Origin of the sequence: Bosea sp. 124 (assembly GCF_003046175.1) — a bacterium.
Taxonomy (GTDB): domain Bacteria; phylum Pseudomonadota; class Alphaproteobacteria; order Rhizobiales; family Beijerinckiaceae; genus Allobosea.
Window position 1 is genome coordinate 1,942,545 of the sequence record NZ_PZZM01000001.1, and the last position, 57,671, is coordinate 2,000,215.

Here is a 57,671-nt window from a genome sequence, read left to right on the forward strand (position 1 = left end):
GGGACGACCCGGATCTCGCGATCGCTTGGCCGGACGCCGACAAACGGATCATCTCCGAACGCGACCTGAGCCTGCCGTTCCTGGCGGCCCTCAAAACGGAATGGCGGATCGGAAAAGCCTGATGTCCATTTGGAATCCCGCCACGATTCTCAAGATCGACCGTGCCAACCGTCTGATCGGAAGGAACCCGAAGACGGTCGTGTTCGTGACGCCGCTGCTGCGCCCGCGCGAGATCAAGATGGCGTCGGCGCTGCGTAGCAACGGCTGGAAAATCGTGCTGCTCTACAAGCAGACGACGCCGTTCGATCCCTCGAATTTCTTCGATCTTGCGATCAAGCTGGCGGACGAGATCGCGATGCATCGCGTCGCCAAGATCCTGGAGCCGCGTCTGTGCCATGTATTCTCGGGAGCGGTGGACGAGGGCGTGCTGCGATTCTGCCGCGACAAACCCTCGCTCGTCATCGTCGATCTCAACGACATCTTCTGCCCGTCGCTGTTCAACTACCTGCATGAGCGCTTCGAACCGACGCGGGAATGTCTGGCGCTGGCCGACGGGCTGGTCTGTCGCGACCTCCAGCCGAAGATGGCCGAGCGGCTGGATCGATACGATCTGCCGCCTAAGATCCTGATGTTTCCCGAATATCCCTGGATCGACGGTCCGGCTGGGGCAGGCGCCAAGGCGAAAGGCGATCCCAATGAGGTGCGCATCGTCTCGGTCGGGACGTTCACGCTCGAAACGCAGGGCATGTTCGACAGCGCCTACCTGCAGATGGCGCGGATGCTGGCCGAACAGAAGATCCATTTCCATATCTATCCGCATTGGTTCTATCGTGACACACCCGGCTCGTCCTTCCGTTTCGACCAGAACAAGGACTTCGCCGATTTCGTCGCGCTCGAACAGGAGACGCCATACGTCCATCTCCATGACAGCCTTCCTGTCGAGGAACTAGCGCGCGAACTTCCGCAATATGACTTCGGCATCGTGGCGGGCGGAAGCGCTGCGCTGGGACAGAAGCTCGACTTTCTGACCCCGAATTACATGCAGGTCTGTTATTCAGGCCGGATCGCGGATTATCTCGACGCTCGCCTGCCGGTCATCATCAATCGCGAGGTAGGGTTCAACCACCGCATGCTGGCTCATTACGGAGTGGGCATCGATCTCGGCGGGATATTGCAGCCGGGCTTCCGCGATCGGCTTCTCGCCTTCAAGACCGATCCGGAACTCCGGCAGCGCGTCTCGTCGGCAGCCGAGCAACTTGACTTGGGCAATCAGAGCGCCCGCCTCAGCCACTTCTACGAGGAACTGCTGCTTGATCGCCCTGTCAGCGACATTCGCGTGCCCATCTGGATGCGCGCTTCCAAGCGGCTGCCCGTTTTTGGCCGGCGCATCGCAACCGTGATCGAGAAGGCCCAGGAGGCGAACCGCGGCGACTGGGTTGAAGCCAGGAATGCCCGGCTGCGCAACCAGCTCGATGCGGAAATGGGTGAGAAGAAGGCGATGACCGAGGCAGCGCAGCGGTTGCTCGCAGCGCTGGGTTTCGCCGATCAGCATGCCGCCGGACAGACGCGCATGCGGGATCACACGGCCGCTCGTTTGGATGACGCCGCAGAACAGGTTCGCAAGGGAGCGAGCGGCCGCTCGCCAGGGCGTGACGAGATGGTGGCCAAATACTACGCCGCACTCGAGGAAAACCACGCCTTGCAGGCACGCCTCGCCGATCTGCGCCAGGAGTTGCAACTCGGAGGCATGCAAGTCGACGAGATCGCCGGTCTGCTGAATTGGCCGGAAATCTCCAACGACAAGGAACGTTCGAGCAGTTTTACCGAGCTGCTCCGGATGACCCGCCTGTTCGTCGAGGAAGGACGTCGCGGCGTCGGCTCACCGGGAGGTACATCTTCGGCATGGAGCCTTCTGAACCGCAAGAACCTGGACCAGCTCCTGGCCGATGGCTATCGGCGGTTCAAGCGGACCATCGCTCTCAACTACTTCACCTTTGCCGTTCAGGCCGGCGATCCTCAGATCGCCACGCTCGAGACGCTGATCGGCGAGAAGCGCGCGCACGCGCTCTGGGCCCTGGCCGAGAAACTGCCGGACGATCCCGACTTCGAGATTCGGCCGCAGACGCATTTTCGCTACCTCATGCTCCTGCTCTGGGACCATGCGCTGTCGGTCGACGTGCTCGGCGTGCTCAACAAGATCGAAGAACCGCCGGAGGGCGCGCCGGTCTCACTCACGGTGGATGGCGCGCGCATCTCGCAGGATCTCGCCAACTCTGCCATCGAGATGTACTCGATAGCACAAGGCGTCGATTTCTCGGCCATCAAGCGCGTCGCCGAGATTGGGGGCGGCTATGGGCGCAACGCCTACATGCTCGCTCGCTCACACCCGCATCTCAAGATCGTCATGGTGGACATTCCACCGTCGCTCTATCTGTCCCAGCGCTATCTCTCCTCCGTGCTCCCGCAGCGTCAAGCGTTCCGCGTCCGCGACTTCGAGAGCTTCGACGAGGTGAGGCCCGAGATGGAGGCCGCGTCGCTGGTGTTCCTGCTACCGCATCAACTGGCCATGATTCCGGACGATTATCTCGATCTGACGATCAACATTTCCTCTTTCGGCGAGATGACAAGAGCTCAGATTGAGTACTACTTTAATCAGATCGACAGAACGACACGCGGAGCTTTTTTCAGCAAGCAATGGGTCGATTCGAAGAACCCCTTCGACAGCCTAGCCCTGACTGAAAACGACTACCCCGTGCGCTCCAGCTGGCGGAAGATTTTCTCGAACCCTTGCGCCACGAACGAAGCCTTCTTCGAGTCGCTTTACGAGACGAGAAGCCGCGATGGATAAGGCGATGCGATACTGCGGCATCTATGATTTCGAGCTTCTGCCCTATGCTCTTGGCGATGCGCTGACGTGGAATGTTCAGACGGCCCTGCGCTGCCTCGAGGCCGGGCGACGGGTCGTCGATGCCTATATCTGCATCGATCCGAACCATCCTTCGAGCATCTATCAGCGCGGGCTCGTCACATCCGAGAATTGTGCGCTGTTCTTCAACGAGCTCTTCGGCGCCTTCGGAACGCATCCTCTCCTCGGCAACATACATCTCTACGCATCGCGCGAGGAGATGCTCGTGCGGCTGCGTGAGGTCTCCAACGACGACCCCGTCAACACCGAGGTCTTGGAGGACTACGAGAGGGTGCTGGGCCAGCGCGACAATGCGGATGCGCTGAACAGCTACTTCATCAAATACATTTACTCCCATGCCCGCCTGAACCGCTACCATGACGAGCATGGCCGCATTCCGCTGCTGGTGGCGAGCCGCGGCTGCGGGCCGGATATCGACGGTCTCATGGCCGGCCCTTTCGCCGGCAAGCGAGTTGTCGTGATTCATCCCCGTCTGCGCAGGCTCGACAATGGTCTGGCGGGCGACCACACCTATTCGCGGGATTCTGATTTCCTAGAATGGTTCGAATTCGTCCGCCTTGCTGAGGCGAACCACCCCGAAGTCCAATTCGTTGTCATGGGGCGGCTTCAGGAGAAGCCCCTGGAGTTACTGCGCCGGCCCAACGTCACGAGCCTGCGCGCGCTGGGACTCGGTCTCGGGCATGAGCTGACGTTAATGCTGCGATCCGACCTCTTCATCGGCACGTCGAGCGGTTTCGCCGCGATGGCCAATTTTTGCGAGATTCCCTACTTCGTCACCCATATGAACCCGGAATCCTGTAACGCCTATGCTATTCCGAATGGCGCCGAACGCCTGCCCTTTGCGGCGCCTCATCAGTTTCTCGTCTATGAGCGCGAGAGCAGGGTGCTGCTCGAGACGCTGCTCGAGCGAGGGCTCGCGCTCCCCGCTCGCAACATCGCACCGGCCGTGCAACGCAAAGACGTCGTCGACGTCCGCTCCTTCGAGCGCGATCGTGCGGCCATGCTGGCGCCCCACGCGTCGACGAGCCGGTTCTTCATCGACGACACCTATGCCGATCAGGAGACCGCCTTCTTGCTCTGGCCGCGCGTCCAATCGGGCTTCGACGCGGCCGTCCAGGGTGATGAGGCGAATGCCCGGGCAGTCGCTCAGCGTGTCGCGCATAATTTTCCTCGCCTGCCCGAAAAATTCTCCGAACTAGCAGGACTGTCCGAAGGCATCGTGCCGCCGCCCCGGCAGCTCGCCAAGGATCGACTTAAGCGGCGTCTCGTCCACCTGATGGACGGAAACATTCTGCCTCATTCGCTGCGCGGCACGGCAATCCATGCTATCGGTCGGCGCTTGAAGGATGCTGTTCTGGGATACAGGCGCAGATGACGCGTTTCGTCTACACGCCGGATTCCCGGCCAGTCTATGCAAACCTGCTCTCGCCGGTGCGCGTCATGCGCGACCTATGGCGGTACCGGGAACTGACCTGGACCCTCGCCCAGCGCGATTTTACGGCGACCTATCGCAGCACCTTCCTCGGCGCTGCGTGGACAATCCTGAGCCCGCTCATCCTGCTGGCACTCTTCACCTTCGTCTTCGGCTACATCTTCAACGGGCGCTTCACCGGAAAGGCTGACGAAACCCCGGCCGAATTCGCGCTCGCGCTCTTCGTCGGTCTCAGCTTCTATCAATGTATCGCGGCCGCGCTGACCCAGTCGCCTAATCTGCTGATGGCCAACGCCAGCTATGTGAAGACAATCGCTTTTCCCGTGGAAACGCTCGCGGTCGGCAGCGTCATCATCATGATGATGAACCTGCTGATCGGGCTCGCGCTCTGCCAGGTGGGCTTCCTGGTGCTGCACGGCTTCGCCTACTGGACCTCCGTCTTCCTGATCGTCCACATCATCTGCATCGGGCTGATCGCGCTGGGCATCTCCTGGTTTCTGTCCGCGCTCTCCGTCTTCATCCGCGATGTCCCCTCCGTCACATCGCCGCTCAGCATGGTGCTGATGTTCCTGAGCGGCGTGTTCTTCCCGATCGAATCCCTGCCGCCGCGGCTTCAGCTCGTCTTTCGGATGAACCCGCTGGCGCTCATCATCGATCAGGCTCGCGGGGCCATGTTGTTCGGAAAGGTTCCGTCTTTCACCGTCCTGGCTCTCGCCCTGGCGATCAGCCTTTTGGTGGCCATTGCAGGCTATGCTTTCTTCATGCGAAGCAAGCCGGCCTTTTCCGATGTGATGTAGGGGTTGAAGCAAGGCGTGCCGGAAACCACCCAAAACGGGGACGATGAGTTCGCGATTCGGATCGAAGGTGTCTCGAAGGTCTATGGCCTTTGGTCCTCGCCCGGCGCGCGCCTCAACCATGTGATGCTGGAGATGGCCAAGAGCGTCGTTCCGGCCGGATCGGGCCTTGAGCGCCGCATCGATCGCAAGGTTGCCTCGATCTATCGCGAGTTCCCGGCGCTGCGCCCGATGTCCCTGGAAATCCGCAAGGGCGAGAGTTGGGGCTTTATCGGCGTCAACGGCAGCGGCAAATCGACCCTGCTTAAGATGATCTCGGGCAATCTGCGCCCGTCGAGCGGGCGCATCGAGGTCAATGGGCGCGTGGCCATCCTCGACTATTCCTCCGGTCTGCACGGCGATTTCACGGGTCGCGAGAACATTTTCCTGAAGGCGGCCGTGCTGGGGATGACCCGTCGCGACACCGAGGCGAAGCTGTCCTCGATCATCGATTTCGCCGATATCGGGGAGTTCATCGATCAGCCGGTCAAGACCTATTCGAGCGGCATGATGGCTCGACTGGGATTTGCCATCGTCGCCCATACCGAGGCCGACATCATCATTACCGACGAGGCGCTGGCCGTCGGCGACGCCTTCTTCGTCCAGAAATGCATGGACTTCATCCGCGGCTTCCTCAAGCGCGGCACCTTTCTGTTCGTGTCCCATTCCACGAACGACGTCATCTCGCTGTGCCAGAAGGCCGCCTGGCTGGACCATGGCCAGGTTCGCCGGATCGGGAGTGCCAGGGACGTTGCAGACGCGTACCTGAATAGCCATGCGCTGGATCATTCAGAACGCTATCTTAAGAGCCAACAGCAGAGCGAAGCGGCAGCCAACCAGCAGGAACCCTCCGATGTCGAGCAGCCCGTATCTCCGCTGCCAGCGCCGGTCGCCCCCCGAGCAAGAAAGCACGTCAAGCTGAACGCAAGGCAGATCGCCCAGCTTCAAGATTACGTTGCTCCTGCTCTGTCGAACCGGCACCCGCAGCATCAGGCCGTCATTGCGATGGATGTGACTGCGAAACTTTCGCCGGAAGACATCATGAACAAAGGCCACGGGACCGGCGGGGCGAAGATCGTTTTCGTAAAGCTGCTCGATAATGAAGGGCGCATCCTTCCGTTCGTAATCGGCGGTGAAGAAGTCGCCCTGAGGATCGAATGCATTGCTGAACGGAAAATCGCGCGTCCCATCCTCGGCTTTCAACTACGCAACAACTTGGGCTTGACGTTATTTGCCAATAACACCGCCTCGGTTATGACCGATCGGGACCTCAGTGTCGAAGCCGGGCAGATTATGACGGTCGATATCGTCTTTGCGATGCCTCTGCTGCAGGTGGGCGATTATGTCGTACGCGTGGGCCTCGCTGATGGCGAGGAAGCCTCCAACGCACTTCTCGACATGCAACAGGAGGCTCTCCTCATCCAGTGTCGGACATCGGGTAGTCGGCATGGGCTCGTCAACCAACCGCTCCTCAGTGTCGAATTTCGAGTCAGGGATGACGAAGGCGTAATCGCGATTCTAGAAGGAGATCCGACTTGACGGATTTCACAGAGGCAGCCAGGTCGCTGGACGGGTTGCTGTCGAGGGTTCTCCACTGCCCGATGGACACTGTTCCCAAGCTAGATGCGCGGCCGAAAATTCTGCTTGCCAGTGCTCCCAAGAGCGGATCAACCTGGCTCACTATGCTATTGTCTGAAAATTTCGAGCTCCCGGCGGTGCGCGGTTATCTAGAGGGCGGGCATAACGAGCAAGAGATCGATTTTATACAGTTTTCAAAGCAGATGGGAAATTCATGCCTTTTTGTACAACAGCATATCCGCGCGTCTGATCCAACGATCAGAATTTGCTTAGCCTTTAATACAAAAATCGTCGTTCAGACCCGAAATTTATGCGACACGCTTGTATCGTTTCACGATCATATTTTGAACGAATCCGACATCGCTTCGATGTTTTTTGTCAAGACTGAATGGTTTTCTGAATTTACACACGAAAAGAGATTCGATTTCCTGATTGAGCACTGCCTTCCTTGGTATATCAACTTTCTAACTGGATGGCTGTCTGCGAGAAACCGTTATCCCTGCGAGATTCTCTTCGTCCGATACGAAGATCTGATCAACGATGTCGGTGGCGTTATTAGTCGGATATCACGATTTTCGGGGCTCGGCCAAGGCGTCGATGCGACGAAATATCGGCAGGTCACAGGCAATCTTCGCCTTAATGAAGGCCGAAGCGGGCGTGGGTCCGAAATGCTGACCCCTAATCAGCTAACGCGCATCGAGCGACTATTGAGCTATTATCCCAACGATTTGGGGTATGCGGAATTCGCTTTCGCCCGGTGACAGAATAGTGCGGCGCGATCAAACGCACTGATTTTTGACGAGATAGTCGACTGCGGTGATCGCTAACTCCTCTGCGTGCGTTGTGTCCGTCTTGAACGTCAATTCGAGATTCTCAGGGGTTTCTTCGTCAACGACCGGTCGACCTATCGACTCTTTACCCAGACGAGACAGGGCGCGGGCCTCGATAGGGGCTGGCTTGTGGCGGCGCTGGCCGATGAACTGTCTGATCTGATCGAGGACCAGTTCATCCATCGCGAGAACCTGCTGGCGCTCTGCCTGACGCTGCTCCCAGGATAATGAACGTCGCGATCGCCGAATCGACAGGCCGATCAGGCGATGATGCCCTTCTGCTTCAGGTAGGCGATGATCTCTTCGACGGCCTCTTCAGGCGCCCGACCGACCGTCGTCACGCGGATCTCCGACTGTTCCGGCCGCTCATAGGGGCTATGAACGCCGGTGAAGTCTTCAATCTCGCCGGCGCGCGCCTTCCGGTAGAGACCCTTCGGGTCGCGCGCTTCCGCGACGTCGAGCGGTGTATCGACGAAGACTTCGATGAACTCGCCGGGCTCGAACAGGGACCGCGCGGCCTCGCGGTCGGCGCCATAAGGTGAGATCAGCGCCGTCAGGACGACGAGGCCGGCATCGACGAAAAGCCGTGCGACCTCGGCAACGCGCCGGATGTTCTCGACACGATCGGCTTCGCTGAAACCGAGGTCGCGGTTGAGACCGTGGCGGACATTGTCGCCGTCGATCAGATAGGTGTGGTGGCCGAGCGAGAAGAGTCGGCGCTCAAGCAGGTTCGCGATCGTCGATTTCCCGGAGCCCGACAGCCCGGTGAACCAGATCACGGCGGGAGGCTGGTTCAACGCATTGGCTCGCAATTCCTTCGTCAAGTCGACCGCCTGCCAGTGCACGTTGCGGCCCTGCGACAATGCGCCGTGGACCATGCCCGCGCCGACCGTCGCATTGCTCAGTCTGTCGATGACGATGAAGCTGCCCATCGCCGGGATGTCGGCATAGCGATCGAACACGATCGGCCGGCTGAAATGAAGATGGACGAAGCCGATATCGTTGTTGGAGAGTTCCTTGGCGGCGAGAGGCTGCCGCGTTTCGACGTCAACGAGATGGATGATCTCCGTGACCGAGCCCTCGAGCGTCTGGGTGCCGATCTTGAAGACGTAGGATCGTCCCGGGACAAGCTTGGACTCGTGCATCCAGATCAGATGCGCCGTGATCTGCTCCGAAACCTCCGGCACGGCGTGGACATGCGACAGAACGTCGCCGCGTGCGATATCGAGTTCGCGATCGAGCCTGACCGTCACAGCCTCGCCCGCCTCGGCACTGTCCTGCTCGCCGCCGAGGCCCAGGATCGCACTGACCGTTGCCGTCGTTCCAGAGGGGGCCACGGCGATCTGATCGCCGATCGTCAGCCTGCCACTGGCGAGCGTTCCAGCATAGCCGCGGAAGTCCGCATCGGGCCGAATGACGAGTTGGACCGGCAGGCGCAGGGGGGCCTGCGCGGTGGGGCCGCCAACATCGATCTCCTCGAGATGCTCGAGGAGCGTCGGGCCGCGGTACCAGCCGAGCCTCGCGCTGCGCTCCACGATGTTGTCGCCATGGCGCGCGCTGATCGGAATGGCCTGCACGGAGGAAAAGCCAAGCTTCGCCGAGAAGGCGGCGTATTCCGCCTCGATCCTATCGAACACCGACCGATCGAAATCGACGAGATCGATCTTGTTGACGGCCAGGACGACATGCCGGATGCCGAGCAGCGAAGCGATACAGGAGTGCCGGCAGGTCTGGGACAGAATGCCTTTGCGGGCATCGACGAGGATGACCGCGAGATCGGCCGTCGATGCTCCCGTCGCCATGTTGCGGGTATATTGCTCATGGCCTGGCGTGTCGGCGACGCGGAAACGGCGCCTGGACGTCGCGAAGGAGCGGTAGCACACGTCGATCGTGATGCCCTGCTCGCGCTCGGCCTCCAGCCCGTCGAGCAGCAGGGCGAAATCGAGCGTCGAACCCTCGCTGCCGTGCCGCAGCGAGTCGCGTTCGAGCGCGGCGAACTGATCGTCGAGCAGAAAGCCCGTGTCGAACAGCAGCCGGCCGATCAGCGTCGATTTCCCGTCATCGACGCTGCCGCAGGTCAGGAACCGCAGCAATGGCGCCTGTCTTTGCTGCGAACCGCCGGCATAGGTCGCGTCGGCGGGCGCATGGCCCATCCTCATCAAAAGTAACCTTCGCGTTTTTTTCGTTCCATCGAGCCGGACTGATCGTGATCGATGACCCTGCCGGCGCGCTCCGACTGGCGAAACCCGTTCAACTCCCTGACGATGGCGGCAGCACTAGTCGCCTTCGACGCAATCGCCGCTGTCAGGGGGTAGCAGCCAAGTGTGCGGAAGCGCACGCTCTCACGCCGGGACTGCTCTCCCGGAGCGAGAGGAAATCGATCGTCATCGACCATGATCAGGTGTCCGGCGCGCGTGACGACCGGCCGTTCGGCTGCGAAATAGAGCGGGACGATCCCGATCCGCTCGCGCTCGATATAGGCCCATACGTCCGCCTCGGTCCAATTGGCGATGGGAAACACCCTTACCGATTCGCCAGTCCGGATGCGGGTGTTGTACAGGTTCCACAGTTCCGGCCGCTGGTTGCGCGGATCCCATGCATGGCTCGCGCTGCGGACCGAGAAGATGCGCTCCTTGGCCCGGCTCTTCTCCTCGTCGCGCCGCGCACCGCCGAATGCGGCGTCGAAACCGTGCCGGTCAAGCGCCTGCTTCAGCGCCTCGGTCTTCATGACCCGGGTATAGGTCGATGCGTCGTGGCTGAAGGGCGTGATCCCGAGCGCAAGCCCTTCCTCATTCCTGTGGACAATGAGGTCCATTCCGGACTGCGCGGCCACCTCGTCCCGGAAACGGATCATCTCGCCGAACTTCCACGTCGTGTCGACATGGAGCAGCGGGAACGGCGGCGGAGCCGGGTAGAAGGCCTTGCGTGCCAGATGCAGCATGACCGACGAATCCTTGCCGATCGAATAGAGCATCACCGGTGCGCGGAATTCGGCCGCGACCTCCCGCATGATGTGGATCGCTTCCGCTTCGAGCACATCGAGATGGGTTCTTGTGTTGGATCCGGGGATCGTCATCGTCCTGCTGCAAGCGCATGGGCGCGGAGCACGGGGCGACTCACCCGCCGTCCACTACGCGCATTCACGGTAAGGCGCGCTTATAGGGTGGCCCCGCCTCTTGCAGAAGATGTAATTTTGCTCCGTCTGACCCGCGTGAAGAGCGGAGGAGGTCTGGTTCGGGCGTGATCGTCGACACAGAGTGAGAGCATGGCTTCAGCGAAAAGCTGGTTCCTCCATTTTCACGGAATGCCCTAGCGATAGGGAGCGAGCGCCGGGGGTTTGTGGTCCGCAACCAGCCCGCTGGTCGGGCCCGACCAGCCCGAGGCGAGCTGCGCGGCGGTGCCGTCAGCCATCAGCGCATAGAGCTTCAGGGGTTCACGCTGCTGCGTGACATCGACGGGTGCGATCAGCGTGAAGCTTGAGGGAAACGCACCGCTGGCGATGTTCTGCTCGATATCGACGCGCCGCCCAACCGGCTCGCTGCGCGCGACGATCCTGTTCCCGACCGTTGCGACGATCGCCTGCACGGGCTTGTTGGCGGCCTGGTCGGCGGCCCAGCCGGTCACCGTGATCCCAACCGGGCCAGGTGACGCCGATTCGATCGCCCCTGCGAAACGGGAGACGATGGGATGGTGGGTCGATTCGATCAGCAGCCCGTCGGCCTCGGCGGTTCCGATCTCGGCAATCGTGAAATAGGCCGCACGCAGCTCCGCGATGCGCGCGGCTCCTCCACCGGCGAGATCGCCGCGCGCGTTCTCGAACGTCAGTGCGAAGGGCAGATTGCGCTTGGTCCAGGCCCGGATGGCTTCGCGGCGCTGCGCGACATGTTCCTTCACATTGTCTGGGGTGAGCCGCACCATGAAGTTCGGCGGCGTGCCTGGCTCCGCGCGGCCCAGCAGCGCCAGTTGCATGGCTTTGCCGACCTCCAGCGAGAAATGGATCGGGTCGTTCCAGTAGGCCATCCGGCTGGCGGGCGGTTCCTTGCTCCAGGCGTTGGCTTGGGCGAAGCTGTAGACGTCCGCCTTCGCGGTCAGGCGCGTCAGCCATTCCTCGACCAGGCCCCAGGCATCGACGGTGTCGATGTAGTAGTCGAAATAGGCGTGGTTGGGTGTCGCGAGGAAGGTCAGCGCGATGTTGCGGCGTTTTGCGGTCTCGATAATCTGATCGACCGATGCGAATGCGGCATCGCTGAGAGTGAGCGTGCGGGTGCGACGGAAGATGTCCCACATCCCAGCGGGAAACGCGCTGAAGGTGCCGCTGGGATCATGTCCGGCGGGATAGAAGAAGTAGCCGCCGGGCCGAACCTCATAGACCGAGCGGCGATCGAAGCGGTTGTGTGCGACCGTTGCCAAGCTGTCAATTACGGCATTGCCGCTGAACGTCAGCGAGAAAACATCCCGCAGCAGATGCCATGCCGGCATTGGGTCCGCAGTCTGGCCCTGACCAAGAAAATTATAGAGATAGATTTCGACAAAGGCGTTCTCGATACTCGGTGCGATCCGGCCGTAGAGATCCAGATACGCGACGTTCATGCCGAGCGAGACGGCGGGCACCGAGGCATTGTAGGCGGGTGCAAATCGGCTGCCGTCGAGCACCGAGGGATCGATCGACTGATGGATGCGCGAGGTACCGAGGACGACCGTCTTCGGCTGCTTCTGCCAGACCTCGATCGGCTTGATCAGCCGGTCGATATCCTTGCGCTTCGGCTTGATCGCGTTGAATCCGGAAAGCGACACTCCCAGCGGGGAGATGCCGTAGGGGTCGACGACGGTGACGAGCCCGACGACGAGAGCCGCAGCGCCGACGCAGCCGCCAAGCAGCCAGCGCAGGAAACCGGGCGCGACCCCCTCAGAACTGGAAGTAGAGGAAGGGGCTGACACGGGCCAATCCGAGCACTGAAACGACGAACATGAAGCCGAGCAACACGGCCTGCGCCGGACCGAGCCGCGACAGGATACCGGTACCGCCCTGAAGCCGCTCGTCGATCCCGATCGCTGGCTCGAAGCGGCCGAGCAGGCGATAGGTGTTGGGCATGAGGAAGGTCAGCGCCGTGACGAGTGCCAGCAGCAGCCCCACCGGCTTCGCCATCGTCGCGAGATAGTTCGGCGGCAGGACTGGCGGCCAGAGTTCGCGCGGCGTGAACCAGGTATCGAAGGCGCCGAAAATTCCGACATACTGCGCTGTGACGAAGGCCTTGAAAGAAACCAGTGCTCCCGGGCCGGGCATGAGGAAACCCAGCATCGTCGTCGCCTGCGACAGACCCGGCGAGCGGAACGGCACCCAGGCCAGCGTCACCAGCAGGAAGGTCAGGAAAACGAAGAAAATTCGCGCCGGAGCGCCCCTGAGCCAGCGGGACTGCGAGAGCGGTATCGCGGCCCAGGCGTGGTTGATCGCGAGCATCAGGCCGTGCAGCACGCCCCAGACGGCGAAGGTCCAGTTGGCGCCGTGCCAGAGGCCACCGAGCAGCATGACCAGTCCCAGATGGAGATAGCGCCGCAGCGGGCCGTGCCGGTTCCCGCCGAGCGGGATGTAGAGATAGTCGCGCAGGAACCGCGACAGCGTGATGTGCCAGCGCCGCCAGAATTCCACGATGGACGCGGATTTGTAGGGCGAGAGGAAGTTGACCGGCAGCCTGATGCCGAACATCCGCCCCAGCCCGACAGCCATCTCGGAGTATCCCGAGAAATCGTAGTAGAGCTGGAAGGAATAGCTCAGCACGGCCACCCATGCCGAGGCGAAGTCGAGCGTCTGCCCCGCCGCGACCGCAGCATAGCCGGCGTCGGCGTAGACGGCGAGCGTGTCGGCGATCACCACCTTCTTGAACAGGCCGATGATGAAGATGCTGCAGCCGATGGCGAAGTCGCGGCTGAAGTCACGGCGCGGTGCCTCCTTGAGCTGGGGCATCACCTCGGCATGGTGGACGATCGGGCCCGCGATGAGCTGCGGAAAGAAGGTCACGAAGAAGCAGTAGTTCAGGACCGAGAAGTCCTTGACCTTGCCGCGATAGGCATCGACCAGGAAGGCGATCTTCTGGAAGGTGATGAAGGAGATACCGATCGGCAGCAGAATCTGCGGCAGCGTCCAGTTGGACCCGAAAGCCGTGTTCACGTTGCTGACGAAAAAGTTGGCATATTTGAAGTAGCCGAGCAGCGCCAGATTGAAGGCGAGGCCGGCGATCAGCACCAGGCGGGACTTCTTGCCTTCGCCCGGCATTGCCATCAGGATCTTGCCGAAGATCAGGTTGGCGATGATCGAGGTGAGGATCAGGAGCAGGAACTCCGCCTTCCACCATCCGTAAAAGAACAGCGACGCGGCCGTGAGCCAAACGATCGCCCAGTTCAGGTTCTCCAGCCGGCGCAACAGCGCAAAGCCCACCAGCACGACCGGCAGGAAGGCAAAGATAAAGACGTAGGAGTTGAACAGCATCGGATCGAAATCAGGCCGGAGGGAGTGAAGGGGGCCGATCGTGAGTGTCGGCCGGAGGCGCATGCTGCACCCCCAACCGTTCCATCACGCCGGACTGCTGTCGAGATAGAGGCAGAGCTGCTGGTAGGAGGCGTGGAAACCGCTGTTGCCGGCGAGCCATTTCAGCCCGACCGGCAGCTCGATCGTCCAAGCCGTCGCGCCCGAGGCGGCGATGGCCCGGTCGAGATCGGAGATCGCGATCTCATAGCCGCCGACGCTGCTCTGGCGTGGTCTCTGTATGCGTCGGAGCTTGCGCAGCACCTTTCGCATCAGGCGCTCGGCCCAGGCCAGGCGGCGCTCGCCGCCGAGCGGGCTGATCAGCCGGAAGAGATCGTCCTGCTGCTTGACGAACCCGTCGCCTGGCCAGAGCGGCTGCAGCACCGAATGGAAGTAGGCCGGCGGGCAGCCCTTCGAAAAATAGATCGCGTGGCAGATGTCCATGACCCGCGCGAACTCGGCCGGATCGAGGTTGGAGGCCTCGCCATGCTGTGAGGCGAAGCTCTGCAGCCTGCCGCGATAGTCGAGATAATGGGAGCTGATCTCGGAAGGGTTCTCGGCGAACCAGTAATAGGTCTGCCACTTGTCGCGGTCCGGCTCCGCCGCGGGCCCTGAGCGGCGGGCCGCATAAAAGCTCGGAAAACGCTTCACCTTGCCCTTCAGCAACGCGGCGCAGGACTGGAACAGCTCCTGGAAATGCAGGCTCGGAAGCTCGGCCGCCCCGACGAAAATGTCCTGCAGGTCCGGGGCGCGGAAGACCCCGTAGAACATCGATTCGTAGTTCTGGCAGAGCCGGAAGACGCGGGCTCCGGGATGGGCTGCCTCGTTGCTCGGCCCGGCATATTCGCGTGTGACCAGCAGCCGATGGCCGTGCTCGCCGAAATTGATGTAGAGCCCATGGGCGCAGACATAGCCCTCGTTTCGCTCGAGCGTGAGGATGGCTTCCTCCAGCCCGGCCGGAAAGACGAGGTCGTCGTCAGCGCAAAGCGAGACCGTCGGCGTTCGCACTTCCTTCAGCCCGTCCCGGATCTTGGCGACCATCGGGACGGTGTTCGGAAAGGCGATATGCCGGCCGGACGCCGCTACCTCCGCGACCATGCGGCTGTTGTCCTCGGCGATCTCCGGCCGGCTGGAATCAAGGACCAGCAAGTGCAGATCGGGCGCTTGGCGAGCGTAATAGCTCACCAGGCGCCGCAGCAGTTCCGGGCGGTTATAGGTCGGGATGACGAGCGTATGGTGGCCGAGTGGGCTGCGTCGTCCGACGATCGCATCTGTCATGGCAACGGGGCTCTTGGCAAAGGCGGGCGTCGAGGGCGGAGGAGCGGGCAGGCGGCCGGGCCCTCAGGCCGCGGCCGGCATCAGATAGGACACGCCGGGCCGCTGCAGCCGGCTTGCGACCGCCTTGGCCACCGGCGTGATCAGCGTCAAGTAGACGATGCTGCCGTCCGCGACCGCGTCGGGAGGCAGGATCGGCCGCCCCAGGAACTCGGCTCCGCTGCGGCTCGGATCCTCGTCCACGAAGAACGAGACGTCGTCCCCGACGACGCCGAAGAGCCACATCGCCGCGACCGAGCTGCCAAAGATGCCGAACTTGCCGCCGCCCGCGATGGCACGCCTGGCGCCCGCGACAACCGCATGCAGCCAGTCGAGCTGGCCCTGTACGCGCTCGATCGCTTCCCGCGCTGAGGGCATCGGCGGCAGCGTCGCGACCGGACCCGAGCGGGTCGCGATCATCGACAGCTCCTTGGTCACCCAATCGTCGGCGACGACCGGGACGCCGAGGCCCGCGCGCTTGGCCACCATCGCCAGATGATGCCGGGTGAAATGCGAGACGTGGTCGGCGATCAGGAGATCGAACGGCGTCACAGCCGCGTTCGGAACTTCGACGAAGAGGCAACCCGTATCGCTGAGCTTGTCGCGCAGGGCCATGAGCCCCTCGCGCGGATCGACGAAATGCTCGAGCGCATGCATCATGGTGATGACGTCGAAGCCGCCCGGAAGCTCATTGAGCGAACCTGTATAGAAGCGGTCGAAGCCCGGAATCGCCTTGAGCTCCGCAAGATGCAGATCGCTCAGCTCGTGGCCGTTTAGGCGCCAGCCGGGGCGGGCCTGCGCGAAGGCCTTGAGCATGACACCGTTGCCACAGCCGACATCGATCAGCGCGCCCTCGTCGCCGAGGCCCCTGGCCGCAGCCAGCTTGTCGATGATAACGTTGCTGCGCAGGCGCGGCCGGCCGACCGCCGCGTCGAACACGGCCTGCTCGACGCCGCCGGACTGGAAATAGGGCTGATAGTTCTCATAGATGCCGTGGGCCTCCTTCTGCCAGGCGGCATCGGTCGGCTTCTGCACCGCGCCGCAGGAGAGACAGGCCATTAGCCGGCCCCCGGCCGGGAAAGCCTTGCAATCCGAGGTCACGCGCGAGAGGCTGGGATAGTCGCTGAACTCATGGAGTTCGAGCCCGCCGCAGATCCGGCAACTCTGCGCAATGTTTGTCATCGGTACCGATCTTCAGCTTGCTATCGGGAATGCCACGGTCGACAGGTCGGGGGGCCAATATCGCGGCTGTTCTATGGTAATCGTTTCGTCCCGGCAAGCACTGGCCGGACGCCTCAAGTTCCCCCACACCACCAGTTCTGCAAGGGGATGCGGAGGCGTGGACGCCGCAGCAGCGAAAGGGCCAGGAAGCGCGCCCGCGCGACGAAATCCCCGACATTGCCATAAGCCGCAGCGCGCTCGAGATCGAGATAAGCAAGCAGATCGCTGCGTTCGCGCTCCATGACCCCCGGCATCGCCGCCAGACCCTGCATGATGCGCTCAGCCGCCTCCTCGACGGCCGCCGGCCGCGCGTTGCCGCCCCGCGCGATGGAGGCGCCCATAACGTCGGCCACCAGAAGGCGCCCGCCGGCCAGCGCGAAGCGCAGGAACCATTCGAGATCCTCCAGGCGGCGGAGGCCTTCCGGCAGCGGGCCGCACAGTTCGAAGGCGCTTCGCCGCGTCAGCAGAGTCGTACCGGGGCAGAACCAGCAACCGGCGAAGAAGTCAGAGCGCGAGCGGGATGGGACGGGCAGCCGCCGGCGCACCACGCGCCCGGCTTCCGTCTCCTGCCAGCCGCAGGCCACCGCGACGAGCTCGCCCGGGTGTTCGGCGAGAAGCCTCCGCTGTGCCGTGAGCTTACCTTCCAACCAGACGTCGTCGGAATCGAGGAAGGCGACCAGCGGTTTTTGGGCGTGGGCGAGCCCCAGATTGCGCGCTCCGGCAGCACCGAGATTGATCTCGCTGCGCAGGAGCCTGACCGGCGCAGCGAAGGAACTCATGGCCGGGAGCGCGATCGGGGGCGACGAGCCGTCGTCAACAACGAGGATCTCGTCATCCGCGCAGAGCTGCGCCGCGGCAGAAAGGATCGCCAGGGAGAGCGAGGCCTGACGGCCGAAGACCGGAATGATAACGGATACGCCGTCTACGATATCGAGCGCCACTGCATCGGTTCCTGGGAGCGTTATCATAATCCAAGGGTCTATACGTCAGCACGTAAGGAGCCGTCCGACGAATGGGACGGGTTCTGCTTCATGCCGCTCGGCCGACAAGCGCCGGCCGTCACCTCATACTGCGTGATAGGTTTCAGCATGCACGATGCGTGCATCGACATAGTTGGTCACGCCATCGCCGATCGCCGATTCCCTGCGCCCAAACTTGATGCCGTCGCCGACAGGAACGACGACCGCCAGGTCGCCAGGCCGCCGCGGGCTCAGATAGCCGATGGCAACCCAATCGCCTGAGGCAAGCCGATCGATCAGGTATTTGTGCCCTGCGCCCTTGTCGATCTGATATTCAGCGATGCTTAAGATCCCCCACAGCAGCGGGTGCGGTCCGTCGATCGACGAGGTTGCTCTCGTTACGGGCGCCGAGCGCCCCCAGAGCTCTGAAATGGAGTAACCCCGCTCCCAGGATTCCATCGGGGCGGAGTGCTTGCGGTCGGACAAGAAGGGAACTCCTTTAGCTGCGTGATTCTACCCATCCTAGACCGATTTCCGATGCTTCTTCACCCGGCGCGGCATCACCTGGGGGCAGGCTGTCGCCGGGCTGTGCGCGGAGGCCGGAAGAGCGGCTGAGATTGAATGGGCCACCGGACCGAAAACAAGACCGCCCGCGCCGAAGCGAGAACGACCGACGCAGAACCCGACGCTGCCCTCAATATCCGAGGATGAAGCGACGGTGCCTGCCGCTACGGGAATTGACCCTCGTCAGGAGAGACACTATTCCCGTTCAGATGAAAGCGCTGTCGCAGCCACGTTTCGAGTGCCCGGCCTGCGGATCGCCGTCCGTCTTGCTCCCCAGGCCGCTATCCAACGATGCAATCGTCCGATGCCGCGAATGCGAGAAGGGCCTTGGAACATGGTTGAGCTTCCAGGAGCGCGTCGCGGCCACCTTGAAAGCCTCCGGCCAACCGGTATCCGCCGACCCTATCCTGCAGAATTGATGGCAACAGTCACGATCGGTTTCTCACAAATGGCACGCGTAGCGCGGCGCCAATAGGTCTTGCGCGCTGGAGCGGATGCCCCTCCGAAACTCCAGAATTGGCGCCGTCTTCCCGATCGACAACGATTGGTTTACCAGGAGCCTTGGCTACGGCTGACTCCCTCCAAGCATGAAAAAACCATCCGAGGGCGACGGTCGGGCCGGACCTGGCTTCGTTGCCAACGCTGTGGGCGCGGGATAGGTTGGCCAGCGTTTAAAATGAGGCTGGGTTGAATGTTCAATTTGTTGACGTGGGCGCGCGATCTTCTTGGTACGCGCGAATTATTGAACCAGCTCGAAGAACGAGACGCAAAGATCTCTGATCTCGAAAGTAAAATTTACGATCTTACAAGATATGGAAACCCTACATACGACGCCGATCATATGCGCTTATGGAATAAAAACGTCAGTTTCATGCGGGATCCTTTATTTAGAAAGGCGTATAATATTGGTATAAATTCGGATCATGGCCTAGGTATTCCCGGGGCAATAGATATCCATATTGAATATAGGATTGCCGTCTGCTGTTGGGCAGCTTGGCATTGTCGGCAGTTGGCTGGAGATTTTGTCGAATGCGGCACAAACACAGGGATAATGTCGTTGGCAATTTGCGATTATATTGATTTCAATGCAACTAAAAAGAACTTTTATCTATTTGACACTTATGAAGGCATCCCCCTTGAGCAAATTACCGAAGCAGAAAGCCATGCTCTCCAGCAGAACGCCGCCTACCGCGATTGCTTTGACATCGCTAAGAAGAATTTTTCCCCATACCCAAGGGCAAATCTTGTCAAGGGTAAGGTGCCAGACACGCTTTCGGTCCCGGATATCGATAAGGTCTGCTATCTTATGATAGACATGAACATCGCCGCCCCCGAGCGCGCAGCGCTGGAATTCTTTTGGGATAAGATCGTCCCCGGCGGCATCGTGCTTTTTGACGATTACGGTTGGGCCGGCTACGAAGCTCAAAAGGAGGCGCATGACAAGTTTGCGATGACAAAGGGTCTTCAGATATTCAATCTCCCAACCAGTCAGGGCATGCTTATCAAGCCTCCAAAATAGCCGACCGATCTGGTTCTAACGGGTTCGCTGGCACCAGCAAGGTAACCAACATCAAAACAACGTCGGAGTATATACCCCCTCAAGCCAGAACACGTCGATATTGTCGCCGTGGCGCGGGAAAATCTTCGGTGAGCAACCATCAAAGGGCAGGACATAGTCCTCCCCGACGCGGGCGGGCGTTGGGCCAACTGCTGCGATCAGACGCGCGCGATGATCGAACGCTTTTCAGATCTGGGTGCTGTCATCCACTATCTCCAATCGGCCAATACCGGCTTTGAAACGCGGCACATCAGGCAGGCGCTCGTGGAGTATGCAGCTTCGATGGGGGGCATGCTCGAGCGGATGTATCCTTATTTCGCCAAGCACATGGTCAGCTTCGAAGAAGCGCCCCTATCAACAGTCGAGGCGGTCACGACAACACGTGAGCGTTTAAGCAGTACACCTCTCCTTTATCACATGCGCATCATCATGCGGATGGCCCAATATTGTTGCCCTCAAACCATTGTGGAGATCGATGGCGCGTATGGCGCTCCTGGACGCGTCTGGATGACAAACGACCTGCACAAGCCGCCCCAGTATATCGACATCGATTTCGCGGAATCGCCCTTCTGCGCCGATGTCTATTTGTACGCTACAATGCCAGTTCTAAATATCTTCGATCTTTATCACGGAGAGAGTCTCCCGGCCTCTAACACCAGATGCGCGTGCAGCGGGGTCGATTTCGCGTTAATTCTTGATGAATATTTGGCAGCGCTGGTGCTCTGCAGTGAATTGGCCATCAAGTCGTGGATGAGTTTCAAGTTTCTTGAATCTTTGTCGTTGATGGAGCCCGCAAGGCTTGCTCAGTCGAACGGCCTCAGCCATGGCTCGATGAGGAGGATAGTAGCTTGGGGATTCTGAATCTAGCAGCAAACAGCTTGGCGCCGCAACGCGGCAGTATCTCGCAAAAATTTGTCCTGATGCTGTTCGTTTCCGTGGTCGCATTCACGGCCGTCATCGCGGGCTTCGTGGCCCTGGCGGATCCGTACGGAGTTTCTCCGATTAAGGTTGCCCGTTCAGGGCTGAACAGCACCAAGCTGAAGCGCCTCAACATCGACCGGCAGCTCAAGCCCTACGAGGTTTTGCGCTATCAGCCCGACACGGTCTTCATAGGGACATCACGGGTGAACCAGTCGCTCGACCCTGCCATCCTCGATGGAGCGCGCTTCGGGCTGTCTTATAATGCAGCGATCCCGGCGAGCACGCTCTCGGAAAACGAGGCGAGCCTGAGGCTTTTCTTCCGGCTGGCCCCTGGGATTAAGAATGTCCTGATGGAAGTTTTCTTTTACAATTTCACCCGTGACCAGTCTCCGACTCCTGAATTCGCGATCAGCCAAGTTGCCGCTGACGCTGTCGCCCTGCAATTCAGCTTTCAGGCGCTGAGGCAGGCGATCGAGACCGTGCAGTACAACCGCATCACCGATGCGATCCCCGCCCATATGGAGCCACGTGGATATTGGGTGCCGGATTCCTGGTCCAAGCCCGGCGAAATTTTCCAGCTGCAGCCGTTCGTCACCTCGATCATCGCCGCGGAAAGAAGCCATCCCCTGCAGGGTCTGAAGCAAAGTGCTGAGGTCAGGCTGGATCAAATCGTGGCCCTGGCGAAGGCTCACGATGTGAACCTGACATTGCTGGTGCTGCCATCGCATGCCTGGGATGACTACCGGCTCCTATCGCTCGGGCATTGGGGGAAGCTGGAAGATTATTATCGTCTTCTCGCCCGGTACCAGAACGTCGTCTCGTTCACCCAGCCCAACGAAGTGACGCAAGAGCCCGCGCGTATCGGCATGCGATGGTGGTACGATCCAGTCCACCCGAGTCTCGATATGGGACGGATGGCGCTGCGGGCCTTGAACGGGGATCTCTCCGGTGCACCCCGCAACTTCATGGCCAGGATCACGCCAGAGGCGGTCGACCAGCTTCTCGCCAAACGCAAGGCCGCCGCGAAGCAATGGGCCGTCGAAAATCCCGAATTCGTCGAGCAGTTCGAAGCTGAAAAGGCGCGAGTGCTGCATTAGCGGGTTCACTATGGCCGCTTGGAACTCACAAGGCACGTGAGAGTATCGGCTCTCGTCAGTGCGAGCGAATGGATGGCATCAAAAACGCTGTCCAGCCGAAGGCGCCTGCAAAGAGCTCGCCATCAGCGAGATTTTGGAGCGGGCGATCGGGATCGAACCGACGACATTCAGCTTGGGAAGCTGACGTTCTACCACTGAACTACGCCCGCATGCGTCCGGCGCGGGCTCTCGCCGCGAGCCGGAGCAGGGCGTTCATAGCGGGTCGTGCGGCAGGTGTCATCCCGGAATCACGCGACACGCACGAGGCCGCTGCGGCGCCATGAGCCGGCGCCTCTCGCTCAGCTGTGAAAATGCTTGGAGAGCTTGAGGGCCTGGCCCTGATAGTTCGACTTCAGCCCGGCGCCATAGAGCGCCGCGGGGCGGCTGGCCATCGCCTCATAGACCAGCCGGCCGACGATCTGGCCGTCCTCGATGATGAAGGGCACGTCGCGCGAGCGCACCTCCAGCACGGCGCGGGCGCCCTGGCCACCAGCCGCGCTGTGGCCGAAGCCAGGATCGAAGAAGCCGGCGTAATGGACGCGAAACTCGCCGACCAGCGCATCGAAGGGGGTCATCTCGGCGGCGAAATCCGGCGGGACATGGACCGCCTCCTTCGAGGCCAGGATGTAGAACTGGCCGGGATCGAGGATCATCGCGCGCGAACCATCCGACGGAATCGGCTCCCAGAACTCGGAGGCGCGGTAAGCGCCGACCCGGTCGACATCGATCAGCGCGGTGTGGTGCTTGCCGCGATAGCCGATCAGCCCGTCGAAGCCCGCGAGATCGACGCTGACGGCGACGCCGCCCTGGAAGGATGGCTCGGCGGCGCTGACCAGCGTCTCGCGCTGGTGCAGTTCTTCGAGCGCGCGATCGTCGAGCTTCGTCTCGCCGGCTCGGAAGCGGATCTGCGAGAGCCGGGAGCCGGAGCGCACCAGAACCGGGAAGGTGCGCGGCGAGATCTCGATGAAAAGAGGCCCCTCATAGCCGTCCTCGACGAGATCGAACTCGCGGGCGCGATCGGTGATGACGCGGGTGAAGACGTCGAGCCGCCCGGTCGAGCTCTTCGGATTGGCGGCGGCGCGCAGGCCCGGCGGAAGGCGCAAGCCCTCCATCAACTCGGCGATGTAGACGCAGCCGGTCTCAAGCACCGCGCCACGCGTCAGGTCGATCTCGTGCAGCGCGAGCTGGTCGAGCCGGCTCGCAACCGTCCGCTCCGGGCCGGGCAGAAAGCTGGCGCGGACGCGATAGGCCCGCTCGCCCAGGCGCAGATCGAGGCTCGCCGGCTGGATCTGGCCGTCGGCCGGAGGCCGGGCGAGCCTGATCGCGCCGCCTTCGACGAAGGCGCGGATGCAATGGTCTGGCTGGATGCCGGGCTTGAAGGGCAGCATGCGATGTCCGCAAAAAGCAATCGGCTACAGCTAGCGAAGGCCGCGGCAAAGGCCAAGTATCGGGCTCTCCGGCGGCGAACGCCGCGTGGGGTTGTCCACGCGAGAATCGCGAATTGCGGCAGGCCACTCGACCCGGCGCGCATGATCGCGCCCCGGCCCTGCTCGAAAACCGCATTCCCCTTTTCGGGCTGAGGCTCTAACAAGACAGCATGCTAGCCGGGCCGGCGCATCAGGAATGGGGCCGTCACGATGTATCAAGCGGAGACGCATGGCGTGCGCGTGACCGCCGTGCCGAGCTTCATGGAGGCTGAGTCCTCGCATGCGCAGGGCCGCTATTTCTGGGCCTACACCATCGAGATCCTCAATCTCTCGGCCCAGACCGTGCAGCTCATGAGCCGCCACTGGGTCATCACCGACGGGCGCGGCGAGGTCCATCAGGTGCGCGGCGACGGCGTCGTCGGCCAGCAGCCGGTGCTGCGCCCCGGCGAAAGCTACAGCTACACCTCGGGCTGCCCGCTGATGACGCCCGACGGCTCGATGGGCGGCTTCTACGCCATGCTCGGCGAGGACGGCGCGATCTTCGATGTCGAGGTGCCGCTCTTCCCCCTCGATTCCCCTTATGTGAAGAAGGTCCTGCATTGACTGCCACCTCGCCAACAGGGCAGCGCTACGCGCCGCTCGACATGCTCGCCAAGCTCGTCGCCTTCGACACGGTGAGCCATAAATCCAACCTACCGCTGATCGCCTTCGTGGAGGCGTATCTCGCGGACTGGGGCGTCGCCTCCATCCGCATCCCCAACGCCGCCGGCGACAAGGCCGCGCTGTTTGCGACGATCGGCCCGCAGGACCAGGGCGGCGTGCTGCTGTCTGGCCATACCGACGTCGTCCCGGTCGAGGGACAGGCCTGGAGCCGTGACCCGTTCACGCTGCATGTCGCGGACGGGAAGGCCTATGGCCGCGGCGCGGTCGACATGAAGGGTTTCATCGCGCTGGCGCTTGCGCTGGTGCCGGATTTCCTGGCGGCCGGACTCAAAACGCCGATCCACCTGTTCTTCTCCTATGACGAGGAGGTCACCTGCCTTGGCGTCGTCGACGGCATCGCGCGGATGGGCAAGGATCTGCCGAAGCCCCGCGCCGTCATCGTCGGCGAGCCGACCTCGCTCGAACTGGCTGACGCCCACAAGGGCATCCGGACCTTCTTTACGGCGATCACCGGCGTGCCGGCGCATTCCTCAAAGCCGCATCTCGGCGCCAGCGCCGTGCATGGCGGCATCCGGCTCGCGGCCGGGCTGGTCGGTTTCGCCGACGAGCGCGAGGCGAGCCCCGACGACAGCGGCCGCTTCGACCCGCCCTACGACACCGTGCATGTCGGCAAGTTCCATGGCGGCATCGCCCGCAACATCCTGGCCGATCGCTGCGATCTCTCCTGGGAGGTCCGCATCTTGCCGGGCTCCGACCCCGAGGACGTTCCGGCGCGGTTCGCCGCGCTCTCGCAGGAGGTGCTCGCCCGGATGCGAAAGACCGCGCCTTCCGCGACGATCGAGACGGTGATGAGCTCGGACGTTCCCGGCCTCGCGCCCGATCCAGGCTCGGAAGCCGAGACGCTGGTGATGCGGCTCGCCGGGCGCAACCGCACTATCGCGGTCGCCTATGCGACGGAAGCCGGGCATTTCCAGCGGGCGGGACTGCCGACCATCGTCTGCGGGCCGGGTTCGATCGACCAGGCGCACCAGCCGGACGAGTTCATCACGCTGGAACAGTTTTCCGCCGGCGAGGCCTTCATGCGCAAGCTGATGGCGGAGTGCCGGGGCTGAGAGCCACCCGGGCGGTCCCGCCTCACGGGGCCGCCGTTTCCGCCTCGATCAGCCGCACCAGTTCGTCGAGAGCGGACAGGCGAGGAATGCGCCGGTAGCGCGGCTGCCCTGCCGGCTCCTCGGCGTGCTCCAGCGCCCAGGTCAATTCGTGCGGGATGTGCACGGCCCATGCGCCAGCCTCCAGCGCGGGCAGGATATCGGATTTGAGCGAATTGCCGACCATCATCGCCCGCTCCGGTCCTTCGCCATGGCGGGCGAAGACGCGGCGATACATCTCCGCGGTCTTGTCGCTGACGATCTCGACACCATCGAACAGGTCGCCCAAGCCGGACTGCGCCAGCTTGCGCTCCTGGTCGAAGAGATCGCCCTTGGTGATCACGACGAGCCGGTAGTCCCCTGCGAGCTGTTCGAGGGTCTCGCGCGCCTCGGGCAGCGTCTCGACCGGATGAGCGACCATCTCGCGGCCGGCGGCGAGAATTTCGCCGATCACGGACGCCTTCACCTCGCCTTGGGTGATTTCGATCGCGGTCTCGATCATCGAGAGGACGAAGCCCTTGATGCCGAAGCCGTAGAAGCCAAGGTTGCGGCGCTCGGCCTCGAGCAGACGGCCTGAAATCTCGGCCGCTTCGCCATGGGCGCCGAGCAGGGCGACGAAGCGCTCCTCGGTCAGGCGGAAGAACTGCTCGTTCTGCCAGAGCGTATCATCGGCATCGAAGCCGATCGTGGTGAGACTGCGCCCCATCGAACCCCCGGGCTTCGGGCCGGCTCCGGGTCAGGCCCCGGTGGACAGGCCATCCTCGACCTCGGTCGCCTCAAAGACATAGCGCCGCGAGCAGAACTCGCAGGTGATCGCCAGCGTGCCGTCATCGGCGACCATCGCCTTCCGATCCTCGGCCGAGAACCCGCGCAGCATGCCAAGCACGCGCTCGCGCGAGCAGCGACAGTCCTCATGCACCAGCACCGGCTCGAAGACGCGCGCGCCGCGCTCATGGAACAGCCGGTAGAGCAGGCGTTCGCTTTCCAGCAGCGGGTCGAGCAGCTCGTGATCCTCGACCGTCTCGACCAGCGAGCGCGCCTCGGCCCAGGCATCGTCAGCGATGCCGTCCGGGTCCGCGCTGGTCAGAATCTCGTGGCCTTCCGGTGCATCGCCGGGGTGGAGATCGGCGGCGCGCAGGCGATCCACCGAATGCGGCATGAACTGCACGAGCAGGCCGCCGGCGCGCCATTGCCGGCCCTCGCCAGTGACGATCGAGCCGACGCCGAGGCGAATCCGGCTCGGAATCTGCTCGGACTGGCGGAAATACTGATGCGCCGCCTCTTCAAGGCTCTGGCGGGCCAGGGCCACCACGCCCTGATAGCGCGTCGTGGCGGAGCCCTGGTCGACCGTCATGGCGAGATGGCCTTCGCCGAGCAGATCGCCGGTGCCGACCTTGCCCTCGGCCACAGCCCGGGCGAGCGCCGACTCATCGAAATGGGCGACGGCGCGATAGACGTCGGGCGCATTGAAATCGACGACCATCATCGAGATCGGCCCGTCGCTCTTGGTCTGGAGCTGGAAGCGGCCCTCGAATTTCAGCGCCGTGCCGAGCAGCACGGTCAACGCCGCAGCCTCCCCCAGCACGCGCGCGACGGCCTCCGGGTAGCCATGGCGGGCGAGAATGGTGTCGATCGAGGCCCCGAGCCGCACAACACGGCCACGCACGTCGAGATCGGGCACCGTGAAGGGCACGACCCGGTCGTCAAGCGCGGCCGTCGCCGCGCCGATGTCGGAATCGGCCATCAGGCGGCTACCCCGCCGAAGCACCAGGCCAGAATGCCCTTCTGCGCGTGCAGACGGTTCTCGGCCTCGTCGAACACGGCCGATTGCGGCCCGTCCATCACCGCGTCGGTGACCTCCTCGCCGCGGCTCGCCGGCAGGCAATGCATGAAGATCGCATCCTTCTCGGCGCGGCCGAGCAGGCGCTCGTCGACCTGATAGGGCCGCAGCAGGTTGTGGCGCGTGCCCTCCTCGTCGCCCATCGAGACCCAGCAATCGGTGATGACGCAATCGGCGCCCTCGACCGCGGCCTCGGGCCGGGTGGTCAGCGACAGTTTCGCGCCCTGCTTTTTGGCCCAGTCGAGCAGCGCCGGCGGCGGCGCCAGTTCCTCGGGCGTCGCGATGGCGAGCTCGAAATCGAGCCGGCCGGCGGCGTGGACCCAGGAGGTCAGGACATTGTTGGTGTCGCCGGTCCAGGCGATGCGCTTGCCCTTGATCGAGCCCTTGCGCTCCTCGAAGGTCATGACGTCGGCCATGACCTGGCAAGGGTGCTGGCGCTTGGTCAGCCCATTGATCACCGGCACGGTGGCGTATTTCGCCATCTCGACCACGGAATCATGGTCGAGCATGCGAATCATGATCGCATCGACATAGCGCGAGAGCACGCGGGCGGTGTCGGCGATGGTCTCACGCTCGCCGAGCTCGATCTCCTGGCCCGTCACCATCATCGGCGAGCCGCCGAGTTCACGGATGCCAACATCGAAGGAGACGCGGGTGCGCAGCGAGGGCTGCTCGAAGATCATCGCGATGACCTTGCCTTCGAGCAGGCGATCGGCGGCGGCATCCGGGGTGCGGCGACGCGACTTGATCTCCTCGCCGGCGCGCAGAATCGCGCGCAGCTCGGTGGCGGAGAAATCGGAGAGATCGAGGAAATGGCGCGTCACGGACGCTTCCTTCGCTTCGCGGGAATGAACGGTTCAGGCGTTATTCGGCGGCGGGCCGCTTCAAGCTCGCCTCGACGGCTCCGGCCGCGCGGTCGAGCCGTGAGACGGCGTCCGCCACCTCGGCATCGCCTATGATCAGCGGCGGCAGCAGGCGCACGACATTGTCCCCGGCCGCGACAACCAGCAGCCCGGCGGCCCGGGCCTCGGCGACGAAGTCGGTGTTCGGCGTGTGCAGCTTGAGGCCAAGCATCAGGCCCTCGCCGCGGATCTCGGCGATCACCTCGGGATGCTTGTCCTTGAGCTCCGCCAGCGACTGCTTCAGACGCAGCGAGGTCTGCGCGACGTGGTCGATGAAGCCCGGCGCCAGAATGACGTCCAGCACCGCATTGCCGACGGCCATGGCGAGCGGGTTGCCGCCGAAGGTGGTGCCGTGCGTGCCAAGCGTCATGCCCGAGGCCGCCTCCTCGGTGGCGAGGCAGACACCCATTGGGAAACCGCCGCCGATGCCCTTGGCGACGGACATGATGTCGGGCGCAACGCCCGACAGTTCATAAGCGAAGAACTTGCCGGTGCGCCCGACGCCGGTCTGGATCTCGTCGAAGATCAGCAGCAGACCGTGCTCGTCGCAGAGGTCGCGCAGCAGCCGCAGGAAGCGCGGCGGGGCCGAACGGAGGCCGCCCTCGCCCTGGATCGGCTCGACCATGAGCGCGGCGGTCTCGGGACCGATGGCCGCGCGCAGCGCCGCCTCGTCGTCGAAGGGCACCTGGTCGAAGCCCTCGACCTTGGGGCCGAAGCCCTCGATGTATTTCTGCTGGCCGCCGGCCGCGATCGTGGCCAGCGTGCGGCCGTGGAAGGCGCCCTCGAAGGTGATGATGCGGAAGCGCTCGGGATGGCCCTTCGCGGCGTGATACTTGCGCGCCATCTTGATGGCGCACTCATTCGCCTCGGCGCCCGAATTGGTGAAGAAGGCGCGCTCGGCGAAGGTCGCCTCGCAGAGCCTGCGCGCCAGCTTCTCGCCCTCGGGCATCGTATAGAGGTTGGAGGTATGCCAGATCCTGCCTGCCTGCGCCGTCAGCGCCTCGACCAGATGCGGATGGGCATGGCCGAGCGAATTGACGGCGATGCCGGCACCGAAATCGAGATAACGCGCGCCATCGGCCGTGATCGCCCAGGGGCCTTCGCCGCGCTCGAAGGCGACGGGCGCGCGAGCATAGGTCGGCAGCAAAACGGAGGTGGCAGCGGAAACGGGAGCAGAGGCCATGGGATGCGATCCTCGCGACGGGCGGTATGAGAACGGATTGGCGCTGGACTGAAAACAGTGGTCCGGGCGGGCCGGCGGCAGGCTCTTAGCTGCACAGCCGATTGCGACCCGGCGACGACGTTATCGTCGCAGCCAGCTTCCGACTTCTCGTCGCGCCGTCATCCGCATCGTGGAAGACCCTGATCTTCAAAACATAAGCGCCGCCCGAGAGGGCGGCGGAGGTTGTTGAACAACTATGCAAAAGGACAGCGCTCCTGTCAATTCCACGGCGCGCCGCCGCGTGATCCGTGCCGCAGCGGCAGTGTTGCCGAAAGGATTCGCTTGACGCGCGATTGACGAATCGCCTGGGGAAAAAGCGATTTCCGATTCGCCGACTCTTGTGGCCGAGTCAGGGCATCTTGTATGGTCGCCCTCGTCAGATACGACATCTCGTGCGGCGACCCCTGTACCATCAGTTTCGGCTGTAACGGCTTCCGTTGAGCGACGGACGCCGCCGGTATCGGTTTCCGCCATGATCCGCCCATAGGCCAGTTCCGTCAGGAACCGGCCGGAGAAGACAGGTGAGCCCGATGAACGAAGCCGGAGCATGGACGGAAGAGCGCGTCGAGCTTTTGAAGAAGCTCTGGAGCGACGGTCTGAGCGCCAGCCAGATCGCGGCCGAACTTGGCAGCGTGACGCGCAACGCCGTGATCGGCAAGGTGCATCGCCTCGGTCTTTCGGGGCGGGCCAAGAACCCGGCGGCCGCCAGCACCCCTCGGGCGGCCAGCACCCCGCGCAAGGCGCCGACGCGCTCGCCGAGCCACCCGATGGGCGGCCAGGGCGCAAGCCAGGGCGGCATGACGCGGGGCGCGAATGCGCTCGCCCCGCAATATGCGCCGGAGGCAGAGCCCGAGACCGCGCAAGAGCCGATGCCGTCCGAGGATGTGGTGATCCCCTTCTCCGAGCGCGTCACCATCATGGACCTGCGCGAGTATATGTGCCGCTGGCCGATGGGCGATCCGACGACGCCGGAATTCCGCTTCTGCGGCGGCCGCTCCCAGACCGGCATGCCTTATTGCAGCTACCACGCCCGCATCGCCTACCAGCCGGCGGCGGACCGCCGCCGCGACCGCAGCCGGGTGGCGCGCGGGTGAGGCGTCAAGCCTGAACGAGTATGAGAAAGCCGGCCGCGAGGCCGGCTTTTTTCGTTGAGGAGCCGGCTTCCGCGCGAGCCTCCGATCAGCGATGCTGGCGGCGCCCGAGCGTTTCCAGATACCGGCTCCAGCGCGAAAGCGCGAAGCAGATCAGCCAGTAGATCGAGCCCGAGAAGACATAGGCCTCCATGCTCATGCCGACCCAGGCCGGGTCCGCCAGCGAGGCCTGGGCGATGCCGAGCAGATCGAGGATCGAGACCACCAGCACGAGGGTGGTGTTCTTCACCAGTGCGATGAACTCATTGGTCATCGCCGGCAGCGAGATGCGCAGCGCCTGGGGCAGGATGATCAGCCCGGTCGCCTTCCAGTAGGTCAGGCCGAGCGCGGTCGCCGCTTCACGCTGGCCCGATGGCAGCGCCTGCAATCCGCCGCGCACAGCTTCCGCCATATAGGCGGCGATGACGAGGCCGAGCCCGATCACGGCGCGCGCCAGACGGTCGATGCCGATGCCGCCGGGCAGGATCAGTGGCAACAGGAGCGAGGCGAGGAAGATCACCGCGATGATCGGCACACCGCGCCAGAATTCGATGAACAGCACGCTGATCAGCCGGACAACACGCAGCTCCGATTGCCGGCCGAGCGCCAGCAGGATGCCGAGCGGAATCGCGATCAGGCTGGCATAGACCGATATGAACAGGGTCAGCATCAGCCCGCCCCATTCGCGCGTCTCGATCGGCTGCAGGCCGAAACCGCCGCCGAGCAGCCAGATGCCGAGCGGCGGCAGGATGATGAGCGCCGCAATGCCCGCCTTCAGCCGCAGCCGCGGGGGGGCGAAGACGACGGCGGCCGTGCCGAGGACGAAGGCGAGGCCGGCGAGATCGGCGCGCCAGCGCTGGTCGCCCGGATAGAGCCCGTACATGAACTGGCCGAAGCGCGCCTTGACGAAGACCCAGCAGGCGCCGCCCGCCGCGCAGTCGGCCCGCGTCGTGCCGCGCCAGGTCGCGTCGATCAGCGCCCAGCGGATGATCGGGACGGCGATCCAGGCCAGCACAAGGGCGAGCAGGACCGTGACGATGCCGGTCGCCGGTGTGCCGAACAGGCGCTGGCGCCAGACGGGGGTTGCCATCGCGCTCATCGAGTCACCAGCGCGATCCTGGCATTGTACCAGTTCATGAAGGCGGAGACCGCGAGGCCGATGACGAGATAGACGGCCAGCGTCATCGCGATGATCTCGATGGCCTGGCCGGTGTTGTTCAGCGCCGAGCCCATGAACAGGCTGACCACATCAGGATAGGCGATGGCCGCGCCGAAGGACGAGTTCTTAAGCACGTTGAGGTACTGGTTGGTGAGCGGCGGGATCATCACGCGCAGCGCCTGCGGGATGGTGACGAGGCGCAGGATGCGGACGGGTCTCAAGCCGAGCGCCGAGGCCGCTTCGACCTGGCCATGCGGCACCGCCTGGATGCCACCGCGGACGATCTCGGCGATGAAGCCGGCCGTGTAGGTGACGAGCGCGGCGAGCAGCGCGACGAACTCCGGGATGACCACGAAGCCGCCGCGATAGTTGAAGCCGCGCAGCACCGGGATGTCCCAGCGCGTCGCGAGGCTCGCCCAGGCAATAGCGAGCGCCGGGACGAGCACGATCAGGACGAGCCCGATCGCGAGCATCGGCGCGTCCTGCCCCGTGCGGTCCTTGCGGCGACGGGCCCAGAGCGAGACCAGCCATTGCGCCAGCCATGACAGCAGGATCGCAGCGACCGCCCAGCGGAAATTCGCGGGCGCATCCGGCAGCGGGATCGTCAGGCCGCGGTTGTTGAGGAAGGCGACGCCGAAGACGCTGACGCTGTCGCGTGGCGCCGGCAGGGCGGCGATGACGCCGAAATACCAGAACAGCACGAAGAACAGCAGCGGGATGTTGCGGACGAACTCGATATAGGCGCCGGCGATGGTCGAGAGCAGCCAGTGCGAGGACAATCTGGCGATGCCGACGAGGAAGCCGAGACCCGTGGCGAGAACGAGCGCCACCACCGTCACCAGCATGGTGTTGGCGACGCCGGCCCAGAACAGATCAAGAATTGTGCCGGCGCGGGTGTAGTCGGTCAGCACGAAGGGCACATCGATGCCCGAATTGCGCCAGAGGAAGTCGAAGCCCGAGGCGATGCCGGCCTTGACCATGTTCTCCGAGGCATTGCGGACGAAGAACACGGTCAGCGCCAGGAGCCCGACAACGAGCGCGACCTGATAGATCACGTCACGGACGCGCTTGTCGTTGAAGAGGGCGAGAGCTTTGCTCACAGGGGCGACGCCATTGGCTTCGCGGCGTCATTCTCGGGCTGGGCAACGCCCGAACCCGAGAATCGCGTGACGCGAATGCTGGTTTCCGAGATGGCCGGGTCAAGCCCGGCCGTGACGAACCGCTCTCACTGGAACGGCGGCGTGAAGAGCAGGCCGCCCTTGGTCCAGAGCTGGTTCTGGCCGCGCTCGAGCTTCAGGCCCGAACCCATGCCGACCGTGCGCTCGAAGCTCTCGCCGTAGTTCCCGACCTGCTTGATGACGTTGTACATCCAGTCGTTCGAGAGGCCCATCGTCGCGCCGAAATTGCCCTCCGCGCCGAGCAGACGGCGAACTTCCGAGTTCTTGGAGCTGGCCTTCATCTGGTCGACATTGGCGGAGGTCACGCCCAGCATCTCGGCGGCGATCGTGCCGTTCAGCACCCAGCGCACGATCAACTGCCAGCGCTCGTCGCCCCAGCGCGTCACCGGCCCCTGCGGATCGTTCGAGATCGGCTGGGTCAGGATGATGTGGTCGCCGGGAACCTTGAGCTTGGCGCGCTGGCCGGCGAGCGCGCCGACGCCGGCGGTGTAGGCGTCGCAGCGGCCGGCGTCATAGGCGGCGATGGCGTCGTCGTTCTTCTGGAAATTGGTGATGGTGACCTTGAGGTTGCGCTCCAGGAACCAGTCGGAGGCGTTCTTCTCCTCGGTCGAACCCGCGGCGACGCAGACCGAGGCGCCGTCGAGTTCGGCCGCGCTCTTGGCGTTGGTGGCCTTGCGGACGATGAAGGTCTGGCCCTCGTAGAAGTTGATGCCCTGGAAGTTCAGGCCGAGCGAGGCGTTGCGCGAGAAGGTGATGGTCGAGTTGCGCGAGAGCAGGTCGACCTGGCCCGATTGCAGGATCGGCCAGCGCTGCTGCACCGAGGTCGGCGTGAACTTGACCTTCTTGGCGTCGCCGAGCACCGCGGCGGCCAGTGCCTTGCAGTAATCGACGTCGAGACCGGTCCATTCGCCCTTGTCGTCGGCGAAGGAGAAGCCCGGCAGGCCGAGATGCACGCCGCATTCGATGTTGCCGCGCGCCTTGATCGCGTCGAGGGTCGGGCTGGGAGCCAGTTGCTGGGCGCCAGCCATGGAGGCGCTCGCGGCCAGGATGGCGGTCACCGCCAGAAATCTCATCGTCATGATCGTCGTCTCCCCGAAGCCGTCAGCGGCTTTCTGCATTGAGCGCGCGACTATGCAACAGACGGGCCGCGAGCGGTAGCGGGGTCGACCTCGCGCTTTCAGCTTCCGAACACGGTGTTGAGCTGGCTGCCGACCATGATGAAGGTGGTGCGCTTGGGCATCTCCTTGAGGCGGACCGCGCCGATATAGGTCATGGCCGAGCGCACGCCGCCCATCAGCTCCTGCATCGTGCCCTCGACCGAGCCGCGATAGGGCACCTCGACGGTCTTGCCCTCGGAAGCGCGGTATTTGGCGACGCCGCCGGAATAGCGCTTCATCGCCGTCTCGGAGGACATGCCGTAGAAGGTCATTGCGACGGGGATCTTCTCGCCATCGCGCTGCTCGTAGCGGATGTCGCCCTCGCATTCGTCATGGCCGGCCAGCATGCCGCCGAGCATCATGAAATCGGCGCCGGCGCCATAGCCCTTGGCGAGGTCGCCCGGCACGGTGACGCCGCCATCGCCGCAGACCAGCCCCTTCAGCCCATGCGCCGCATCGGCACATTCGATGATGGCGGAGAGCTGCGGATAGCCGACGCCGGTCATCTTGCGCGTGGTGCAGACCGAGCCCGGCCCGATGCCGACCTTGACGATATCGGCCCCGGCCAGAATCAATGCCTCGGTCATGTCGCCCGTGACGACATTGCCCGCCATGATCGTGGCGTCGGGAAAGTCCGCCCGCGTCGCCTTGACCGTGTCGACGAATTTCTCGGTATAGCCATTGGCGACATCGAGGCAGATCTTCGTGATCGGCGATTGCGCGTGGACGCGCGCCAGCTTGTCGTGATCGGCCTCCGTCGTGCCGAGCGAGTAGAAAGCGTTGGCGGAACCCGGCTCGCGGAAGAAGGCGGCGAGCTCATCGGCGCCGTAATGCTTGTGCAGCGCCACCATCGCGCCGTGCCGCAGCAGGGCGCGCGCCATCGCCATGGTGCCTACAACATCCATGTTCGCCGCAATCAGCGGGAAGCCGGTCCAGTCCTTGCCGGTATGGGCGAAGCGGAAGGAGCGATGGACGTCGACCTCGGCGCGGCTGCCAAGCGTCGAGCGCTTCGGGCGAATCAACACGTCGCGGAAATCGAGCTTGGGGTCGTTCTCGATGCGCATGATCGGACCTTCGCGGCTGGCTTCGAGCACGCGCGGGCCAAGGGGCGCCAGGAGATGCGTGCGCCGATTCATAACCGCAGGCGGCCGCGCGGGGCAATCCGGCCGCGCCGGCGGCTCAGGCCGAGGCCGGCTCGCGCGGGAAGGGTCGCGCATTCTTGCGGATGGTGTAGAGCGTCGCCGCGATGACGATCGCCGCCCCGATCCAGGTCGAAAGCGCCGGAATCTCGGCGAAGAAGACAAATCCGGTGAAGCTCGCCAGGATCAGCCGGCTGAAATCGAGCGGGGCCAGCGCCGCCGCCTCGCCGACCTGATAGGCGCGGGTGATCAGCCATTGCCCGGCCGTGCCGAACAGGCTGAGCACGATCAGCCAGACCCACTGTTCGCGATCGGGCGGAACCCACCAGAGCCAGGCCGGAACCGCGAGCGCCGCGACCAACACGATGCCCTGCCAGATCAGGATGGTGTCCGTGCGCTCGGTCGCCGCCAGCATCCGTACGCTGACGGTGATGCCGGCACTGAACAGCGCGCCGCCGACCGCGAGCAGCGCATAGATGTCGAGCCCCTCGCTCGTCGGCCGCAGCATGATGAGGACGCCGACGAAGCCGATCAGGGTCGCGGCCCAGCGCCGGGCATCGACGACCTCCTTCAGGATGAGGACGGCCGCGATGGTGACGAAGAGCACCTGGCTGAAGCCGATGGCCGTGGCCTGGGCCAGCGGAATCCTGATGACCGCGGTGAAGCCGCAGAGCATGGCGATCAGCGTCAGTGCACCACGGAAGACCTGCAGGCCCGGCCGCGTGGTGCGCATCATCAGGCGGAAGCTGCCGGCTGAAAAGGCGAGGATGACCAGGCTCATGATGATCTGGCGGACCAGCAGAATCTGGACCAGCGGCAGCACGCCGCCGACATGCTTGATGGCGCCGACCATCACCGCATAGACCAGCAGCGCCGAGAGCATGTAGACCGAGCCGCGCAGATTGGGGCTCGCGCCCGCCCACCAGGCCCGAAAGCGATGGCGACCCTGCGCGAGCCGGCTTCCGGGCCCCGCGGCCAGTCCATCGACCGGCGGCGTCGGCAGGTGGGCGATCCGGGTCTCGCCCGGGGAATCCATGATGCTCAACGGCGCTTCTGTCTCGGGCGAACCGTCCCCGTCTGCCGCGCGGCCCTGCCGCCCGGTCTGCCGTTCTTCGCTCATCGACCTCGACCATCGGCCTGAGGCTTTGAGGCCTGGCCCGTTTCCGTCCCTGTCATGGATTGATCGACGAAAGCGGGCGCGTCCGCCAGCGCCGGCCGGACATGCCCGGGTTGTGCCGGCGCGATACGCCGGGAGGGCAGGCGCGGCATGCCCCATCAGGGCTTTGCGAGGGCTGCCATGCGGTCTAGGAGAGCGCCGCATCGTCGCAACGCCCGGATCGACCGCATGACGACCTTCCCTCCCCGGCACGCGCCTGCAGGAACATCGCCCTGTGCCGTGCCGGCGGGCCGCTCCGGAGCCGGCGCCGCCGGATGAAGGCGCTTCTCTCCGATTTCGTCGAGGGCCTGCGGGCACTGGGCCCGGCGCGTTTTCCCTATGGGCGCTTCGCGCTGGCGCTGCTGCTCGGCGGCACCGGCGGCTGGCTTTTCGTCCAGGCCCGGCTGCCGCTGCCCTGGATGCTGGGTTCGATGGTGTTCTGCACGGCGGCGGCATTGCTGCGCTGGCCCGTCGCGGCGCCCCCGGTCATCCGCCCGCCGATGACGATGGTGATCGGCGTGATGCTCGGCGCCGGCTTCAAGCCCGAGGTGCTGGCGCAACTGCCGAACTGGCTGCCGACGATGATCGGCCTCGTGCTGTTCATGGTCGCCTGCGCCGTCGCCTGCGTCGGCTATTTCCGCCGCGTCGGCGGCTTCGACCCGGTCACGGCCTTCTTCGCCGGCATGCCGGGCGGCCTGCTCGAAATGGTCACGCTCGGCGAGGAGAAGGGCGGCGATGCGCGCATCATCGCGCTCATCCATTCCGCCCGCATCCTGCTCGTGGTGATGACGCTGCCCTTCATCGTGCAGTGGATCGGTGGCGTGCCGGTCGGCGGCAACCGCGTCGCCGGCCCCTCGTTGATGCAGACGCCGCTCTTTGCCGAACTGATCCTGCTCGCCTGCGGCATCGCCGGCATCGTCGTCGGCCACTGGCTGCGGCTGCCGGCGAAGTTCCTGCTCGGGCCGATGCTGGTCAGCGCCATCGTCCATGTCTCGGGGCTGAGCGATTCCGTGCCGCCCTTCGAGATCGTCAACGCGGCGCAGCTCGTTCTCGGCATCACCATCGGCTGCCGCTTCGTCGGCACGCCGCCGCGCAGCATCCTGGGCGTGCTCGCGCTTTCGGTCGGCTCCACCGTGATCCTGCTCTCGCTGACGCTCGGCTTCGCCTGGGTCGTGGCGAAGGTCTCGGTCCATGGCCATGTGCCGCTGATCCTGGCCTATTCGCCGGGCGGGCTCGCCGAGATGAGCCTGATCGCGCTGGCGCTGCACACCGAAGTCGCCTTCGTGGCAGCGCACCACATCATCCGCGTCTTCCTGGTGATGATCACGGCCGGGCCGCTGTTCGGGCGGATCATCGGCGGCCGCACGGCGGTCGACACCAAACAGGACGAGTGACGCTGGCGGTCTTCCCCGCTAGCGCGCAGCCGCCAGCCCTCGCTCCAGCGCATCGGCGAGGGCCTGACGCTGCAGCGCCATGAAAGTTGCGCCATCGACGCGCTGGCGGTCACCCGCGCGGATGGCCGCGACCCGTGCCGCCAGCTCCGTCGCGAAGGCTTCCGCCGTATCGGCGCGCGTGACATTGGCGGGCATCGCCGTGAAACCCCGGCAGGAAACGGTCGTCGCCACCGCCGGCAATCCGAGCTCCAGCGCCTCGATGGTCTTGAGCTGGACGCCCGTTCCGGCCCGGCTCGACAGGGCGACGATCCGGCAGGAGCGCAGGAACGCATCGGCGGCCCGCACGCGCCCGAGCAGGGTAACGCGGGGCGGGGCGGGCGGCATGCCGGCCGGGAGGCGGCCGGCGACCGCGACCGTGATGTCCGGCGGCAGCAGCGGGCAGACCTCGCGCAGGAACCAGTCGAGTCCGATGAAATTCGGCGCCCAGGTCCAGGTCCCGATCAGGCCGACGTCATAGGCCGGGGCGGATTCGGCGGCTGCGGGCGGTGCCGCCACGCGCTCGCTCGAAGCCAGCGGCAGCACGGCCGACCGGGCGGCGAGGTCCGGCCCCAGCGCCGCGCGATCCTCCTCGGCCAGGGTCCAGACGAAACGCGCCGCCTGCCACAGCCGCCGCTCGATCCGTTCGAGAAGCCGCGCCTCGCGCGTGAAAAGCCAGCGAAGCAGCGGGTTTCCGGCATGAAGCGCACTCTGCCGCGCCGAAGCGTGCTCGATATTGTGCTCGACGAGGACGCAAGGGCCGAGCGTCAGCAAGTCCGGGAAAGCACCGGGCAGCATCACCGAATTCAGCACGATGGCGTCGAAGGGCCCGTTCGCCCGCACCGCCTCGACGAGACGGCCGGCGCCCGCCAGGCGCAATTTGGCGCAGGCGACAGGCAGGCCGCCGCGCAGGGCTTCCGCGATCCATCGCAACCGGCGCCCGGGCGTGACGACTGCATTCTCGATATCCGCCTCCGCGATCACCACAGCGCGCGCCGGATCGGCCGGAGCCTCGCCCGGGCGCGTGAAGCCGAAGGCTTTGACCTCGTGGCCGGCGGCGCGCAGAGCATCGAGGATCGCGGCATTGGCGATCTCGAAACCGGTATCGGGCCGAGCGACGGGAATGAGCGCGGTGAGGAAGGCGAGTCGCAAGAGAGTAGCCCATGGCGGCAGGATGGCGGCGAACGCCGGTGCGGCGCAGCAAGGCCCCGCGCGAGGGCGCCGGTCAAGCGCCACAAGCGACCATGACCACCGCATTGTCGCCCAGGACCCCGCCAATCGCGCCATTGCGATCACGGAACCTTAAGCCGGCCATGCCCAAGCTGAATCCACCATGGCCGTGACGGAACAGATGCGCAGCAATGACGGCGACACCGCGCGCGGACAGCGCTCCGTGACGGGTTTTGGCCTGCCCGAGAGCTTCAGCGTGCTCGCGGCCTCACCCGCTGCGGCGCTCGCCGGCGTCGAGAGCGTGGTCTGCGTGCCGACCTTCCGCCGCCCCGACCTGCTGGAGGCGACGTTGCGCTCGCTGGCGGCACAGCAGGGCGGCCATGAGTTTGCGATCATCGTGGTCGAGAACGAGGGCGTCGAGCGCGCCGGGGCGATCCGCGCCGCGTCGCTGCTGGAGGCCGGCCTGTTCCGGGGGCTGGTCATCGTCGAGCCGCGCCAGGGCAACTGCAAGGCCTACAACGCCGCCTGGCGCTGCGCGCTGACGCGCTTCCCTGCTCTGAGGCAGGTTCTCGGCATCGACGATGACGAGCGGGCGCAGCCGCTCTGGCTCGACGCCTTCCTGCGCGCCGCGAACGAGGCTCCGGCTGAGCTGTTCGGCGGCTCCGTCACCCCGGAATTCGAGGACGCCTCGCGTGCCTGGCTGAGGGCGCATCCGGTCTTCCGCTCGCATTACGAAGTCTCCGGCCCCGTGCCGATCCTCTATTCCAGCGCCAACTACCTGATCCGGCGCGAGGTGCTGGGACGGCTCGGCTTCCCCTTCCTCAATGAGGATTTCGACTTCACCGGCGGCGGCGACAGCGACTTCTTCGCCCGGGCGAAGGCCGCCGGCTTCCGCTTCTGGTGGGTCCAGGAGGCGGCGCAGCGCGAGATCATGCCGGCACGACGCAGCGAATTCGGCTGGATCGTCGCGCGCGCACTGCGGAACGGTGCGATTTCGGCGGCGATCGAACGACGCAGCCACCCGGGGCCGGCGGGCCGGCTGCGGGTTCTCGCCAAATCGCTGGCGCTGCTCGCGGCGTCGGTGCCGCGCGGCATCGTGCTGGGCCTGAAGACGCAATCAATGCTGGTCGGGCTCTACCACGCGCAGGTCGCGATCGGACGCCTGCTGTCCGAGGTCGGCGTCAGCAACGAGCAGTACCGCAAGCCCGAGGCGAACTGAGCCTCCCGGGCGGCTGCCCTGCCGGCTCAGGCCTCGTTGACGACGAAACCACGCAGCCTGGCTGCGTTGGCTCCAAGTGCTGCCGTCGCACGCGCCATGTCGCCATCGCCGATCCCGCCTTCGCGGACGATCAGGACGATGTCGTCGGCCAGGTCGGCGAAGCGCTGCGATATCGGATCTGCGCCGATCGCCCCGCCGTCGATCACGATCGGACCGAAGCGGTGCGCCTTCTCGAAGAAGCCGCTCTCGATCTCGGCCGCACTGACCTTGTCAGCGGCGCCGACGCGCGGCAGGAAGAACAGCCCGCTACCCTCGTCCTGAAGCGCCGCACGGACCAGCCCGACCGTTCCGTTCGCGATCTCGTAGAGCCCCGCACCGGCATCGGGCGCATAGACCCGCGTCAGGCTGTCGTCGCCGCTGCCGGCGTCGACCAGCATCGCCGGCAGCCCCGCCAGCGCGGCATCGAGCGCAAGATTGAGCGCCAGCGTCGAAGCCCCGGCCTGCGGGCGCAGGCCGAGGACGAGGATGCGGCGATGGCCCGGACCGGGCGCTTCCGCGGCGAGCGTGGCGCGCAATGACCTGACCGCCTTGGCGAAGCCGGCATTGGGCTTGTCGATCACATCGACGAGATGCGCCTTTGCTTGAAAGACCGAGCGCACATCCGCATCGTCGCGCCGCCAGCGCCGATGCCTGACGGCCGGCAGGCTTGCCAGCAGCGGTGCCGCAGCCGTGAGCACCAGATCGGGAGCGCGTTCGGCCTGCCCGCCCTGGATCGTCACGAAGCGACGCCAGCCCGCTTTCGGCGCAGCCGGCGTAACAGCGGCCGGCGTGTCCGGCATGACCGGCACGATTTGACCGGCAGCCTGCTGACCCGCAGCCTGTGTCGCAACGGTTTCCGGCACAGCGGCGGCAACGACATCATCGCCCTCCAGCGGCTCGCGCCCCGGCGCCGGGCGCGGCGCGGCGCCGAAGAGGGCAAGCCCGAGCGCGAGGGCCACGCCCACGCCGCCACCGGCGAAGCCGCCGAGCAAAGCGAACGTGCGCCGGCTGATGCCGCTCTTTTCGAGCGGCGGCATGGCGGCGCTGATGATGCGAGCATTGGTGGTGTCGATGCCGGCGAGTTCGCCCGTCTCGCGGGCGCGGCGCAGGAAGGCGTCATAGACGACACGCGAGGATTCGACCTCGCGTTCGAGTTCACGCAGCTCGACCGAGGCGCGGCCGGCGGCATATTGATTGGCGGTAAGCTGGTCGACGCGCCGCGCGATCTGGCGCTCTGCCTCGACCGCGCGGTCGAGTTCGACCTTGGCCGAGCGGGAGATGCGGGAGAGTTCGTCGGCGATCTGTCGGCGGGCGTCGCGGGTCTGGGCCTGGGCTGCGGCGAGAGCCGGATGACGGGCGCCGAGCGAGGCGAGCAGATCGGCCTCCTTGGCCAGCGCTGCGCCGAGCTGAGCACGAAGGGCCGTCATGGTGTTGGAGGCGACGGCCTCGGGGATGGCGCCGGCCTCGATGCCGGCCGGGCGAGCCGCGAGGGTCTGCTCGTATTTCGCCCGCGCTTCGGTGACGCGCGTCCGCAGCGCGACGAGCTGGGCATTGTTGAGCCCGAGCTGTTCCTCGCTCATCGACTTGCCGGCGCCGACACCGACGATATTGTTGGCTTCCTTGTATCGCTCGGCCTTTTCCTCGGCGGTGCGCAGGCGGTTGCGCAGCTCCTCGAGGCGCGCGGTCAGGGCGGCGGTGGCGCGCTGCGCGGCGTCGGCGCGGACCGAGGCCTGGTTTTCGAGATAGGTGTTGGCGAGCGCGTTGGCGATGCGGGCCGCCTTCGCCGCCTCGCGCGAGGTCACCCCGATATCGATGACGAAGGTGCGCTCGCCGCGGCGGACCGCGACGTTCTTGTCGAGGGCCGCCAACGCATAGACCATGCCGTCATGAGGCGGGGCGCCGCTGTTCGGCAGCAGATCCGCGAACAGCCGCGAAAGCCCCGATTTCGGGGCCTCGCCGCCAAACTCTGGATCCTTGTCCAGCCCCTCGGCGAGGACCACCGGCGACTTGATGCTGTCGGAGGCGATGATACGGGCCTGACTCTCCAGATAGCTGGTGATCGAGGTCGGGTCGCCGCCGGTGGCGTTCGGAGAGACCTCGTTTTGAAGCACGCGGAGGTCGCGCGGATCGATGAAGAGCTGCGCCGTCGAGACGTATTTCGGCGGCACCATCAGGCTGGCGAGCGCAGCGAGGACGATTCCGACGATGGTCGAGAGCAGGATCAGCCCCTTGCGCGACCACAAGGTCCTGGCGAGCCAGGCGGGATCGGTGAGGAGCACCGTCCCGGCCGGCGCCGGAACGGGGGCGACGCGCCGCTCCTGGCGCTCCCGCTTCTGCTCCGGCTCGCTGGCAGCGGTCTCGGTGGTGAACATGACGCTACGCTTCACTCTTCAAATCCTCGCCCGGCCGACGCGACGGGACCATCGCGTGCAGGCATGATCGTCTCGGTCGTCGACCGCGCAGCGAGGTCGCTGCTCAGCTCTGGCTGCGCCGGTAGCGGTCGAGCACCGCCATCATCGGTTTCGGCCTGAAATCGGCATCCAGCGGAAGGGGGCGCGCGCGGGCGCCGTCCTTGCGCGGGAAGGTCTCGTGAACCCAGGAGTAGCGGTCGCTCAGCCCCCAGGTGACGATCGCCTTCGGCCGGCGCACGGAGACGATCGCATCCAGGAAGGTCCCGACCAGGCTCGCGGCGGCACGGTCGCGTGTCGCGGTATCGGCCGGCAATTTCCAGTCGATCACGTCGAGTTCGGTGATCTCGACATCGAGGTCGAGCTTGCCGAGTTCGACCATGAAGCCTTGCAGGCCGTCGATATCGAGCGGCTTGTCGGCGTAGAGATGCGCCTGCAGGCCGATGCCGTGGACCGGGATGCCCTTGTCCTTGAGCCTGCGGCAGAGATCGAGTGCAATCTTCCGCCGCGCCGCCGGGCCGGGGCCGGGCTCCTCGAAATTGAAGTCGTTGAGGACGAGGCGTGCCTTGGGGTCTATGCGCGCCGCCGTGCGGAAGGCGATCTCGACATGGGCGGGCCCGAGCAGGCGCTGCCAGATCGTGTCGCGCATGGGCTCACCGGGCAGCGGCTCGAACTTGATGACCTCGTTGACGACGTCCCACGTCGCGATCCTGCCCTTGTAGCGGTCGACGACGGTCTCGATGTGCTGGACCAGCTCGCGCTCGGCCTCGGCCCGCGTGCTGATCTCCTTCGCCCAAGGCGGCAGCGCCTCGCCCCAGAGCAGGGCATGGCCGCGCAAGGACTTGCCGCTGCGCTCGGCGAAGGCGACCAGTTCGTCGGCGCCCGAGAAATCGAAGCGCGAGCGGTCGTGACGGATCGCCTCCCATTTGAGGTCGTTCATCGGCACGATGACGTCGCAATAGCTCGTCAGGGCCTGGCGATAGCGTGGGTCGGCGCGGAAGGTCTCGATCTGGGCGGCGGACCCGAACGGAATCGGCCGTGCCGCCGCCAGCCCCGGACCGGGCGCCAGCATGGCGGCCGAGGCGACGCCTGCGGCCGCGACCAGCGCGTCGCGCCGCGTCAAAGCGCCGATGTGTCGATCCGGTTCAGACTGTCGCATGGGCAGGGACGGTTCCGTTTCGTTTAGGGTCGCTCAACGCCTGTCGGCTAGAAACGGGGCGACAGGCTGCACGGGGCAGGCACGAGCCGGGCCAGCCTGCATTGTCAAAACGGACCCCATGCTGCCAGACCGCGCCGCCATCCTCGCCTACCTCACCATCCTGAGCGGCTCAGCCGGCCGGCTCGTCATCTCCCTTGTCTACTTCCTCATCGTTGCGAATACGTTGACCCTCGGCGAATTCGGTCTGTTCGCCACGGCCTCGGCGACAGGGCTGATCCTGTCGCGGCTGCTCGCCTTCGGCTTCGTCTCGCCGGTCTATCGCGTGGCGACGGTGAAGCCGCGCTTGCTCGGCGCCTATCTCGCCGGCTTCGCCGGTCTCGGCCTGCTCTCCCTGCCCGTGATCGCGCTCGCCGCGGCGCTCGTCTACCGGCTGCTGTTCGCAGACCGTCTCGCGGTCCTGCCGTTCGCGCTGATCCTGGTGGCCGAGATCCTGTGCTGGCGGCTCGTCGAGGTGGTCGCCATCGTCAACAACGGGCTCAGGCGCTTCCGGGAGGCGGCGCTGCTCGTGATCATCGGCTCGACCCTGCGCACGCTGGCGGCACTTCTGTTCGTCGCGTTCGGCCATCGCAGCCTGGAGATCTGGGTCTGGGCTTACCTGGCCGCAACGCTGGCGACGCTGGTCGTGGCGCTTGCCGTCTTCCTGCCGCCGCTGCGGCTGCGCTTCGAGCGCAAACTCTATCCGCGCCGCCTGTCGGACGCCGTCTATACCAGCGCCGCCGAGATCGTGTTCTACATCCAGTCGGAACTCGACAAGCTGCTGATGCTGGCGCTGGCGGGCGAGCGAACTGCGGGGCTCTACGCCATCGCGATGCGCGTCATCGATCTCACCGCCATGCCGGTACGCAGCTTCAACCAGATGCTGGTCCAGAAGATCATGAAGGAGCGCGGCTTCGCCGGCGGGGTCGGCCGTCTCGCGCTTGTCGAATTCGGCATCGCGGCGATCTCGATTGCCGGCCTCGCAGCCGTGATCCTGGCGCTGCAGCCCTTTCCCAGGCTGCTCGGGCACAATGTCTCGGAAGCCGCCTATCTGTTCCTGCCGATGCTCGCGGTACCGGCCTTCCGCAACCTCGTGGAATACCATGCCGAGCTGCTCTATGCGCGCGAGCGTGGCGGCTCGCGAATCGCGCTGCTCTGCGCCATCACGGCGCTGAAGGCGGCGCTGCTGTGCTGGGTGATGCTGCGCTTCCCGGCGGCCGATGCCTGGGCTCCCTGGCTCAATCTGGTCTTCGGGCTGGTCTATGTGCTGTCGGCGGCAGTGACCTACCGGCTGCTGGCACAGGCGCCTGCGGCGCGCCCGGTCATTGCGTCTCGAACAGGGCCCTGATCTTTTCCACCGGCTCGCCGATGAAGGACTGGACGCCGACCGCTACCTGCCAGGGCTCCATCACCTCCTCGAAGGAGCGCAGGCTGTCGATGGCCCCGGCCTTGCCGCCCCAGTAGACCTTGCAGAGCTCGCGCTCATCGGCCCAGTGGCCGGACGGACCCAGCCCGAGCACCTGTTCGACGAAGTAGCCGTAGATCATGTATTCCGAGAACGCCCGGCGGGACGCGATGGCCCGGACCCAGTCGCGGCCGCTCGCCCGTTCGAGCTGCGCCACCAGCGCGCGGACATTGTCGCGCCGCCAGCTCACCATGTTGTTGATGTAGTCGGGGCCGGGCAGGGTCGGCGGGGGAAGCCCCAGAAGCGCGCTGGCATTGTCGCACCAGATGCGATGCTCGGGCATGTCCGGCGTGATGCCGGCAGGCTTGCGGTAGAGCCTGATGCCCTCGTCCGTCACCAGGCTGCCGAGCTCGAACGGCCTGAGGAACAGCATGTCGGAATCGGCGAAGAGGACGACGTCTTCCGTGCTGTGGAGCGGCAGGGCGAATTTGCGCAATTGCTGCGCATGCCAGCCGCGCAGCGGCGGAATGCCCTTCAGCAGTGCGCGCGCGCCGGTCCAGACGCGGCGGCGGCCGAGGCTTAGCGGATCCGGCCGCGACCTGAGCCAGGAGGGCAGCAGATCGGATTCGGCGATCACGCGGCGGCGCGGCGTTTCGAGATCCCTGAACAAGGGGACGTCGCGATCCTCGACCAGCAGATAATGGGCGACATGGCCGCTGACGAAGCGGTCGACGCTCGCGCAGAGCAGGCGACAGCGCTCGACATCTCCGGCATAGCTCGGCGTCGCGATGGCATAGGTCAGGCTCACCGGGCCGATCTGCCGGCAAGCAAGCGCTGTCGCAGAAGGCGCAGCAGAAAGACCGGATTGCCGACGACATAGCGGCGCCACAGGCGGCGCGGCTCGAGCCCGAGTCGGTAGACCCATTCGAGCCGCATCCGGCGGATGGCCTCCGGCGCACGTGGCACCTCGCCGGCGAAGAAGTCGAACAAGGCGCCGACACCGGCCGCAACCGCACAGTGCTGCGGGCCGAGCCTGTCGGCGATCCAGCCTTCCTGACGCGAATTGCCGAAGGCCACGAGCAGAAGGTCCGGCGGCGCCGCCTTCAGAGCGGACAGCAGGCCGGCTTCCTCCGAGGGTGCGAAATAGCCGTGGCTGACGACGCTGAACGCATGGTGCGGGAAGTCTCGCCGCAGCCGGGCGGCGGCGCGATCGGCGATGCCGGGGCGGCCGCCGATCAGCGCCACGCGCAGGGGCCGCCGCTCGGCCGCGAGCAAAAACGGGATGAAATCGGTGCCGTTGAGATTGGCCGGGAAGGCGGTCCCGTGCAGCAGCCGGCTGCCGATATCGACGCCGATGCCGTCCGCGAGCACGAGGAAGCCTGCGAGCAGGCGCTGCAGCGGGGGATCCTGCGCCGCGATATTGACCAGATTGGCATTGCAGAAGGCGAGCTTGAGATGGCGGCCGGTCGCCATCGCGTCCGAGATTTCTGCATGGGCGGCCGCCCTGGTCAGGACCGCGATCCCGATTCCGCCGATGTCGCGCACGTCGAAATGCGCCGCGGTCCGGGCTGCGGCTTGGCTCGCGAGGGCTATAGACAGGCTGGCAGGCACAGGCGATCGATCCGGACGAGTTGCGCGATCAGCGAATTTCACCCTCACGTCATGACCCAACGGCCGGCAGGGTCAAGCTGAACCGGCCGGGACGGTGAACGGCATCTTCAACCAGGCCACGACGCCGGGTTAATCGCCAAAGGCTCTGAAAACACAGGTTGTTTCGATACGGGCCGTCTTGGCCGACACGGCCGGCGGAGGCGGCCCGCTCCTGTCGGAGAACGGCACATCGGGGCGCCGATCGCGCCGTTTCGGCACAGGCCGGAGCAGCGCCGGAGCTGCCTCATTCCCGCTGCAATGCTTAACGCGCACCGTCACGAAAGCGCGACGCCCGCACCCGGTGTGAAAAGCAAGGGCACGACGCAGGAGGGCGTCGTCCTGAAAGCCGGTTCCCACGGTTCCGCATCATGCTCTAGGGTGCCGGTCCAACGAGTCAGGGGCCGGCAATGAACCAGATCGATCTCAAGGGAAGAACCGCCATCGTCACCGGCGGCGCACAGGGCATCGGGCGGGCCGTGGCGGAACGCTTCGCCGCCAGCGGCGCCACTGTCGCGATCTGGGACCTCGACGGCGATCTGGCGGCCCGGACCGCGGGCGAGATCGGCGCGGGCGCCAGCGGACTGGGCATCGACGTCACCGATGCGAAGGCGGTGAAGGCCGCGGCCGACGCGCTCGAAGCCAAACAGGGCAGCGTCGACATTCTCGTCACCAGCGCCGGCATCGCGGGCGCCAACCTCAAGACCTGGGAATACCCGCTCGACGAATGGGCCCGGGTGATGCGGCTCAATGTCGACGGCACGCTGCATTGCTGCCAGGCGGTAATCCCCGGCATGATCAAGCGCAACTACGGGCGCCTCGTGCTGGTGGCCTCGATCGCCGGCAAGGAGGGCAACCCCAACGCCTCGGCCTATTCGGCCTCCAAGGCCGCCGTGATCGCGCTGACCAAGTCGCTCGGCAAGGAGCTGGCGACGCAGGACATCGCGGTCAACTGCATCACGCCGGCCGCCGCCCGCACCCGCATTTTCGACCAGATGAGCGAGGAGCATATCGGCTACATGCTGGCGAAGATCCCGCGCGGGCGCTTCCTTTTGCCCGAGGAGGTGGCCTCGATGGTCGCCTTCCTCGCCTCGGCCGAGAACAGCTTCACTACCGGCGGCGTGTTCGACCTTTCGGGCGGCCGGGCGACCTATTGAGGCAACGGCCAGGCGGGCCTCCGGCTCACCATGCCGCGCCCGCGATCCGCTTTCAATCACCGCATGCGAAGCTCTAAAGTCGACCCATGATCCAGTCCCTTCCGTCCGCCGCCGTGCTCGGCGCGCGTGCCTTCGCCGCGCTCCAGGGCCTCAACCGCTTCACCGACGAGCCCGGCAAGCTGACGAGGCTGTATCTCTCCCCGGCGCACCGGCAGGCGGCGGAATGGACGAAGGGCGCGATGGAGGTCGCAGGGCTGACCGCCTTCGTCGATGCGGCCGGCTCGGTGCAAGGCCGGCGCGAAGGGCCGGCGCCGGGCGGCCCCTGCGTGATGATCGGCTCCCATATCGACACGGTGAAGGATGGCGGGCGCTTCGACGGCAATCTCGGGGTCGTCGCCGGCATCCTGGCGGCGCAGGCCCTGCGGGACGCCGGCATCGTACTGCCCTTCGCGCTTGAGGTCGTCGCCTTTGGCGACGAGGAGAATGTCCGGTTTCCGACGCATCTCTCCACCTCCTGCGCGCTCGCCGGCGACTACGATCCGGCCTGGCTGGAGGCGCGCGACGCGGAGGGGACGCGGCTTGCCGACGCGCTCGTCGCCTTCGGCGGTGACCCGACGGGCATCGCGGCGCTCGCGCGCAAGCCCGGCTCGGTCAAGGCCTATATCGAGCTGCATATCGAGCAGGGACCCGTCCTGGAGGTCGAGAACGAGCCGGTCGGCATCGTCACCGCGATCAACGCGCAACGGCGCGCCCGCGTCCGCGTGACGGGCGAGGCGGGCCATGCCGGCACGGTGCCGATGAACCTGCGCAGGGACGCGATGACAGCGAGCGCCGAGATGGCGCTCGCGCTGGAGTCAATCGCGGCGGCGCATGAACAGGCCGTCGGCACGGTCGGTGTGTTCCAGGTCAATCCCGGCGCGACCAATGTCGTCCCCGGCGCGGTCGAATTCACGATGGATTTCCGCTGCCCCTCGAACGAGACGCTCGCGGCCATGGATGCGGCGATCCGCAGCCGCTTCGGCGAGATCGCGGCGCGACGCGGCGTCGCGCTCGACATCACGCTCTATACCAATGCGCGTGCCGTGCCGATGGACGCCGATCTGCAGGATTCGCTCGGCGCGGGCGTCGCCCGTGCCGGCGGCAACCATGCGGCCAGGCGCCTGCCCTCCGGCGCCGCGCATGACGCGATGGCGATGGCGGCGCTCTGCCCCGCCGCCATGCTGTTCGTGCGCAATGAAAAAGGCATCAGCCATTCGCCGCTGGAAAACATGACCGAGGCCGATGCCGGCATCGCGATTCGGGCCCTGCTCGAGGCGATCCTCGAGCTGGCGCGGCGCGAAGGCTGATCCCGATCAAAGCCGGCCGCGACACCGCGTGCCATTTCCCCTTCCGGGCCGTATGCTTAGAACGCGTGCGCCGCAGGAGGCTGGCGATGGATTACGAGACATTCTTCCGCAAGGAGCTCGACGGCTTGCGCAGTGAGGGCCGCTACCGCGTCTTCGCCGATCTCGAACGCAAGGCGGGCCAGTTTCCGCGCGCGACCTATCATGGCGAGCGCGGTCCGCGCGACATCACCGTCTGGTGCTCCAACGACTATCTCGGCATGGGCCAGCATCCCGCCGTGCTCGCGGCGATGCATGAGGCGCTCGACGGCTGCGGCGCCGGCGCCGGCGGCACGCGCAACATCGGCGGCACCAACCACTATCACGTGCTGCTGGAACGGGAGCTCGCCGATCTGCACGGCAAGGAAGCGGCGCTGCTGTTCAACTCCGGCTACATGTCGAACTGGGCTTCGCTCGGGACGCTGGCCGCGCGCATTCCGGGTTGCATCGTGCTGACGGATGCGCTCAACCACGCCTCGATGATCGAGGGCATCCGGCATTCGCGGGCGGAGCGGCACATCTTCACCCATAACGACCCGGGCGATCTGCGCCGCAAACTCGCGGCGCTCGACCCGGCAAGGCCGAAGCTGATCGCCTTCGAGTCGGTCTATTCGATGGATGGCGACATCGCGCCGATCGAGGCCTTCTGCGACATCGCCGAGGAATTCGGCGCGATGACCTATCTCGACGAGGTCCATGCGGTCGGCCTCTACGGCGCACGCGGTGGCGGCATCAGCGAGCGCGACGGCCTGACATCGCGCCTGAGCGTGATCGAGGGCACGCTGGCGAAGGCCTTCGGCGTGATGGGCGGCTATATCACGGGCTCCGCGGCGCTCTGCGATTTCGTGCGCAGCTTCGCCTCCGGCTTCATCTTCTCCAGCTCGCTGCCGCCGCCGGTCGCGGCCGGCGCACTCGCCGCGATCCGCCATCTCAAGGCGAGCAGCGTCGAGCGCGAGCGCCATCAGGACCGCGTAGCGATGCTGCGCCGCCGGCTCGACGAGGCCTTCATCCCGCATCTGCCCAATCCGAGCCATATCGTCCCGGTGATGGTCGGCGATGCGGCGCTGTGCAAGACCGTGAGCGACGAGCTGCTCGAGCGCTTCGACATCTATGTCCAGCCGATCAACTACCCCACCGTGCCGCGCGGCACCGAGCGGCTGCGCATCACGCCGTCGCCGCTGCATTCCGACGCCGATATCGATCATCTCGTCGAAGGTCTGACGGCGATCTGGGGGCAGGTGGGGCTGAAGCGGGCAGCCTGAGCTCAATCCGGCGGTGGACCGAACCGCGCCAGAAAGGCCCTCGCCCTCGGCATTGCGTCATGCAGGAACTGGTTCGGCTCGCGCAGCCACAGGCCGTCATAGATCTTCGACTTCGCTTCCGAAACCAGCACCTCCTGCGGCAGCGGAATCAGCGTCGCATCCCATTCGGGCCACCAGCGTCGTCCCTTCGCCCATTGATGCGCGAGAAGCGCCGCTTCGTTGCGATAGCCGTGATAGTCAAATGCGGCGCAGCCATCGCTGACAAAGACGTGGTTTCCGCTGAACCCTTCGGCCGGCCTGATCCAGACCGCCCGAAAGCCGCGATCCGGATAGGTCTCCAGAAATGCGTGGGCGAGAATGTGGCAGGCGCCACAGGCAAAGAAGACGCGCTCGGGCAGATTCCAGCGTTTCTCCGGGTTGCTCTTGATACCGGGCTTCAGTCTGAACATGTTGGCTGCTCCCGCCGACGGATTCCGGACCCGAATCGCATGCCAGAGAATAACGCCGCCCCCGTGATGCACGCGACCACCATCCTGATGGTGCGCAAGGGCGGGCGGGTCGTGATCGGCGGCGACGGCCAGGTCTCGCTCGGCCAGACCATCATGAAGGGCAATGCGAGGAAGGTCCGTCGCCTCGCCAAGGGCGCGGTGATCGCGGGCTTTGCGGGAGCGACGGCCGATGCCTTCACCCTGTTCGAGCGGCTGGAGACCAAGCTGGAGCAATACCCGACGCAGTTGCTGCGCGCCTGCGTCGAGCTTGCCAAGGACTGGCGCACCGACCGCTATCTGCGCCGGCTGGAGGCGATGCTGCTCGTCGCCGACAAGGAGGTCTCGCTGCTGATCTCCGGCACGGGCGACGTGCTCGAACCCGAGACGAGCGAGCACGGCTCGGTGATGGCGATCGGCTCGGGCGGCAATTACGCGCTCTCGGCGGCGCGCGCGCTGATCGATGTCGAGCCCGATGCCGAGGCGATCGTGCGCAAGGCGATGAAGATCGCCGGCGACATCTGCGTCTATACCAACCACAGCCTCGTCATCGAGACGCTGGAGGCCCCATGATCGCCGAGGAGGATCTCCAGGCCGCCGTCGCGGAGGGCATCATCGACCAGGCCCAGGCGGTGCGCATCGCGCATCTGGCGCGGCTGCGACTCGCGGCGGAGGCCTCGTCACCGCCGCGCCTCGGCGCCAGCGTCACGGCCGAGGACCGCCTCGCCGTCGATCCCGATGACGAGCGCTTCCGGCTGATCGGCGGCTTCAACGACGTGTTCGTCGCGATCGGGGTCTGCCTGCTGGCCGGCGCCCTGCTTGGTTTGTCGCGCGTGGTCGGTTTCGGCGACGCGTTTTCAGGCGTGGCCGTTCTCGCCGCCTGGGGGCTCAGCGAGGTGTTCGCACGGCGGATGCGGCTGGCGCTGCCCTCGATCCTGCTCGCCGCGATGTTCTGCGCGGCAGCGGCGCTGCTGGTCGCGCAGTTGACGGCCGACCGGGCGCTCCCCGCCATCCTCTATGGCGGCTGGGTGCCGGCGGCGGCGGCCTTTGCCGGCGCGGCGCTGTTGCATCACTGGCGCTTTCGCGTGCCGGTCGACATCGCGCTTGCGGCAAGCGGCGGCATCGGCGTCCTGCTCGCGCTGGTCTCGGCCGTCGCTCCCGCACAGGCGCAGGACTATCTCAACCTGATCCTGCTGGTCTGCGGGCTGTCGGTCTTCACATTGGCGCTGCGCCTCGACATGCGCGATCCGCAGCGCGTGACGCGGCGGTCCGACGCCGCGTTCTGGCTTCATCTGCTCTCAGCAGGGCTGATCGTACACCCGATCTTCAGGGGCATGGTGAGCACGGCGGGCAGCTTCAGCACCACAACATCACTGATCGTCCTCGGCGTCTTCGCCGCGCTCGGCGTCATCGCGCTCGTGATCGACCGGCGCGCGCTCCTGGTCTCGGCCCTGAGCTACGCCGGCATCGCCGTCGCCTATCTGATCTCGCAGAGCGTCTCGGACAATCTGAGCCTGCCGCTGGCACTGCTCGGCCTCGCCGCGCTGGTCCTGGCCCTCTCCGCCGGCTGGCGGGCCTTGCGTCGAGCGCTGCTGCCGGTGCTGCCGCTCGGCCGCTGGCGCGACAGGCTGCCCCCGATCGACGCGACCCCAGCCTGACCAGCTGCCGCCGGCCGGCGACCCATGTTTCAGGAAATGCTGCCCCCATGACCAGTTTCTCCCCCCGCGAGATCGTCTCGGAACTCGACCGCTTCATCGTCGGCCAGAACGACGCCAAGCGCGCCGTCGCCATCGCGTTGCGCAATCGCTGGCGGCGCCAGCAGCTCGAAGGGCCGCTGCGCGAAGAGGTCAGCCCCAAGAACATCCTGATGATCGGGCCGACCGGCTGCGGCAAGACCGAGATCGCGCGCCGGCTCGCGAAGTTGGCCAATGCGCCTTTCCTCAAGGTCGAGGCAACGAAATTCACCGAGGTTGGCTATGTCGGCCGCGACGTTGAATCGATCGTGCGCGACCTCGTCGAGATCGCGATCGGGTTGGTGCGCGAGAGCCGCCGCAAGGATGTGCAGGCCAAGGCTCATGTCGCAGCCGAGGAGCGTGTGCTCGATGCGCTGGTGGGCGCCACCGCCTCGCCGGCCACGCGCGATTCCTTCCGCCGGAAGCTCAGGGCCAACGAACTCGACGACAAGGAGATCGAGATCGAGGTCATAGCCGGGGCGGGCTTGTCGGCGCCGATGTTCGAGGTGCCCGGCATGCCCGGCGCCTCGATCGGCGCGATCAACCTCTCGGACATGTTCGGCAAGGCCTTCGGCCAGAAGGGCAAGCCGCGACGCGTGCTGGTCAAGGACGCCTACGGCCCGCTGCTGACCGAGGAGAGCGACAAGCTGATCGACCAGGAAGCGATTGTGCAGGCGGCAATCCGCGAGGTCGAGAACAACGGCATCGTCTTCCTCGACGAGATCGACAAGATCTGCGCCCGTGAAGGCAAGGGCGGCGCCGATGTCTCGCGCGAGGGCGTGCAGCGCGACCTGCTGCCGCTGATCGAGGGCACGACGGTTGCGACCAAGCACGGCGCGGTCAAGAGCGACCACATCCTGTTCATCGCGTCGGGCGCCTTCCACGTCTCGCGCCCCTCCGACCTGTTGCCCGAACTGCAGGGCCGCCTGCCGATCCGCGTGGAATTGCAACCGCTCGACGTCGAGGATTTCAAGCGCATCCTGACCGAGACCGAGGCCAGCCTGATCAAGCAGACCGTAGCGCTGATGGGCACGGAAGAGGTCACGATCGCCTTCACGCCCGACGCCATCGACGCGATCGCGCGCATCGCGGTGGATGTGAATTCGACGGTCGAAAACATCGGCGCGCGCCGCCTCCAGACGGTGATCGAGCGCATCCTCGACGACATCTCGTTCACGGCGCCGGATCGTTCCGGCGAGACGGTGACGATCGACGGCGATTACGTGCAGTCGCGCATCGGCGACCTGGCGAAGAACGCCGATCTGAGCCGGTTCATTCTGTAGACCCGTCATTGCGAGTGACGAGGCTTGCGCTGTCTTCATTCTTAATCATATTGAAGACAGCGCGATCGGAGACTGATATGTCCCGCACAACAACGATGACGGTTCGCCTCGGAGGCGCACTGAGCGACTTCGTCGCCAGCAATGTCGGGGAGAGCGGCGCTTACGAGAACATCAGCGAGTATGTCCGCGACCTGATACGGCGGGACAAGCAGCGTGCGGAAAACGAAGCGTTCGAGCGGTTGAAGGCAGAACTGACCCACGCTTTCGTGGCTCCGGATTCGTCGTATCTGCCGCTGACGGCGGCCGAGATCATCGCTCGCAACAAAGTCTGAACGCCCGATGGTTGCCGTTCGCGTCCAGCAAGCGGCGTCTCATCGCCTCGACGAGGTCTACCGCTACACCCGCGATCACTGGGGGACGGAGCAGGCAGACCGCTATATCGCGGGGCTATTCGAGGCCTACGGCCAGATCCAGACCCATGCCGTCATATCGCGTCCCATCCCCGCGGAGTTCGGCGTGACCGGCTATGTGTTCCGCTTCGAGAGGCACTTCGTCTACTGGAGAAGGCTTGCCGATGGCGACATCGGCATCGTGACGATCCTGCACGAGCGCATGCATCAGATTGACCGCTTCCGCGAGGATTTTGGATCGTGATGCAGCGGCGAAAGACACGGTCTTGACCGGGCCGCCAGCATCTCGTTCCCGCCTTGCCCGCGATTCCCTTGTCGTCGGCGTGGCGACGATGCTGTCACGATTGCTCGGCTTCGCTCGCGATGTGCTGATCGCAAGGCTGCTCGGGGCCGGGCCGGTCGCCGACGCCTTCCTCGCCGCGCTGCGCCTGCCCAATCTGGTCCGGCGCGTGCTCGGCGAGGGCGGGCTGAACGCGCCCTTCGTGCCGCTCTATCTCGCGATCCGGCAGGAGGATGGCGAGGCCGCGGCACGGCGCTTCACCGGCGAGGCGCTCGGCCATCTCGCGCTGCTGCTGCTGGTTCTGGTCGGACTTGGCGAAGCCTTCGCGCCCTGGGTCGTGCTCGGGCTCGCCGGCGGCTTCGCGGCCGAACCGGAGACGCTTGCCCTGGCAGCCTCCTACACGCGGCTGATGCTGCCCTTCCTGATGCTGACGACGGTCGCCGCGATGCTGGCCGCGCTGCTCAATGCCGAGCGCCGATTCGCCATGGCCGCGCTGGCGCCGGCGCTGATGAACGCGATCCTGATCGCGATCCTGCTGGTGCAGTTGGTCCAGGGCACGGAGCCGGCGATGGCCGCGCGATGGCAGGCGCTGGCGGTGAGCGCGACCGGGTTTGCGCATCTCGCATTGGTTCTGGTCGCGCTGCGCCGCATCGGCCTGCCGCGCCCGAGCCTACGCTGGTCGCCGCAGATGACCCGACTAGTCACGAATGGCGGGGCGACGCTGCTGGCGGCATCCAGCGCGCAGCTCGTCCTGCTGGTGGCGACACAGATCGCCTCGACCGAGCAAGGCGCGGTCGCCGCGCTCTACTATGCCGACCGGGTCTTCCAGCTCCCGCTCGGCTTCGTCGGCGTGGCGATGGGCACCGTCGTGCTCTCCGACATGGCGGCAAGGCGCGCCGACGAAGATGCCATGCTCGGACAGGCGCTGGCGCTCGGGCTCGCCCTCGCCTTGCCGGCTGCGACGGCGTTGATGACGCTGGCGCAGCCGATCGTCTCGATCCTGTTCGAACATGGCCGTTTCGGCGCTGAGGACAGCGCGCGCACGGCAGCCGCGCTCGCGGCCTTCGCGGCGGGCCTGCCGTTCGCGGTGGCGGCGAAAGTCTTCGGGCAGGTCTATTTCGCCCGGCAACGGCCGCGCCTGCCGCTTCTGAGCGGTGGTCTTGCCGTCGGGGTGGCTGCAGCGACGGGCCTTGCGCTCTCACGCGGTGGCAACGCGGCCGCCATGGCCGCGCTCGCCGCCAGTGTCGCGTTTGCCGTCCAGGCCGTGCTGCTCGGCGGCATGCTGGCCCGCGAGGGGCTGTGGCGGCCCGGCGCGACCCTCCGCCCGATCGCAGGCATCGTCCTCGCCAGCCTGCTGATGCTCGGCGTGCTGTCCTGGCTCGAACGGCATCTGGCCGGCGTGCTGACACAGGACCAGCCGACGCTCTGGCGCGCCGCGGCGCTGCTTCTGCTCTGCGGCGTCGGGCTGGCCTTCTATGCCGCGGCCGGCTGGACGCTTGGCGCCTTCGGAGCGCGCATCCGGCCGGGCCTCTTGCGCAAGCGGCAGGGTTAAGCCAGAAGCGCCGCTTCCCTTCCCCGTTCGTGACGACGGAGCGCCCGATGGCGACCTTTCACCAGCGCGTCTTCTCAGGCATGCAGCCGACCTCGACGCTGCATCTCGGCAATTATCTCGGCGCGCTGACCAATTGGGTGGCGATGCAGGAGACGCATGAGTGCATCTATTGCGTCGTCGACATGCACGCGATCACGGTCTGGCAGGACCCCGCCGACCTGACCCGCGCCATCCGCGAGGTCACGGCAGCGTATGTCGCCGCCGGCATCGATACGAAGAAGAGCATCATCTTCAACCAGAGTCAGGTGCACCAGCACGCCGAGCTGGCCTGGGTGTTCAACTGCGTCGCGCGGCTGGGCTGGCTCAACCGCATGACCCAGTTCAAGGAAAAGGCCGGCAAGGACAAGGAAAACGCCTCGATCGGGCTTTACGCCTATCCGGCGCTGATGGCGGCCGACATCCTGCTCTACAAGGCGACGCATGTGCCCGTCGGCGAGGACCAGAAGCAGCATCTGGAGCTGGCGCGCGACATCGCGCAGAAATTCAACAATGATTTCAGCGCGCAGATCGCTGAAAAAGGCCTCGGCACCGGCGAACTCGGCTTCTTCCCGCAGCCGGAACCGATGATCCAGGGGCCGGCGCCGCGCGTCATGAGCCTGCGCGACGGCACCAAGAAGATGTCGAAATCGGACCCGTCCGACTATTCCCGCATCAATCTGACCGACGATGCCGAGACGATCGCAACCAAGGTTCGCAAGGCCAAGACCGATCCCGAGGCGCTGCCGTCCGAGGAGAAGGGGCTGGAGGGCCGGCCCGAGGCCGATAATCTGGTCGGCATCTATGCGGGGCTCAACGGCCAGACCAAGGCGGAGGTTCTCGGCCAGTTCGGCGGAGGCCAGTTCTCCGGCTTCAAGGGCGCGCTGGTCGATCTCGCCGTGGCGAAGCTCAGCCCCATCGCCGGCGAGATGCGTCGCCTGCTCGCCGATGTCAGCCATATCGACGCCATCCTGGGCGAGGGCGCGCAGCGGGCCGAGGCGATCGCGGCGCCGATCATGCGCGACGTCAAGGACCTCGTCGGCTTCGTTTCGCGGCGTTGATCGATGCTGATTGCGCAAGCTCAATGAGGATCGCGAGGCGGGCTTGCGCTGACGTTGCGGCGCGGTTCACCATGCGCGCTCCTGAAGCGGCGGCAGGGCAGGCGACATGGTGAAGCGACGGCGGTCCTATGAAACGGGCCATCGCCCGAAATTCCTCGCGGTGGTGGACGACAGCGCCGAATGCGCCAAGGCCGTCCGCTTCGCGGCCCGGCGCTGTGCGCGAACCGGGGCGGCGATGGTGCTGCTCGGCGTGGTGACCCCACCCGAGCACGAAACCTGGCTCGGCGTCGGCGAGGTCATGCAGGCGGAAGCCGAGGCCGAGGCCGAGAAGCTGATCGACACCGCCGCCGCCGCCGTACGGACCTTCGCCGGGCTCGAGCCGGAGCGGGTCGTGCGGACCGGTGACAAGGCCGACGAGGTGGTCAAGCTGATCGAGGCCGACGAGGACATCTCGCTGCTCGTGCTGGCGGCCGGCGCCGGCCGCGACGGGCCTGGCCCGCTGGTCAGCGCGCTCGCCGGCAAATCGGCCGCGAGCTTTCCGATTCCGGTCGCGATCGTGCCCGGCCATCTCGAGGACGAGGAAATCGACGCGCTGGCGTGACCA

The 57,671-nt window shown here is 65.5% G+C and carries 51 protein-coding genes and 1 tRNA gene (1 of these 52 only partly in view); 26 read left to right on the forward strand and 26 right to left on the reverse strand.

Annotated features, from left to right (window positions below; genetic code table 11):
* The 6 genes in view from rfbC to C8D03_RS09115 are tightly spaced (at most 3 nt apart) and all read left to right on the forward strand, a layout consistent with a single transcriptional unit that may run on beyond the window.
* A protein-coding gene (gene rfbC, locus C8D03_RS09090; protein ID WP_108045971.1) for a dTDP-4-dehydrorhamnose 3,5-epimerase crosses the window boundary here: on the forward strand, positions 1-122 show its 3' end. It extends 442 nt beyond the left edge of the window; only the last 122 of its 564 coding nucleotides appear in the window; its start codon lies off the left edge, out of view; the stop codon is at positions 120-122.
* Positions 122-2,848 (forward strand): putative sugar O-methyltransferase, encoded by a 2,727-nt coding sequence (locus tag C8D03_RS09095; protein ID WP_181300822.1) that lies wholly within the window; start codon positions 122-124, stop codon positions 2,846-2,848. The genes rfbC and C8D03_RS09095 overlap by 1 nt, the downstream gene beginning before the upstream one ends.
* Positions 2,841-4,301 carry a hypothetical protein gene (locus C8D03_RS09100; protein WP_108045973.1) on the forward strand — a complete coding sequence of 487 codons (1,461 nt, stop codon included), beginning with the start codon at positions 2,841-2,843 and terminating at the stop codon, positions 4,299-4,301. The genes C8D03_RS09095 and C8D03_RS09100 overlap by 8 nt, the downstream gene beginning before the upstream one ends.
* On the forward strand, positions 4,298-5,155 hold the full coding sequence (locus C8D03_RS09105; RefSeq protein WP_108045974.1) for an ABC transporter permease: 858 nt from the start codon (positions 4,298-4,300) through the stop codon (positions 5,153-5,155). The genes C8D03_RS09100 and C8D03_RS09105 overlap by 4 nt, the downstream gene beginning before the upstream one ends.
* 3 nt (positions 5,156-5,158) lie before the next feature.
* Entirely contained in the window at positions 5,159-6,730 is a 1,572-nt protein-coding gene (locus tag C8D03_RS09110) for an ABC transporter ATP-binding protein (protein ID WP_108045975.1), read from the forward strand.
* Positions 6,727-7,530, forward strand: coding sequence for a sulfotransferase domain-containing protein (locus tag C8D03_RS09115; RefSeq protein ID WP_108045976.1), 804 nt, complete (start codon positions 6,727-6,729; stop codon positions 7,528-7,530). The genes C8D03_RS09110 and C8D03_RS09115 overlap by 4 nt, the downstream gene beginning before the upstream one ends.
* Positions 7,531-7,548: 18 nt before the next feature.
* On the opposite strand, the gene C8D03_RS26075 is transcribed toward C8D03_RS09115, so the two are convergent.
* The 9 genes from C8D03_RS26075 to C8D03_RS09155 all read right to left on the reverse strand — a co-directional run bounded on the left by C8D03_RS26075 (position 7,549) and on the right by C8D03_RS09155 (position 18,099).
* Entirely contained in the window at positions 7,549-7,782 is a 234-nt protein-coding gene (locus tag C8D03_RS26075) for a hypothetical protein (protein WP_146170121.1), read from the reverse strand.
* Between the two features lie 77 nt (positions 7,783-7,859).
* Positions 7,860-9,758, reverse strand: a complete 1,899-nt coding sequence (gene cysN / locus C8D03_RS09120) for a sulfate adenylyltransferase subunit CysN (RefSeq protein WP_348981696.1) — start codon at positions 9,756-9,758, stop codon at positions 7,860-7,862.
* On the reverse strand, positions 9,758-10,675 hold the full coding sequence (gene cysD / locus C8D03_RS09125; RefSeq protein WP_108045977.1) for a sulfate adenylyltransferase subunit CysD: 918 nt from the start codon (positions 10,673-10,675) through the stop codon (positions 9,758-9,760). The genes cysN and cysD overlap by 1 nt, the downstream gene beginning before the upstream one ends.
* A gap of 233 nt (positions 10,676-10,908) precedes the next feature.
* Positions 10,909-12,252, reverse strand: a complete 1,344-nt coding sequence (locus C8D03_RS09130) for a hypothetical protein (protein WP_146170122.1) — start codon at positions 12,250-12,252, stop codon at positions 10,909-10,911.
* Between the two features lie 253 nt (positions 12,253-12,505).
* Positions 12,506-14,083, reverse strand: a complete 1,578-nt coding sequence (locus C8D03_RS09135) for an MBOAT family O-acyltransferase (RefSeq protein WP_108051428.1) — start codon at positions 14,081-14,083, stop codon at positions 12,506-12,508.
* An 84-nt stretch (positions 14,084-14,167) separates the two neighbouring features.
* Positions 14,168-15,397, reverse strand: a complete 1,230-nt coding sequence (locus tag C8D03_RS09140; RefSeq protein ID WP_108045979.1) for a TIGR00180 family glycosyltransferase — start codon at positions 15,395-15,397, stop codon at positions 14,168-14,170.
* A 63-nt stretch (positions 15,398-15,460) separates the two neighbouring features.
* Complete coding sequence (locus tag C8D03_RS09145) at positions 15,461-16,615, reverse strand: class I SAM-dependent methyltransferase (RefSeq protein WP_108045980.1); 1,155 nt, start codon at positions 16,613-16,615, stop codon at positions 15,461-15,463.
* A 113-nt stretch (positions 16,616-16,728) separates the two neighbouring features.
* Positions 16,729-17,595 carry a glycosyltransferase family 2 protein gene (locus C8D03_RS09150; protein WP_181300826.1) on the reverse strand — a complete coding sequence of 289 codons (867 nt, stop codon included), beginning with the start codon at positions 17,593-17,595 and terminating at the stop codon, positions 16,729-16,731.
* A 123-nt stretch (positions 17,596-17,718) separates the two neighbouring features.
* Complete coding sequence (locus tag C8D03_RS09155) at positions 17,719-18,099, reverse strand: hypothetical protein (RefSeq protein WP_146170123.1); 381 nt, start codon at positions 18,097-18,099, stop codon at positions 17,719-17,721.
* A gap of 769 nt (positions 18,100-18,868) precedes the next feature.
* On the opposite strand from C8D03_RS09155, the gene C8D03_RS09160 reads away from it, so the two are divergent.
* The 3 genes from C8D03_RS09160 (at position 18,869) to C8D03_RS09170 (ending at position 21,753) form a co-directional block, all read left to right on the forward strand.
* Positions 18,869-19,696 (forward strand): TylF/MycF/NovP-related O-methyltransferase, encoded by an 828-nt coding sequence (locus C8D03_RS09160; RefSeq protein ID WP_108045983.1) that lies wholly within the window; start codon positions 18,869-18,871, stop codon positions 19,694-19,696.
* A 210-nt stretch (positions 19,697-19,906) separates the two neighbouring features.
* Positions 19,907-20,596: a hypothetical protein gene (locus tag C8D03_RS09165; protein WP_108045984.1), complete on the forward strand. Its 690-nt coding sequence runs from the start codon at positions 19,907-19,909 to the stop codon at positions 20,594-20,596.
* Entirely contained in the window at positions 20,584-21,753 is a 1,170-nt protein-coding gene (locus C8D03_RS09170; protein WP_146170124.1) for a hypothetical protein, read from the forward strand. Before C8D03_RS09165 ends, C8D03_RS09170 begins: the two co-directional genes overlap by 13 nt.
* 134 nt (positions 21,754-21,887) lie before the next feature.
* Here the strand turns inward: C8D03_RS09170 and C8D03_RS09175 are convergent.
* Positions 21,888-21,962: transfer RNA gene (locus tag C8D03_RS09175), tRNA-Gly, on the reverse strand.
* Between the two features lie 129 nt (positions 21,963-22,091).
* Positions 22,092-23,180, reverse strand: coding sequence for a 2'-deoxycytidine 5'-triphosphate deaminase (locus tag C8D03_RS09180; protein WP_108045986.1), 1,089 nt, complete (start codon positions 23,178-23,180; stop codon positions 22,092-22,094).
* A gap of 249 nt (positions 23,181-23,429) precedes the next feature.
* On the opposite strand from C8D03_RS09180, the gene apaG reads away from it, so the two are divergent.
* Positions 23,430-23,822 (forward strand): Co2+/Mg2+ efflux protein ApaG, encoded by a 393-nt coding sequence (gene apaG / locus C8D03_RS09185; protein WP_108045987.1) that lies wholly within the window; start codon positions 23,430-23,432, stop codon positions 23,820-23,822.
* Entirely contained in the window at positions 23,819-24,994 is a 1,176-nt protein-coding gene (gene argE / locus C8D03_RS09190) for an acetylornithine deacetylase (RefSeq protein WP_282568588.1), read from the forward strand. The genes apaG and argE overlap by 4 nt, the downstream gene beginning before the upstream one ends.
* 22 nt (positions 24,995-25,016) lie before the next feature.
* Here argE and C8D03_RS09195 read toward each other — a convergent pair whose 3' ends face one another.
* From C8D03_RS09195 to C8D03_RS09210, 4 genes are read right to left on the reverse strand one after another with little or no spacing between them, the layout of a single operon-like run.
* Positions 25,017-25,736 carry an HAD family hydrolase gene (locus C8D03_RS09195; RefSeq protein WP_108045988.1) on the reverse strand — a complete coding sequence of 240 codons (720 nt, stop codon included), beginning with the start codon at positions 25,734-25,736 and terminating at the stop codon, positions 25,017-25,019.
* 30 nt (positions 25,737-25,766) lie between these two features.
* A complete protein-coding gene (locus C8D03_RS09200; protein WP_108045989.1) occupies positions 25,767-26,774 on the reverse strand; it encodes an Hsp33 family molecular chaperone in 1,008 nt (335 codons plus the stop codon).
* A complete protein-coding gene (gene argF, locus C8D03_RS09205) occupies positions 26,774-27,694 on the reverse strand; it encodes an ornithine carbamoyltransferase (protein ID WP_108045990.1) in 921 nt (306 codons plus the stop codon). The genes C8D03_RS09200 and argF overlap by 1 nt, the downstream gene beginning before the upstream one ends.
* A 40-nt stretch (positions 27,695-27,734) precedes the next feature.
* A complete protein-coding gene (locus C8D03_RS09210) occupies positions 27,735-28,955 on the reverse strand; it encodes an aspartate aminotransferase family protein (protein ID WP_108045991.1) in 1,221 nt (406 codons plus the stop codon).
* Positions 28,956-29,524: 569 nt separating this feature from the next.
* On the opposite strand from C8D03_RS09210, the gene C8D03_RS09215 reads away from it, so the two are divergent.
* A complete protein-coding gene (locus C8D03_RS09215; protein ID WP_108045992.1) occupies positions 29,525-30,088 on the forward strand; it encodes a GcrA family cell cycle regulator in 564 nt (187 codons plus the stop codon).
* Positions 30,089-30,173: 85 nt separating this feature from the next.
* Here the strand turns inward: C8D03_RS09215 and C8D03_RS09220 are convergent, their stop codons facing one another.
* From C8D03_RS09220 to C8D03_RS09240, 5 genes are all read right to left on the reverse strand, one after another.
* Positions 30,174-31,214, reverse strand: coding sequence for an amino acid ABC transporter permease (locus C8D03_RS09220; RefSeq protein ID WP_146170125.1), 1,041 nt, complete (start codon positions 31,212-31,214; stop codon positions 30,174-30,176).
* 5 nt (positions 31,215-31,219) lie between these two features.
* On the reverse strand, positions 31,220-32,383 hold the full coding sequence (locus C8D03_RS09225; RefSeq protein ID WP_108045994.1) for an amino acid ABC transporter permease: 1,164 nt from the start codon (positions 32,381-32,383) through the stop codon (positions 31,220-31,222).
* A gap of 125 nt (positions 32,384-32,508) precedes the next feature.
* Positions 32,509-33,540 (reverse strand): amino acid ABC transporter substrate-binding protein, encoded by a 1,032-nt coding sequence (locus C8D03_RS09230; RefSeq protein WP_465246434.1) that lies wholly within the window; start codon positions 33,538-33,540, stop codon positions 32,509-32,511.
* A 98-nt stretch (positions 33,541-33,638) separates the two neighbouring features.
* Positions 33,639-34,682: a GMP reductase gene (locus C8D03_RS09235; protein WP_108051434.1), complete on the reverse strand. Its 1,044-nt coding sequence runs from the start codon at positions 34,680-34,682 to the stop codon at positions 33,639-33,641.
* A gap of 115 nt (positions 34,683-34,797) precedes the next feature.
* Positions 34,798-35,877 (reverse strand): DMT family transporter, encoded by a 1,080-nt coding sequence (locus C8D03_RS09240; RefSeq protein WP_181300828.1) that lies wholly within the window; start codon positions 35,875-35,877, stop codon positions 34,798-34,800.
* Positions 35,878-36,188: 311 nt separating this feature from the next.
* On the opposite strand from C8D03_RS09240, the gene C8D03_RS09245 reads away from it, so the two are divergent.
* Complete coding sequence (locus tag C8D03_RS09245) at positions 36,189-37,307, forward strand: AbrB family transcriptional regulator (RefSeq protein ID WP_108045996.1); 1,119 nt, start codon at positions 36,189-36,191, stop codon at positions 37,305-37,307.
* Between the two features lie 18 nt (positions 37,308-37,325).
* Here C8D03_RS09245 and C8D03_RS09250 read toward each other — a convergent pair whose 3' ends face one another.
* Positions 37,326-38,495 carry a glycosyltransferase gene (locus C8D03_RS09250; RefSeq protein ID WP_181300830.1) on the reverse strand — a complete coding sequence of 390 codons (1,170 nt, stop codon included), beginning with the start codon at positions 38,493-38,495 and terminating at the stop codon, positions 37,326-37,328.
* A gap of 181 nt (positions 38,496-38,676) precedes the next feature.
* On the opposite strand from C8D03_RS09250, the gene C8D03_RS09255 reads away from it, so the two are divergent.
* Positions 38,677-39,732 (forward strand): glycosyltransferase family 2 protein, encoded by a 1,056-nt coding sequence (locus tag C8D03_RS09255; protein WP_248308408.1) that lies wholly within the window; start codon positions 38,677-38,679, stop codon positions 39,730-39,732.
* A gap of 26 nt (positions 39,733-39,758) precedes the next feature.
* On the opposite strand, the gene C8D03_RS09260 is transcribed toward C8D03_RS09255, so the two are convergent.
* Entirely contained in the window at positions 39,759-42,158 is a 2,400-nt protein-coding gene (locus tag C8D03_RS09260) for a GumC family protein (protein WP_146170126.1), read from the reverse strand.
* 88 nt (positions 42,159-42,246) lie between these two features.
* On the reverse strand, positions 42,247-43,338 hold the full coding sequence (locus C8D03_RS09265) for an endo-1,4-beta-xylanase (protein ID WP_108045999.1): 1,092 nt from the start codon (positions 43,336-43,338) through the stop codon (positions 42,247-42,249).
* A gap of 118 nt (positions 43,339-43,456) precedes the next feature.
* Between C8D03_RS09265 and C8D03_RS09270 the strand changes: the two genes are divergently transcribed.
* The gene (locus tag C8D03_RS09270) at positions 43,457-44,722 is read left to right on the forward strand and encodes a lipopolysaccharide biosynthesis protein (RefSeq protein ID WP_108046000.1); all 1,266 of its coding nucleotides are present in this window, start codon (positions 43,457-43,459) and stop codon (positions 44,720-44,722) included.
* On the opposite strand, the gene C8D03_RS09275 is transcribed toward C8D03_RS09270, so the two are convergent.
* Positions 44,697-45,587 carry a DUF6492 family protein gene (locus tag C8D03_RS09275; RefSeq protein ID WP_108046001.1) on the reverse strand — a complete coding sequence of 297 codons (891 nt, stop codon included), beginning with the start codon at positions 45,585-45,587 and terminating at the stop codon, positions 44,697-44,699. The genes C8D03_RS09270 and C8D03_RS09275 overlap by 26 nt on opposite strands.
* Complete coding sequence (locus C8D03_RS09280) at positions 45,584-46,390, reverse strand: WecB/TagA/CpsF family glycosyltransferase (protein ID WP_248308409.1); 807 nt, start codon at positions 46,388-46,390, stop codon at positions 45,584-45,586. The genes C8D03_RS09275 and C8D03_RS09280 overlap by 4 nt, the downstream gene beginning before the upstream one ends.
* A 446-nt stretch (positions 46,391-46,836) precedes the next feature.
* On the opposite strand from C8D03_RS09280, the gene C8D03_RS09285 reads away from it, so the two are divergent.
* From C8D03_RS09285 to hemA, 3 genes are all read left to right on the forward strand, one after another.
* Positions 46,837-47,583, forward strand: a complete 747-nt coding sequence (locus tag C8D03_RS09285; protein WP_108046002.1) for an SDR family NAD(P)-dependent oxidoreductase — start codon at positions 46,837-46,839, stop codon at positions 47,581-47,583.
* An 86-nt stretch (positions 47,584-47,669) separates the two neighbouring features.
* A complete protein-coding gene (locus C8D03_RS09290) occupies positions 47,670-48,929 on the forward strand; it encodes an allantoate amidohydrolase (RefSeq protein ID WP_108046003.1) in 1,260 nt (419 codons plus the stop codon).
* 86 nt (positions 48,930-49,015) lie between these two features.
* Positions 49,016-50,227, forward strand: a complete 1,212-nt coding sequence (gene hemA, locus C8D03_RS09295) for a 5-aminolevulinate synthase (protein ID WP_108046004.1) — start codon at positions 49,016-49,018, stop codon at positions 50,225-50,227.
* A 2-nt stretch (positions 50,228-50,229) separates the two neighbouring features.
* On the opposite strand, the gene C8D03_RS09300 is transcribed toward hemA, so the two are convergent.
* Positions 50,230-50,676: a hypothetical protein gene (locus C8D03_RS09300; protein WP_108046005.1), complete on the reverse strand. Its 447-nt coding sequence runs from the start codon at positions 50,674-50,676 to the stop codon at positions 50,230-50,232.
* Between the two features lie 39 nt (positions 50,677-50,715).
* On the opposite strand from C8D03_RS09300, the gene hslV reads away from it, so the two are divergent.
* The 8 genes from hslV (at position 50,716) to C8D03_RS09340 (ending at position 57,668) form a co-directional block, all read left to right on the forward strand.
* Positions 50,716-51,285, forward strand: coding sequence for an ATP-dependent protease subunit HslV (gene hslV, locus C8D03_RS09305; RefSeq protein WP_465246435.1), 570 nt, complete (start codon positions 50,716-50,718; stop codon positions 51,283-51,285).
* Positions 51,282-52,370 (forward strand): hypothetical protein, encoded by a 1,089-nt coding sequence (locus tag C8D03_RS09310; RefSeq protein WP_108046007.1) that lies wholly within the window; start codon positions 51,282-51,284, stop codon positions 52,368-52,370. The genes hslV and C8D03_RS09310 overlap by 4 nt, the downstream gene beginning before the upstream one ends.
* Before the next feature lie 47 nt (positions 52,371-52,417).
* A complete protein-coding gene (gene hslU / locus C8D03_RS09315; protein WP_108046008.1) occupies positions 52,418-53,728 on the forward strand; it encodes an ATP-dependent protease ATPase subunit HslU in 1,311 nt (436 codons plus the stop codon).
* 77 nt (positions 53,729-53,805) lie between these two features.
* Positions 53,806-54,060: a ribbon-helix-helix domain-containing protein gene (locus C8D03_RS09320; protein WP_108046009.1), complete on the forward strand. Its 255-nt coding sequence runs from the start codon at positions 53,806-53,808 to the stop codon at positions 54,058-54,060.
* Positions 54,061-54,067: 7 nt separating this feature from the next.
* The gene (locus tag C8D03_RS09325) at positions 54,068-54,382 is read left to right on the forward strand and encodes a type II toxin-antitoxin system RelE/ParE family toxin (RefSeq protein ID WP_108046010.1); all 315 of its coding nucleotides are present in this window, start codon (positions 54,068-54,070) and stop codon (positions 54,380-54,382) included.
* A 22-nt stretch (positions 54,383-54,404) separates the two neighbouring features.
* Positions 54,405-55,970 (forward strand): murein biosynthesis integral membrane protein MurJ, encoded by a 1,566-nt coding sequence (murJ, locus tag C8D03_RS09330; protein WP_282568589.1) that lies wholly within the window; start codon positions 54,405-54,407, stop codon positions 55,968-55,970.
* 47 nt (positions 55,971-56,017) lie between these two features.
* Positions 56,018-57,067, forward strand: coding sequence for a tryptophan--tRNA ligase (trpS, locus tag C8D03_RS09335; RefSeq protein WP_108046012.1), 1,050 nt, complete (start codon positions 56,018-56,020; stop codon positions 57,065-57,067).
* 106 nt (positions 57,068-57,173) lie between these two features.
* A complete protein-coding gene (locus C8D03_RS09340) occupies positions 57,174-57,668 on the forward strand; it encodes a universal stress protein (protein WP_108046013.1) in 495 nt (164 codons plus the stop codon).
* The last annotated feature ends 3 nt before the right edge of the window (positions 57,669-57,671 follow it).

Excerpts from the sequence above, each read along its gene's own strand:
- C8D03_RS09195 (WP_108045988.1), bottom strand. The coding sequence starts at position 25,736 with ATGGGGCGCAGTCTCACCACGATCGGCTTCGATGCCGATGATACGCTC.
- cysD (WP_108045977.1), bottom strand. The coding sequence starts at position 10,675 with ATGACGATCCCCGGATCCAACACAAGAACCCATCTCGATGTGCTCGAA.
- C8D03_RS09100 (WP_108045973.1), top strand. The coding sequence starts at position 2,841 with ATGGATAAGGCGATGCGATACTGCGGCATCTATGATTTCGAGCTTCTG.
- trpS (WP_108046012.1), top strand. The coding sequence starts at position 56,018 with ATGGCGACCTTTCACCAGCGCGTCTTCTCAGGCATGCAGCCGACCTCG.
- C8D03_RS09135 (WP_108051428.1), bottom strand. The coding sequence starts at position 14,083 with ATGCTGTTCAACTCCTACGTCTTTATCTTTGCCTTCCTGCCGGTCGTG.
- hslV (WP_465246435.1), top strand. The coding sequence starts at position 50,716 with ATGCCAGAGAATAACGCCGCCCCCGTGATGCACGCGACCACCATCCTG.
- C8D03_RS09340 (WP_108046013.1), top strand. The coding sequence starts at position 57,174 with ATGGTGAAGCGACGGCGGTCCTATGAAACGGGCCATCGCCCGAAATTC.
- C8D03_RS09270 (WP_108046000.1), top strand. The coding sequence starts at position 43,457 with ATGCTGCCAGACCGCGCCGCCATCCTCGCCTACCTCACCATCCTGAGC.
- C8D03_RS09160 (WP_108045983.1), top strand. The coding sequence starts at position 18,869 with ATGTTCAATTTGTTGACGTGGGCGCGCGATCTTCTTGGTACGCGCGAA.
- C8D03_RS09235 (WP_108051434.1), bottom strand. The coding sequence starts at position 34,682 with ATGCGCATCGAGAACGACCCCAAGCTCGATTTCCGCGACGTGTTGATT.
- C8D03_RS09105 (WP_108045974.1), top strand. The coding sequence starts at position 4,298 with ATGACGCGTTTCGTCTACACGCCGGATTCCCGGCCAGTCTATGCAAAC.
- C8D03_RS09165 (WP_108045984.1), top strand. The coding sequence starts at position 19,907 with ATGATCGAACGCTTTTCAGATCTGGGTGCTGTCATCCACTATCTCCAA.
- C8D03_RS09200 (WP_108045989.1), bottom strand. The coding sequence starts at position 26,774 with ATGGCCGATTCCGACATCGGCGCGGCGACGGCCGCGCTTGACGACCGG.
- C8D03_RS09220 (WP_146170125.1), bottom strand. The coding sequence starts at position 31,214 with ATGGCAACCCCCGTCTGGCGCCAGCGCCTGTTCGGCACACCGGCGACC.
- C8D03_RS09265 (WP_108045999.1), bottom strand. The coding sequence starts at position 43,338 with ATGCGACAGTCTGAACCGGATCGACACATCGGCGCTTTGACGCGGCGC.
- C8D03_RS09320 (WP_108046009.1), top strand. The coding sequence starts at position 53,806 with ATGTCCCGCACAACAACGATGACGGTTCGCCTCGGAGGCGCACTGAGC.
- apaG (WP_108045987.1), top strand. The coding sequence starts at position 23,430 with ATGTATCAAGCGGAGACGCATGGCGTGCGCGTGACCGCCGTGCCGAGC.
- C8D03_RS09290 (WP_108046003.1), top strand. The coding sequence starts at position 47,670 with ATGATCCAGTCCCTTCCGTCCGCCGCCGTGCTCGGCGCGCGTGCCTTC.
- C8D03_RS09210 (WP_108045991.1), bottom strand. The coding sequence starts at position 28,955 with ATGGCCTCTGCTCCCGTTTCCGCTGCCACCTCCGTTTTGCTGCCGACC.
- C8D03_RS09310 (WP_108046007.1), top strand. The coding sequence starts at position 51,282 with ATGATCGCCGAGGAGGATCTCCAGGCCGCCGTCGCGGAGGGCATCATC.
- C8D03_RS09230 (WP_465246434.1), bottom strand. The coding sequence starts at position 33,540 with ATGACGATGAGATTTCTGGCGGTGACCGCCATCCTGGCCGCGAGCGCC.
- cysN (WP_348981696.1), bottom strand. The coding sequence starts at position 9,758 with ATGAGGATGGGCCATGCGCCCGCCGACGCGACCTATGCCGGCGGTTCG.
- C8D03_RS09240 (WP_181300828.1), bottom strand. The coding sequence starts at position 35,877 with ATGAGCGAAGAACGGCAGACCGGGCGGCAGGGCCGCGCGGCAGACGGG.
- C8D03_RS09215 (WP_108045992.1), top strand. The coding sequence starts at position 29,525 with ATGAACGAAGCCGGAGCATGGACGGAAGAGCGCGTCGAGCTTTTGAAG.
- C8D03_RS09145 (WP_108045980.1), bottom strand. The coding sequence starts at position 16,615 with ATGACAAACATTGCGCAGAGTTGCCGGATCTGCGGCGGGCTCGAACTC.
- C8D03_RS09095 (WP_181300822.1), top strand. The coding sequence starts at position 122 with ATGTCCATTTGGAATCCCGCCACGATTCTCAAGATCGACCGTGCCAAC.
- C8D03_RS09300 (WP_108046005.1), bottom strand. The coding sequence starts at position 50,676 with ATGTTCAGACTGAAGCCCGGTATCAAGAGCAACCCGGAGAAACGCTGG.
- C8D03_RS09255 (WP_248308408.1), top strand. The coding sequence starts at position 38,677 with ATGGCCGTGACGGAACAGATGCGCAGCAATGACGGCGACACCGCGCGC.
- C8D03_RS09140 (WP_108045979.1), bottom strand. The coding sequence starts at position 15,397 with ATGACAGATGCGATCGTCGGACGACGCAGCCCACTCGGCCACCATACG.
- C8D03_RS09245 (WP_108045996.1), top strand. The coding sequence starts at position 36,189 with ATGAAGGCGCTTCTCTCCGATTTCGTCGAGGGCCTGCGGGCACTGGGC.
- C8D03_RS26075 (WP_146170121.1), bottom strand. The coding sequence starts at position 7,782 with ATGGATGAACTGGTCCTCGATCAGATCAGACAGTTCATCGGCCAGCGC.
- C8D03_RS09180 (WP_108045986.1), bottom strand. The coding sequence starts at position 23,180 with ATGCTGCCCTTCAAGCCCGGCATCCAGCCAGACCATTGCATCCGCGCC.
- hslU (WP_108046008.1), top strand. The coding sequence starts at position 52,418 with ATGACCAGTTTCTCCCCCCGCGAGATCGTCTCGGAACTCGACCGCTTC.
- C8D03_RS09285 (WP_108046002.1), top strand. The coding sequence starts at position 46,837 with ATGAACCAGATCGATCTCAAGGGAAGAACCGCCATCGTCACCGGCGGC.
- C8D03_RS09325 (WP_108046010.1), top strand. The coding sequence starts at position 54,068 with ATGGTTGCCGTTCGCGTCCAGCAAGCGGCGTCTCATCGCCTCGACGAG.
- hemA (WP_108046004.1), top strand. The coding sequence starts at position 49,016 with ATGGATTACGAGACATTCTTCCGCAAGGAGCTCGACGGCTTGCGCAGT.